Genomic DNA, 57,671 nt, shown 5'->3' on the forward strand with positions numbered 1-57,671 from the left:
CTCCATATACCTTCTCCCTGCATATTCTATAATTTATTATTATTGTAATCTATATGCACCAAAGAGAAGTAAAGGACATAAGACAGAATTTTTCAACATTATTAAGGCTAATATTGTAGGTACAATATACTTCATCCTACTCCTATACATCTTCAAAAAAGATATCAATGTTTCCCGTTCATTCCTTACTATTTTCTTTATGATGAATGTAGCCATTACGTATCTTTATAGAAGAATTCTGATTAAAATACTTCATTCAATCAGATCACATGGTTTCAATTTGAAACACATATTAATAGTAGGTTACAGTCGTACTGCGGAAGGATACATCGATCGTATTCGTGCCAATCCTCAATGGGGTTATCATGTTCTTGGTATCCTTGATGATACCAAACAAGAAGGTGATATGTACAAGAATATTAAGATTCTAGGTGGTACGCACAAATTAACCGAATTGCTAGAAAAGAATACAATTGATGAGATTGCTATTACGTTAAGCATTAGTGAATACTCTAAGTTAGAAGATTTAGTAGCCGCTTGTGAGAAATCAGGTGTACACACTTTGTTTATTCCAGATTATAATAACATTATACCTACAAAACCGTATATTGAAGATTTGAGTGGTTTACCAATAATCAATATCCGTCGTGTTCCACTTAGCAATACATTCAATAAGACAATTAAGCGATGTATCGATATAATCGGAGCGTTAGTTGCTATAATTATCTTCTCCATTCCAATGCTGATTGTAACGATTGCAATTAAGACAACATCAAAAGGACCATTAATTTACTCACAAGTGCGAATTGGTCTTCATAACAAGGAATTCAAGATGTTCAAATTCCGTTCTATGGAGATTCAATCAGAATCTGCTGAGAAGAAGGCATGGACAACCTTAAACGATCCGCGTGTTACTCCTATTGGAAAATTTATACGTAAAACGAGTATCGATGAATTACCTCAGTTATTCAATGTATTAAGAGGAGAGATGAGTTTGATCGGACCTCGTCCTGAAAGACCTTATTTCGTTGAAAAATTCAAGGAAGAGATTCCTCGTTATATGATTAAACATCAAGTTCGTCCAGGCCTAACTGGTTGGGCTCAAGTAAATGGTTATCGTGGTGATACTTCTATTAGAAAACGTATTGATCACGATCTATACTATATTGAAAATTGGACCCTTGGCCTTGACATAAAAATATTATTCCTGACATTCTTTAAGGGATTTATCAACAAAAATGCATACTAATATGCGAATGTAACGATATCATCGGCATTCGTCAACATAATAAGTCGGGATACTTCAAGTTATACTTGAGTTGTATCTCGACTTTGTACCTAGGAGGCGCTTATGCGAGACAATCAAGGAAACTATGAAAACCAGAGAGAGCTAGTGAAAAAAGTGAAGAAGAAAAAGAAAAAACGACTACGTAAACTTATCATTATCGAACTAATTGTAATTCTAGTTTTAATACCAGTTGTATACCTATACTTCCAACTCGGTCGTATCCCAAGGCAAGAGCTTAACCTTGATAACATTCAGTTTAATAATATTAATTTAAAAGAATTAGATGGTTATCGTAATATTGCTGTATTCGGTGTCGATTCTAGAGCAAATGATTTGAAAAAGAACACCCGAAGCGACTCCATCATGATTGTAAGTATCAACAAAAAAACAAAGGATGTTAAAGTAAGTTCCATATATCGAGATACCTATGTATACATTGAAGGCCACGGCTATACCAAAATAAATCATGCCTATGCTTACGGCGGACCTGAGTTAGCGATTAACACTATTAATAAGAATTTTGACTTAAATGTTACCGATTTCGTTACAGTAAATTTCAGTGCTGTTACCAATGTCGTTGATTTACTTGGCGGTATTACCCTTGATATTCAAGAAGATGAACTAAAACACGTAAACAACTATACACGTGACGTTGCTAAAATCAATGGTACTGACTATAAATATCTTAAAAAAGCTGGTAAACAAACCGTAGATGGTACACAAGCAACAGCCTACTGTCGTGTACGTTACACGGCTGGTGGAGATTTTACTCGTGCCGAAAGACAACGTACGGTTATGGATCAGATTTTCAAAAAAGCTAAGAAAGCTAACCCTTTCACACTTGCTAAAGTTGCTAACAAGATGATTCCACAGGTCTATACAAGTTTATCAAACACAGAGATGCTAAGCTTAGGAAAGGATATCTTCTCTTATGATATTAAAGACCAAACAGGTTTTCCATTCGATAAGACTGCTAAGAAAATCGGTGGGGTATCTTATGTATTAGCTGATACACTATCATCTAATGTTTCAAAACTCCACGAGTTCCTATTTGATCAAAAAGATTATGAACCGTCTAAAACAGTGAAAGGATACAGTTCTGAGATAGCTGGTAGATAGCAGTAAGCTTTAGACATCAAACTCCTTTACCATTAAATAAAACTCCGTGAATGTGCTAAATCTTCATTCACGGAGTTTCTCTTTGCATAGCCCTATGAATCTAGTGAAATTCCTTCCACTGCTCTTTATCTCCATAGAAAACATTTAGATCGATATACGCTTCTTCCCCCTGATAGCCTTTTAACCTACCACGATTGGTATATTGCCAGAAAGTCCATTCTCTTTCAATCTTTGGCTTGGTTATTACATTCCTAATCCACAAAGGATACGAATCAAAATACCCCTTTAGATAAGCATTCCACATTTCCTCTGTGGCGTAAATGATTGGTGTAAGATTATAATACTCCTGAATGGAATCCAGATAAATCTGCAACTCTTCTCGTAACTTATCAGCATTGGGTGGATTCTTTTTCTTATTTCCATAATATTCAACATCAACTACAGGTGGTAGCATCGACTCATCTACCTCCACATTCTTAATGAAATTCTTCGCCTGTTCTTCTCCTGGACTATCGAAACTAAAGAAATGATAAGCACCTACTAATAACTCTGTCATCTTTGCCTGTTCCAAGTTATATAGGAACCTATCATCTACATGGCTGCTGCCTTCTGTTGCTTTGATATAAGCAAATTGAATTCTTTCTGATGAGAGTACCTCCCAATCGATCTCACCTTGATAATGGGAAACATCAACTCCACGGATTGGATACTTATTTTTTGATGGATTATTTAATAGTATATATCCATTATAAACCGCATACAAGCATGCTCCACCAAGTATAACAGCGATAACAAAGCACAATATAATTATCCTTCCTCTTTTTCTTAATTTCTTCATATATTCCCCCCTTATATATCAATCAAGTATGCCGGTGACAGATATGATATACCCACCACCGGCATGTACCTTTGTACTCTATTTATCATTCGAACTTATTAATTCGATAACACGTTCAGTAGACTTCCCATCAAAATATTGATAATGTCTATCTCTAAACCATTCAATTCGTTCTAGGTCATATTTTTCTTCATATATATTCAACTTAATTGCTTCAATTAATTCATCTGTTGTTTTAGCTACCATGCCTGGAACAAATGCTTCATATGGCTCGTAAAAGCCTCTTCCCTTACTCTCAAAGGCTTCTAAATCATATGCGTAAAAGACCATTGGTTTCTCTCTTAAACAATACTCATATATAATTGAAGAATAATCTGTTATAAGAGCATCTGCAACTAGTAATAAGGTATTCGTATCAGGATAAGAGGACAGATTGTAAATCCTACCTTTATACCTTTCTTGTTGCTCCTTTGTCCATGCATATTGCCTAGCTACAAACGGGTGAAGTTTAATGATACATACTAGATCATCTGGTAGCTGGTTAATGAATGCATCCAAATCAAGCTCCATCTTCGGTTTCGCAACTTCTTCATCACGAAATGTTGGAGCATATAATACAATTTTCTTATCTTTTAATTCTGGATACTGTTGATAGAATACTTTCTTATCATTATGTTGCTTCTTACTATCAAACAAGATATCTGTCCTTGGTAAACCAGCTGCATAAACCTTATCTAACTCTACACCAAAGGCACCCGCATATTGTTCCCTAATCCCCTCTGCATTCACAATTAGATGGGTAATTGTACGATTTGCACGATACTCTAATTTCTTCAGATTTCCCTCATTTGCATCTTGACCGAATTTCTTAATCGTTCCTGTTCCATGCCACAATTGCACTACCTTTGTCTTAGAAGAAAAATGCAGATATGACATTGGTAAGAAGATGTTATCTAAAAATATATAGCCAGCTGTTGCCATATGAAATGGTTTCACTAAGAAGAATTCAAGAAAACGGTTAACTTTCCCTGCATTCTTAACTTCGGCAGTATCTTCTTTCTTAATATAATAGAACTTATAATTTGGATTTTGCTTCTTCATTTCTTGAATAATCATACCAACATTGCTATCCATACTACTATCATGGGTCATAATGCAGAATACTTTATGTTTATTAACTCTAGTAAAGATACGATCAATATAGAAGAAAAATGCAAAAAGCATATATCCTATCTTTTTTGCGAATTGTTTCATGAATCTATTCTCCATTCCTACTTATATGAGATTTAATGATGTCTACAACCTTTTCTGAAGCATGTCCATCGTCTAAATGATTGTATTTTTCATGAAATCTTGTGTATTTTGCTCTGTAATCGTTAGCGTCGTAATGTAGAATATCATCTATTAAGTCCTCCGTCTTAAGAGAAATTGGACCTGGTACATCAGAAACAAAATCAAAATAAAAGCCCCTAAGGATATCCTTATATTTCTCTAAATCATACGCATAGAAGAACATTGGACGATTTAACAAACTATAATCAAACATAACCGAAGAATAATCTGTGATGAGCATATCTGATACAAGATAAAGATTGGCTATATCATAACTCTTATCGTAATCATAGATAAATCCCTTATAATCAGCCCAATCAATGGAATCCTGAATAAGATAATGATACTTTACAATACATACATATTCCTCTCTTAACCTCTCCATAAACATATGGAACGCTAAGCTTGGATTGAATTTGTAACTTCCTTGACAATAGAATTCATCATCTCTCCAGGTAGGAGCATATAAGATTACCTTCTTATCAAGAGGTAATCCAAGTTCCATTTTAAGCTCCTTAATTGTCTCCTCATTGTTACCAGTGAATAGAATATCATTTCTTGGATATCCCACCTCCACCATCGTCTTATAGAAAGCAAATGCCCTACGAAAGATTGCTGTAGAATAAGAATTCTGTGATAGTAGATAATCCCAAGTTTGAGCGTTATCATAAAAATCCTTCTTATACTCGTCTGTATCCTTTCCTTCTGCCATGGTTACTTCTTTCATATCAAGGGCTAACTTCTTAAGAGGTGTTCCATGCCACGTCTGGATATACGTAACTCCCTTTCTTTTCACTAAGAACTTGGGTTGTCTGCAATCAAAGACCCAGATCTTAGCTACAGCCATATAATAAAGATACTTAAAACGTCCATACTTTGCAATCTTAGCTTTTCCAGGTATCTTCGTATTCTCATTCTCAAAAAACCATACAATATGATAGATTTGGTCTAGCCCCTGTTCAACCATATTCTCGTAGATTGCCTTTGGGTTCCCCGAATAATTTCTACCCAAATTACTGCCAAACACAATGGTCTTTTTCTGTAATGGCAATATCTTATTCAAAATTCTATATATTAGCACGATGCACTTCTTAACAATGCTTCGTACTAATTGCAATACTTTCCTCATATATACTCCTTATTAAAGAAACTTACCTAACTGATAACGAGATATTCTAGTTAATAACGATACTATTCTAGTTCAAATCGAAACTGTTCTAGCTAATAACGGAACTCTTCTAGCTAATAGAGAATCTGTTCATATCATAACTGTTCTAGCTAATAGACAAACTGTTCTAGTTCAAATCGAAACCATTCTGGTTAATAACGAAACTCATCTACACATTATATCATACTTCTAGAATTGAGACTATGCTAAGAAACGATAGCAAAGAAACTATAGTACTTCTTAGTGTGTGCTTATAACAAAGGAAGACGAGGCATGGAGGCCGAGTCAGCCTTCACCACGACAGGATGTCGTGTTGAAGGCGTGTCCGTAACATTAGCAGACGTATCGCACACACTTAGAAGTAACTTAGTTCGTAGCGTGTTTTGTGCATAGTATCAAGTCTAGAAGTATGTTCAAAACAGTCTAGGGAGTTTCGCCCTTACCCACGAATCAGTTTCTCAACGACTCTTTCAGCTGCATGTCCATCATCGATTCCACAAAAACGATTATAGAATGTATTATACCGTTCCTTGTATGTTTCTTCAACATCATTAATATGTTCGATTGCCTGTATTAAATCTTCATTCGTCTGTAAGAGAGGACCAGGTACTTCTGTCTCCATATTAATATAGAATCCATGTAATTCTTCTCTATATTTCTCTAAATCATACGTAAAGAATAATATTGGTCTTTTAAGATTAGCATAATCAAAGAATACAGAGGAATAATCCGTAATGCAGATATCTGAAGCAAGGTATAATTCTGTTATATCTTGATAACGACTTCCGTTGTAAACGAACCCATCTCCACATAAAGAATCCACTTGATCTACCACAAAGTAATGGGTACGCAGAAGAAGTACATACTCCTCACCTAATCTTTGTTTCATCTGTTCAATGTCAATAGCAAGTGAGAATTTATATTTCCCGTGAGAATAATATTCATCATCACGCCATGTAGGTGCATAGAGAATGACCTTCTTTCCCTGTGGTATTCCAAGCTTTTGTTTTACAAACCCTGCAATCTCATCTGCATTGTCTGCGTATAATAAATCATTTCTTGGATAACCATACTCTACAATCTTTTCTTTATCAAATAGAAATGCATGCTCGAATACCTCAGTTGAGAAGCTATTATCTGATAGAAGATAATCCCACTTTCTAGATACTTTATAAAAATCTTCTTTGTGCGTTAAAGAAGCTGAATGTACATCTTCCATATCAAAAACTAGTTTCTTAAGAGGAGTTCCATGCCAAGTTTCAATAAACACACTCTCTTTTCTCTTATTATACCAAATTGGTTGCCTACTATTAAACACAAGAAACTTGGACCTTGCAAGGTAATAAAGGTACTTGTACGTATTTGGTTTAATGATAACGGGATTCCCCGGTATAACTATCTTATGATCTCGCATAACCCAAATAAATCTATACTCGCTTCCATAGTTTCTTAACATATACTCATAGATATATTTACAATTATCTGAATAGCTCTTTCCACCAAAACTCTCAAACATAACCCAGTTACGCTTAATCGGTAATCTACGAAAGATGAATTTATCTAGTGCTCTCGCTCGTTGAATGGTATTCCCAAATAAGCCCTTCTTCTTTCGTTTCATAAACATCTTGTTCGCTATCTTAACTGCCTTTTCTTGTTTGTTGTTTCTAATTGCCATAAGGATTTGTTGTTGCTGTTTATTAAAGTTTATAAACACACGATTATTCATATCATGTAACGCTATGGAATATGCACCAAAGGTGGTTTCTGTTAATACAGGATCGTTCTTCCCATGATAGGACTTTTCATAGTTTTGTAGAAGAAATCTACAACAATATTCGTCTAAGAGATCTGTTAAATCCTCACTAGAAGCTCTTATATATCCTTTAGAAGCAACATAAGCGTCTAAGAATTGTTCCATACGGTTATTTGCTTTCACTTGCGATAAGGAGGGATATTGAATTGTATCATTATGGTATCTCTTCGCATAGGTTTTAGACCTACTACAAATCCAGGTATCATCACTTGTACTTCTTGCTAGTAAACCCGTTACGTACGATAGATCTGAGTAAAACTCGTTTGCTTCATCAAAGTGTAAGCCACTTTCTTCTAACCAAGATCGCTTGATTAGCATATTAAGTACACTTACCTCTTCCCTAAACAACTGCTCTGCTACATCACTCACATCATATCTCTTAACCATATCAGTAGCAACATCCTTAGAGTCCTTATACATTTCCTGTTTATCAGTTTTCAAAAAAGTATATCGCTTAAACCATGTTAGGCACATAGTACCATATACCACGGCTACTTCACTAGATGATGCTACTTGTAGCATCTTACTTAAGCCATCATATATTAAATAATCATCGCTATCCATAAAATATACATATTCTTTACTAGCCTTACTTAGACCGAGATTTCTCGCTGCTGCAACACCAGTTTTATCTAATAAAGTAAAATCCCTTATTGGTAATACTGTTTTATACCATTCTAGCAATTGCAAAATACTCTTTTCCTCATCAACATTGTTCAGACGATTCACATCACGAACAATAATCACTTCATACTCTTCAAGTCTTGCTTCTACTATACTATCCAAACAATCTCTTAAAAAATGTTCCCCTCTATGATATGGAATAATTATACTGACACCCAATACTAATTCCTCCTATATACAAAACAAGGTGCCACACAAATAACTTCATTCTGAAATGCTTTTGTGCGGCAACCTATTCTAATCTCTTAATGCAATATATAAATCTTTAATGGAATCACAATAATATGTTGGTGGAAATGCTGTCGACTTAAGATCTTCATACTTTGCTTCTCCTGTAAATACAACTGCTGTATCCACACCAGCATTAATCCCACAAGCGATATCCGTATAGAGTCTATCCCCTATAACAATGGTTTCCTCTTTCGAATATCCACTTTCTTCACAGGCCATATCAACCATAAGATTATTTGGCTTTCCAAGATACACAGGCTCGCGTTTCACTGCCTCTTTAAGTAGGTTACAGATTGCACCACAATCCGGAATATATCCATATGACACAGGACATGATAAGTCTGGATTTGTAGCAAAGTAATCAATATTCGTTGTCTGTAGCAACTCACATATGTTCTCAATCTTAGTATAGTTTAATTCACTATCAAAGCCTACGACTGCAGCTACAATACTACTCTTTAAAGAATCATTAGCTTCTTCCGTAACCTTTAATCCATATTTACGTAACTCGTTAACAAACGATTTCGTTCCAAGTACGTACAATAATTGTTCATCATAACGTTGCTTTAGAAAGGTCGCTGTTGCAGTAGTGGAAGTCAAGAAACTACTATCGTCAACCGGTATTCCCATCTTCGTGAACTTAATAATATAATCCTCTATACTCTTTGTAGAATTATTGGTTATGAACACATATTTACCACCAAGATTCCTTACTTCTGCAAGGAAATCTAAGGCTCCCTCGATAGGCGTTGCGTCAAATGAAACGGTACCATCTATATCGAGAAGAAATAACTTTTTGTTTTTAATGTCATTAGTAATCGCTTTCATTGGCTATCCTTTAGTTTTATTCTTGGTGATCCGATGTTCCCATATTTAGGTCATTTTTTATCTTAGTCGTTGATATGCCTTCTGTACGAGGAAGATATACAACTTCACAGTAATCTTTTAAGAAATCAAATTGTCCTTCCCAGTCATGGCCCATAACGAAGATATCAATGTTGTTATCCACAACATCTTTCACTTTTTGTTCCCAAGTATATTCAGGAATTACTTCATCAACATATTTGATTGCTTCTAAAATTGTTTTACGATCTTCATAAGAGTGATAAGCTGTCTTGTGTTTTAAAGCATTGAATTCATCAGAAGATAATACAACTAATAGATAATCTCCCATTGCTTTCGCTCTTCTTAATAAATTAATATGGCCAACATGTAATAAATCATACGTACCGTAAGTAATAACTTTCTTCATCTTAAACCCTTACCTTTCTCAGAATATGGCAACTCATAGTATTGCACAAAATTCTTCTACTTGTTTAAACATTACTTTGCTACATTATTTATTTAGTTTTTCTTCATATATTGCACTTACTTCTTCTACTGTACCATTTGCAATAATATGTCCATGTTCTAATATAATAGCTCTGTCACATAGGCGTTTAACTTGCTCAAGGGAATGGGATACAAATAATACCGTTACACCTTTATCAAACATATCCTTAATTCTCTTTTCACTCTTCTTTCTAAATTTGGCATCGCCTACAGATAATACCTCATCTAGAATTAGTATCTCGGGTTCTACAATTGTTGCAATGGAAAAACCTAATCTCGCTTTCATACCAGAAGAATAATTCTTAACTGGAACATTGATAAAATCACCAAGTTCGGAAAATTCTAGAATTTCTTCATACTTCCTCGTAATAAACTCTTTCGTATATCCAAGCATTGCACCATATAGAAAGATGTTTTCTTTACCTGTATACTGTTTATCAAAACCAGCACCTAACTCAAGTAATGGTACAACCTTACCCTTAGTCGTTACGGAACCCTCCGTTGCCTTTAAAACTCCCGCAATAACCTTAAGCAAAGTACTTTTACCAGCACCATTAAAACCTAGAATTCCAAGGCGTTCTCCTTTTTTTAATTCGAAGCTAACATCCTTTAATGCCCAAAATTCCTTATATGTTATCTGTCTTTTTAATTTCTTTATAATAAATTCTTTTAAATCATCAACCTTTTCAGCACTTAGATTAAATTGCATTCCAACGTGATCAACTTTTAAAACTACGTCTTTCATGTATTGCTCCTTTCAACTATCTCTCATTAATAAGCAATTTGAAACTCTAATCTGGTTAGTTACTTGAGTTTCACTATAATAAATTTATCTATATGTTTAAGATAAATTTATCCTGTTTCTTATAAAAGAACCAAACACCTATAATTAAGGAGCCAAAACTAAATACCGTAGAATAAATCAATGCATTTATATCCATAGAAGTACCATAGATTATGGAGTTTCTGAAGTTTGTAATAATTGCATATAGCGGATTGATTGTGAACACCCATGCATATCCGTTTTTAATTACACTCTCCGGTTCATAGAATATTGCGCTACAGTACATAATTAACATAAGCACTACTGACCAAAGATATTCAATATCACGGAAAAATACTGCCATGGCAGATAAAATCATACCTACTCCAAGTGACATGATAAATAGTAATACGAGTGGAATGATTCCTTCAATCACATGCCATGTAACTGGTACTTTTAAAACAATTGCAACCAACACTACTACTGGTAAGGACAATAGGAATATCAAAAAATTTGATATAACATTGGATAATGGATAGATATACTTCGGTATATATACCTTCTTAATCATTCCACTATTGGTTCGAATTGCCTTCATAGCGGCCTTCGATGAGTTTGCAAAGAATGTATAGAGTAGTCTACCTGTTAATATATACAAAGGAAAATACTCATCGCCCTTAGAACGCAATTTAGAGAATACAACTGTCAATACAAGCATCGTTAGTAAAGGCTCTAATAGTGTCCAAAAAAGCCCAAGAATAGATCTTCTATATTTTAATTTAATATCTTTCTTTACTAACTCCGATAATAGGAAGTCGTACTTTAAAAAATTAGTAATATGATTTTTCATTGTCGATAAACATCCTTTAACTATTAGTTATTTTTTGGATTAAAAACTGTCTCGGCTACGTGTTCTGAAGCATGTCCATCATCTAAGCTACAGAATTTATCATAGAATACACGGTAACGATCACGGTATTCTCTTTCAATCTTATCAATATTCTTGATTGCCTCTAACACTTCATCAGAAGTAAATAGAAGTGGTCCTGGTACTTCTTCTAACATATCGATATAGAACCCACGTAATACATCTCTGTATTTTTCTAAATCGTACGTAAAGAATAACATAGGTCTTTGTAAATTCGCATAATCAAAGAATACAGATGAGTAATCTGTAATTAATATATCAGAGATTAAATAAATCTCAGCAATATCATCGTATTTACTTAAGTTGAACGCAAAGTCTTCCACACCGGTCGTATCTAAAGAGTCTGCAATATAGTAATGGGTACGAAGTAATACTACATATTCATCACCTAATTCCTGCTTCATCTTTCTTAAATCTAGTTTTAACTCAAATTTGTATTGTCCACTACCATAGAATTCGTCATCTCTCCACGTTGGAGCATATAGTACTGTCTTCTTATCCAATGGAATACCTAATTTCTTCTTTAACGAGATTGCTTTTTCTTCTTTATCTGTTGCATAGAGGATATCGTTTCTTGGATAACCAAACTCTAACATCTCTTTGTCAAACATGAATGCACTTCTAAACACATCAGAAGAGAAGTAGTTTGCGGATACTAGATAATCCCACTTTCTTGAATCCTTATAAAACTGGATTTTATGTTGTGGTGATGCTCCACATACCTCGTCTTGATCGAATACTAATCTCTTAAGTGGTGTACCATGCCATGTCTCTAGGAATATACTTCCTTCTCTCTTTCGTACCCAACGAGGTTGTCTTACATTGAATACGAAATATTTACATCGTGCTAGGTAATAGGCATAGCGAATACTAAATCTCTTCACCTTCTTGTGTGGATATGGAATGTCTGACTTTTTGTTGTTGATTACCCAGATGAATTTGTATTTACCTGGATAAGTCTTAGACAAATATTCATAGATATACTTTGGACTGTCCGAATAGCTCTTACCAAAGAAACTTTCACATATTACCCAGTTCTCCATCATTGGTTTCTTTAAGAAACTGTGAATATATAAGAATTTAGCTAATGCTCTCTTATTCGTAATAATTTTCTTGAATTTCTTCTTACCAAGATCCCAATTAACAAGGCGTTGTGATTTCTTCAAATCGCCTTTCATAAGTGCTTTCACTAAACGTTTTCTGTAGCCCTTTTGCATCTTAATAACAGAAGGATCCATATTATTAACAATCTTACGAAGTATCTCAAAGCGTTCTGTTCTCCAAGCATCATTGGTGCTTCTACGAAGTTTTGGGGCGAAAGTCTTTACATAGTAATTGATAATCTTACGATCAACACGTCGTCTTAATGTGCTATCTTCTGGTATTAATGATATTGTGTAGTAATAGGCTTCAATATACTCATCAAATTTGCCAGGGTCTTTTATCTGTGATAATGCTGGCATATTAATAGAATCATTATGCTTTCTCTTAATATATACCGCGCGCATCTTCTTCTCAAAAATCTGAGCGTATTCTAATACTTGTACTAAAAATGATAAGTCAGAATAGAATTTAAACTTTTCATTAAAACGGATATTATTTTCTTCAATAACACTTCTTTTCATCAAGATATTCAAAACAGAAACATTACGGATACCTTTTCTAGTAGTAACCATCGTATGATGAGCACGTTCTCTCTTACGTCTAATCCTACGCTCTTCTGCCGCCATTAATTCCTCTTCGCTTAACTCCACTTCGTTCTCATCATCAGCAGAATCATCATCTTCATCACTATTATCATCATCAATCGAACTCTTAGACTCGCTCTCGTTTCCGTTTTCAGCATTTGATTCTGCATCTTCAAATGCATTGTTATCTTCATCGCTCTCTGCATTCTCTTCATCAGCATTTTCCATAACTGTACTCATATATACGCTACGTTTAAACCAAGATCTTTTCTTCTTACCGTATACAATATCAGCATCTGTATCAATTGTTGATTCAACAAGCAAAGCCAATGTATCTATATATAAGTAATCATCGGAATCTAAGAAATATATATATTCTCCTTGTGCCTTATCAAGTCCTAGATTTCTTGCTGCAGCTACACCAGTAGTTTCATCAAGATGATAAACGCTCATATTCAAATCTTGCCCAAATTCAGCTACCAATACATCTATATTCTCCTCAATATGGTCACACACTAGAATTGTCTCTAGATCACGATAATTCTGTTCTCTTAAACTAATAAGGCAATCCTCTAAAAATGCTATTCCATAATGAAACGGAATAATTACACTTACCTTCATTTCTATCCTTTTCCTCCAAATTCTTTTTTAAACCATTCAAAGAATTATAGCATTTTTATACATTCAAGTCAACGTGCACGAATTGCATAAAGCCCATAATTCAACAAAAGAATCTATACACTATATACAATCAACACCCATATATTCCTATATGCGGAATCGAAATGTACATAATGTATAGACTCCTCTATACTAGTATTATCCTATTTTACCTACTTTAATAATAAATCAACGTATTAAAGAGGTATTTAATTTTAAGTTGTAAGATCGTTACGTTATAAGATTCTTAATTATTTCTTAATCTTTAAATCTCAAACGATTGATTGCACTAAAGATGGCGCGAATAGATGCTCTCGTAATATTAGAACTTACACCAACACCAAAAGTTGCTAGGTTAGTTTCTTGGTCAAACATATGAATATAAGCTGCTGCTTGTGCATTAGAACCTTCCCTTAGGGCATGCTCTGAGTAATCTAACACTTTAATTTTTACTCCAAGAGAATCTTGCATCGCTCTTTGAACCGCGTCGATTGGTCCATTGCCGTAATCTTCGATAACCTTTTCTTCACCCTTGAACATGTATGTTAATACTACTTTGGTATCAAAGTCACTATCTCCATCTGAGATATCCTCCATCTTGCAACGTTTGAAATGAAGTGGTTCTTTCTTATCAAGATACTCTTTCTTGAATTCCTCCATGATTTGATCTGGTGCCACTTCTCCTTGTTTTTCAGAAATCTTCTGAATAACATCAGCAAATTCTTTATGCATACCTTTTGGTAATTTGAATCCATAATACGTATCCATAACGAATGCTACGCCACCTTTACCTGATTGGCTATTAATACGAACAATTGGTTCATATTCTCTACCGATATCACTTGGATCGATTGGAAGATATGGTACTTCCCAAATCTCACTGTTCCTATCTTGCATAGCCTTAACACCCTTGTTAATAGCATCTTGGTGCGAACCAGAGAAAGCAGTAAACACCAATTTACCAACATATGGGTGTCTAGCATGAATTGGAAGCTTACAACATCTTTCATAAACTTCAGCAATTTCATTTATATGAGTAAGGTCAAGTTCTGGGTTGATTCCTTGTGAAAACATATTGTAAGCAATATTCACGATATCAACATTACCCGTTCTCTCACCATTACCAAACAAGGTTCCTTCCACACGATCGGCACCTGCAAGTAATGCAAGTTCTGCACAGGCCACTCCCGTACCTCGATCATTATGAGGGTGAACACTAAGAATAATGTTCTCTCTATCTTTAAAATGGCGGCTCATCCACTCGATTTGATCTGCATACACGTTTGGTGTATTCATCTCAACAGTAGATGGCAAATTAAATATAATCTTATTGTCACTTGTAGGCTGCCAAACATCTTGAACTGCCGTACAAATATCTAATGCAAAATCAAGTTCTGTACCTGTGAAACTTTCTGGTGAATATTCTAAGATAATCTTACCAGGAAACTCTTTCACATATTCCTTTACCAACATAGCTCCATCAATAGCTATTTGTTTGATCTCTTCTCTGGATTTATCAAACACAACATCACGTTGTAGAGTTGATGTGGAATTATAGATATGTACAATTGCTGTTTTAATCCCTTCTAATGCTTCAAATGTACGCTTGATTAAATGATCTCTACATTGTACTAACACTTGAACACAAACATCATCGGGAATTAAATTACGTTCCACTAATTGCCTTAAGAAATCAAATTCGATTTGTGAAGCAGAAGGGAATCCTACTTCAATCTCTTTAAAGCCTAATTTCACTAGCATACAGAAGTATTCAATCTTCTCTTCAACAACCATTGGCTCAATTAACGCTTGATTTCCATCACGTAAATCAACACTACACCACACTGGTGCTTTCTCAATTTCTTTATTTGGCCACTCACGTTCCGGATAATTCACAACAGGTACTCTTTGATATTTCTTATAATTTAACATACTGTTTTCCTCCTAAATTTAGAATTTGTTGAACTTTAAACAATACAATCCGTTCACAATAAAGCCTCGCAACATTCCAAACTACGGAGTCGATAGATCACACTATATCGCTTGATTATAAACAATTTTGCTCTGTCTACTCTAGCCCCATCCTTATCATTCCTTTTCTATTATATGTAGGTAAGTTGATGATACCAATTTAATTTTCTTAAATTGACCATCGACTCATGACAAAGATCCTGTAAAGATTGACCTCTTTGCCATAATCTAGTTACACATTGGCTATTCAAATTTAGTATCTGAATAGTTTTGTTTTACATTATAACATTAGCACTTTACTTTATCAATATATATTTTATAACACCAGCAAAAAGATGGAATATATCTTCTTGCTGGTGTTTGTATCTCTATCTATATAAATAATTATGATTATTGGAGACAACGTATGCCTCTTCTTAATCCAGATTTCTCATAATCCAATTTCCTTACTATACTAATTCTCTTCCCATTAATACACCCATTACAGATGACATCATCAATCCTCTTGTCCAACCACTAGAATCTCCTAGACAATGTAATCCTTTGATGTTTGTTTTGAAATCCTTATCCATCTTAATGCGATTACTATAGAATTTGATTTCTGGTGAGTATAATAGTGTTTCGTTACTTGCAAAACCAGGTACAACCGTATCAACTGCCTTAATGAAGTTGATAATATTAACCATCGTTCTGTATGGCATAGCTGATGTAATATCACCAGCTATTGCATCTGGCATTGTTGGCTTAACATTGGATTGGTTTAACTCTTCTTGCCAAGTTCTTTTACCTTCAAGAATGTCACCGAATCTTTGTACAAGAATCTGTCCATTACCTAACATATTCACTAACTCTCCAACTCTCTTAGCATATTCAATCGGTTGATTGAATGGCTCAATAAAGTTATGAGAACATAGAATTGCAAGGTTTGTATTTTCTGATTTTAATTTCTTATACGAATGTCCATTTACAATTGCAAGGTTATTATCGTAGTTTTCTTGACTAACAAATCCACCAGGATTTTGACAGAAAGTTCTTACTTTATTCTTGAATGGAAGTGGATAACCAATCAACTTAGATTCATATAATACATTATTGACATCTTCCATTATTTCATTACGAACTTCTACACGAACACCGATATCAACAGTACCTGGTTGATGTTCAATATCATGTTTTTCACACATCTTTTCTAACCAATCAGCACCTTTACGTCCTGTTGCAATAACAATTTCATCTGCTTCCAAAGTTTCCATTTCATCTTGCTTTCTTGAACTAGCAAGAATAACTCCTTTACAAGTGGAATCTTCAACTATAATATCTTTACAAATTGTATCGAATTTGATTTCTACACCATTCTCTAATAAGAAGTTCTCAATCTTAAGATAAATTTCTTGAGCTGCTTCTGTTCCAAGATGACGTATTGGACAATCTACTAATTTTAGACCTGATTTAATTGCATTTTTACGAATTTCTTTTACCTTATCTCCAACATTAACACCTTCTACTTTAGTGTCAGCACCGAATTCCAAGTATATATCATCCGCATATTTAATTGTTTCTTCTGCTACATCTACTCCAATTAATGAAGGTAAATCTCCACCTACTTCTGCGCTTAATGATAATTTACCATCAGAAAAAGCTCCTGCTCCTGAGAAACCTGTTGTTATATGACAGTACGGTTTACAATTAACACATTTCTTCGTTGTTGTTTTTGGGCAACGTCTTTTGCTAATCGAGCATCCTTTTTCAATGATAACAATCTTCTTATTCGATTTATTCTTGATCATTTCCAAGGCAGTAAAAATTCCTGCTGGACCAGCACCTATTATAATAACATCATATTTCATAATAATCACCTATCTTTTCCTTAAAATCGAAAGCACTAGTAGAACCTTCTATTAACTTGAGTCATAAATAACGCTCGCCTTGTAGGCGAGCGATTTAGTATATAATATATTTTGTATTTTGTCAAGAATTCTATTCTTCTTTATTCTGTTTCTCTTCCTTAAAGATCGAATCCAATAAACTTATAATTGCTTCAAGAGCTTCCTTTTCGTCTTCTCCATCACATTGTAGCTCGATTTCCATTCCATTTTTTACACAGGCACCAAGCACTCCTAACACACTTTTTGCATTCACCGATTTCGATTCTGTTAATAACATAATGTGACAAGAATATTTCAATGCTTCTTGACATAGTAAGCTAACTGGTCGTAAATGCAGTCCATATGCACTTTGCACTACTATTTTCTTACTTACCATAGCGCCTCCTCATGTTACTCTTTTACAACAATTCCATCATTCATTATCTTCAGCATTAGATACTTCTTTATTATCTTCCTCTTCATTAGTATCTGTACCGCCGGAAGTCTCCGTGTTATTGTCATTCGTTCCATTGTTATTATCCACATCAATATCTGGTTTTGTATCGCTACTTCCACCTTGGTTTCCATCTTCAGTTTCGTTATCCGTCTCCGCTGTTAATTCAATTGAAACCGTTGGTTTATTCAAGATAACAATTCCTTCAATAGTAGCAAATTGCACTTCGATAACATAACTACCTGGTTTATTCTTTCCTTTCAGATCAATATATGGATTCAAATCACTTATCTTAAGATTCTTAAGGTCTTCTTCTCTACCCATAATCTTAATAACCAATTCAGTTGATGTAGTATCGTTTATATAATTGAACTTCAATTGATCATTCAAATCCTTAAATTGAATGTCCTTCGTATCGAAAGTGAAATCTTTGATCTGTAACTTCTCAATAACGATATTGACCATCACAGAAAGACTTTCTTCCTCAAGAATAACTCCATCCGGTAAATAATTCTCTAGATTAATCTCTGTCTCAATATCCTCATATTGTCCAGATATGTCAATAGGTATAACAATCTTACTAACTGTACTTAATGCTTTCCTATCTCCAGCGATTGTAACACTCTTAGGTTCATATTCTGTACTAATATAACGGTATCCATGTAATGGATTTCCTTGAATCTCTATATCTACTGGTATTGTTTTAGTATTCAACAACGTACCAACAACTTTAACCTCTGTTGTACTGAACGTCATCTTGGAAGAGTTAATTTCTTTTCCATCTGCATCATATACCTTTGGTACTCCACTAGTTGTAAAATTCTCTGAAGCATTGGATACATCAATCTCAACTTTCACTTCATCAATCTTACTAATCTGTGATTTCGCTCCAGTAACTTGTATTATATTTGGTTTTGTCTTTAATTCACCTATACAATACCCCTCTTCAACTGTTCCCTTCTTGACGACGCTAACTTTAAATTGCTTCGTCTCTGTCTCTTCAAGTGAAACAATTAAGGTATCCACTGAACCAATTGTTATACTCGGTGTATCAGATTCAGTTAGGTATTTTGTTAGCTCTACTTTAATCGGTACAGCATTCCATCTTGATAGTTTAGATAGGTCTGCATATGCACTAAAATCCGATGTTGTTAATGCCTCGACAACACTTCTCTTACCCTTAACTGTAATCGTAACAGCATCACCTTCTAATACCTCGTAACACATTCCTTGACTAGCAATTACATCTTCATTCCGCTTCTCTACCGATAAACGAAATGTTCTTGATATTGCAGGATCATCAATATTTACGATAATAAACCATATAAGTGCGGCAAGACCCAAAGATAAAATTTTTAGTCCTAAATTTTTAGTCCATTTTCTTTTCATTCTTTAGTCTTCCCCTCCATAATTTTATTTTTTTCGTTTCCCCAGATCTCCTTTGTAATGACTGTAATTTATTCTTTAGATAATCACCATCTACATTACGGATTAAAACACCACCAATTGCGATCGATACTTTACCTGTTTCTTCAGAAACGGTAATTGTTAAACTATCAGAAACTTCACTGATACCTACTCCAGCTCTATGTCTTGTACCCAAATCTTTACTTAGTTCCATATTGTCTGATAATGGTAGATAACAAGTTGCCGCAACGATTCGATTTCCTCGGATTAAAACTGCCCCATCATGAAGTGGTGTGTTATGTTCAAAAATATTAATTAATAGCTGGCTACTTATTGCTGAATCAATATTAATACCAGTTCTTTCGTATTCGCTTAAGACTATATTTTGTTCTATAACCATTAGCGCACCTGTCTTTGTCTTTGATAACTCAAACGTTGCTCTGACGATTTCCGATATCGTCTTATCAGAGAATCGTTCATTCTTCTCCTTTTGATCATCGAAAGTAATGAAAGAAGATACTATATTCTTTCTTCCTAATTGTTCTAATGCTTTCCTAAGTTCAGGCTGGAATAATATAACAACTGCAATAATACCAACATTAATTGTTTTTGATATAATCCAAAGAATTACATTAAAATTCAAAATCGAGGCAATAAGACTGAAAATGCAAAGTACGATAATCCCCTTTACTAGCATCCATGCTCTAGTGCTCTTTATCCAATTAACAATATGGTAGATTAAAAAAGCCAATATTAATATCTCTAAAATATCGGTTAGTGTTAACTTTGGAATTGATAGCCATACCAAATAATCATTAACAAAACTCTTGATTGTCTCCATTTACTTCGCACCTTTGCCTCATATTTTCAACAAAATCTATACGTTATCTCTTCTTATCTTCATCTATATATTCATCAAATTCATCGTAATTTGATATATCATCTTGATCATCATAATCGTCATATAACTCATTCTTTACAAGTTCTTTAATATTAACACTATCAGCTGTAACTTTTTTCTCATTAATCTTGGTAATGTTCTTTTGTGGTACCGTAATTTTCATCTTTGGTACCGCTTTTACGTAGTAATAATAATCATCATCTTGAAATTGCACATATTCAACAGCCGTATAATCTAATGTTAGACGGAAAAACTGTATGACATAGACAAGTACACCCGAGATAAGTGAACCTATTACTAAAGTTACTATTTTATCTTGGATATCTAAACGTAAATCGCCAATCAAGAATACCAAAATATTCACAACAACACCAGCTGCAATTGCAATATCAAAGGCATGATCTATCTTTCTTGTACGAATTATATAAGTGATTAACATTACAATAGCAAAAATAGCTATCGTTAATATCATTTCTTTATTCGATTTCAAACTATCTATAACATAAGTATAGACTTGTAATGTATCTTCAACACTTAAGGTTACTGTTATCTGTGCCGCTTGCTTCACTATAGCAATGAAAAAATAAAGGAATACTCCACAGGTAACAGGTATTATTGATATAGGGGTTGCTATAACACCTAATAAGATTGGTAGTACATAAGGTATATTTAGAATAAAGCATATCGGCATTAATACCAACACGTACCCTTGCTTTGGCGTAAATCGAGCAAATAGCAGATACAGAATTAGGAATACAACCACAACTAAAATCGATAATATCTTCGATACAAAATAAAAATGGAAAAAAGATATTGCGGCCGCAATTATTATCATTATTGGTATTGGTAAAAACGCACAGAATAATGATAATAATAACACAACTGGTATACTTTTAAAACGTGAATCATAACCATATGAGCTATTAATTACCATAAACAATACAAGTGCCATAAAGAATCGAATCACTGGTTTTGCATACACATCGATTTTTTGATATATTGTTATTAGTCTTTCTTTCAAAACGAGTAAACTCATCATATATTATACTCTCCCTATTTCAGTTCATTCTCTTCGTTACGGTAATATTGACGAAGTTTCTTAAGGTTTTTCCTATATTTAAAAAGTCTTTTTCTTGATGAATCAAATTTGAATGAATACCCAACAATAGTACCAAATAAATAGATAACCAGAAGTATAATGTAGATCCCTAACACTTTGGTACCTATTGCTTTGTAGTCTAGTTCTACAGCTTTCTGAATAAGATACTCTGATCGATAGAAGGCTACAACTAATAACACCAAAAGATAGGATATAGTTACACTTACAACAGTCTTAATTATCTGGTATCTGAGAAAATCCGTCTTATAGTATTTACTTAATTTTACATCTTCTTGTCCTTCGTTTTTCTCGTATATAGCAAGCTTAGTCATTAATTTTATTTTATTATTGTCAAGCATCGATTCACCTCCAATAAAATATACAAAAACATTATACCACAAAGGATGTCCGATTTCGAGCACTATTTTTAGAACTCTTTATTCTGAAGCCTTGTACACAGTTAAAAAGGTAACGATTCTAATATACATTGCTCCTTAGAATCATTACCTTTTCATTATCTATATATCCGCTTAATTTTCTTTCCCAATCTCAACAACACTCTTTACAAGACCTGCAATTCCTTGAATTTCTGAAGGAATGATAATTTTAGTTGCTTTACCATCTGCAGCTTTTTCAAATGCTTCTAAACTCTTTAATTGAAGCACTGCATTACCAGGTTTTGCCTCATTCAAGAAACGAATACCATCTGCGTTAGCCTGCTGTACAGCAACAATTGCTTGAGCTTGACCTTCAGCTTCACGAATTGTTGCTTCTTTCTTAGCTTCTGCACGTAGAATTGCAGCTTCTTTCTCACCCTGTGCTTCAAGTATTGCAGATTCTTTCTTTCCTTCAGCAACAAGAACAGTGGATTTCTTCTCACCTTCAGCCCTAAGAATTGCCTCTCTACGTTCACGCTCTGCTTTCATCTGTTTCTCCATCGCGTCTTGAATAGCTGCTGGTGGAATTATGTTCTTAAGTTCCACTCGATTAACTTTGATACCCCAAGGATCGGTTGCTGTATCAAGTGATACACGCATCTTTGTATTAATAATCTCTCTTGATGTAAGTGTTTGATCAAGTTCTAGATCACCAATAATATTTCTTAATGTTGTAGCTGTCAAATTCTCAATAGCCATAATTGGGTTTTCAACACCATATGCGAATAATTTAGGATCCGTTATCTGGAAAAATACAACGGTATCAATTCTCATTGTAACATTATCCTTCGTAATTACAGGTTGAGGTGCAAAATCAACAACTTGTTCCTTTAATACTATTTTCTTAGCTACACGATCAATAAACGGTACTTTAAAATGTACACCTACATTCCAAGTTCCCTGATATCCACCTAATCTTTCTAAAACATATGCATGCGCTTGTGGTACGATTTTGACACAAGATGCAAGGATGATTAAAATAATAACTATAAATCCCATACCAATCAATTGCCAAGTATCCATATTTTCCTTCCTCCATTCATTAACATTCTATTTTAATAGTTACCTTGTTACAATTAATTTAACACCCTTAATTGCAATAATCTTTACCAGTGTTCCTGGTTCAATAATATCATCATCTCGTTCTGCTCTTGCTGTCCATTCCTGTCCTCCCACATTTGCAGAACCAGCTTGATTGAAATTATCAATTGTTGATGTAACCTTTGCAGTCTGTCCAATGATGCTCTCATAATTGGTTCTTGCTCTATGATTATTAAAATATCGCAAAGCGAGCGGTCTCGTAAAGCACAAAAGAATCACCGAAACTACAACAAAGAGTATAAATTGTATTAAGTAGCTGGCCCCTAATATGGATGCAAGGAATGCTATTAACGCTCCACCTGCAAACCAGATTGTTGTTAATCCCAATGTAGTGATTTCAATAATTAATAATACCGCTACTGCTATCAACCAGTAAAAAGATTCCATATCTTATCCCCTTTCTACATTCTTTATGCGGAAATTGATTCCTTCCTCCTCCACACGTTATATCTATTTTACTTTATACTTCCACTAATTACAATACATCCTTAGTAGCAAAAATACGAAAAACAGGCTGTTTTCCGCATTTTTAATATGGATATATTTTATTTTTAATCAATTTCTAATTTTGTTTCGCTTTTGACGATAAACTTCATACATAAGTATAGAAGCCGCTACACCTGCATTCAGGGATTCTACTTTTCCTTCCATCGGAATCTTAATCAAACGTGTTGCCACCTTACTTGCTTCCTCAGAGATTCCATTTGCTTCATTGCCAATGATAATTCCAGTTTTATTCGTATATTCTTCTTCATCATAATAGTTCTTAGCCGCAAGATGAGATGCATAGATTGTAATTCCTTGTTGTTTCATCTCTTCTAATGCCCCCACAAAATCTTCAACATAGACAAATGGCATTCGATATAATGCCCCCATTGTAGAACGAACTACTTTTGGATTAAAGATATCCACGGATTCCTTGCTAATAATAACTCCAGTTATACCAGCACCTTCTGCGGTACGTATTATTGTGCCCATGTTGCCTGGATCACGAACATCTTCAAGTAATAATAAGTTTGCTTCGTCATGTGTAATTAATTCCTGGTAGTTATATGTTGGTTGCTTCACAATCGCTAGTATTCCCTGTGGTGTAGTAGTATCTGCTGCATCACATAATACCTTATCCGCTACAATTTCATAAGCAAATGAATCAAAATATGCAGGATTTTCTTGCAATCTGTCTCGATAAAAACTTTCTGTTACGTAGGCCTTAACCAAATTACTAGAATCCGTCTCTTCAAACATCTTAATACCTTCAATCACGAATTCCATCTGACTGTTCCTAGTCTTTGCTTTCTTCAAAAGTGCAATCAGATTCTTAATCTGACTATTACTTGAGCTGGTAATCATACTTTCTCCTTACAAGACAATAACGAAACTCTTCATAGTGTATAAAGATATACCAATGTGTTTTATGTCTGTCGTTACTATTTGCTGAATTGTGTGGGCTTATACATACTATGTTCTTTATTGTATGTGTAAGCCACTCAATTTTAAGTAAATTGTAGTAGACAGCCTTAAAACACAGGTATGCTTTATACACGGAGAAGAGTTTCGTAATTGTCTATTTCTCCTTACTATTTGCTGTGCATACTTGCAAGTTTATTCAATGTTTCATTCTTACCGATCATAACAAGAATATCATTCTTAGAAACTGGCGAATCTGCATCAGTATTAATATCTAATACACCATTTTTCTTAATACCAATTACATTAACTTTATATTTGGCACGTAGGTTTAATTCTCTTAGACTATGTCCATTCCACTCTGTTAATGCCTCAATCTCCATCATACTGAATGTAGATGAAAGTTCCACTGCATCAAAGAAATTACCTAATAATAATTTGTTTGCAATTCGTATTCCCGTTTCCTTTTCTGGGAATACAACCATATCTGCTCCAACCTTCTTCAAAATCTTAGCATGTAAGTCATTTTGTGCTTTTGCTAAAACATACGGAATTCCAAGTTCCTTCGCTAAAATGGTAACCATAACACTTGCTTCTAGATTTTCACCGATTGCTACAATAGCACCATCAAAATTACTAATTCCTAAAGTCTCCATCGTATCAACATCTGTAACATTGGCTTTTACCGCGTATGTTACAATGTCAGCCATCTCTTGAATTTTATCTTCATTGTCATCGACTACTAATACCTCACAACCACTATCTGCTAATGTAGTTGCAACACTCTTTCCAAATCTACCTAATCCAAATACAACAAATTCTTTATTCGTCATTCTATCCACCATGCCCTTCTGACACATTTATCTAAATCACGCGGATATCCGCGATTTGCTACACTACTTGTCTAATTGACAACCTATTTTTAAGTTTATCTACTAACCTACTGATATATTCTCCCCTGGTAAATGTCTTGAATTCTCTTTTACACCTCTTGAATTGAAAGCTAACGCCATCGACATAGGTCCAATACGTCCAAGATACATTGTTACTATAACTATAAATTTACCTAGCGTACTGAGTGATGGAGTTAAGTTTCTTGATAAACCTACAGTTGCTAATGCAGACGTTGTTTCAAACAGAATATCAAGGAAATCACCTCCCTCAACAACTGAAAGAAATATGGTTGAAACAAATAATACAGATGCACTTACTAAAATAACAGCAAGCGCTTTCTTAATATAGAAATCTGCAATCTTTCTTCTACAAAGTTCAACATCTTGCTTACCTCTAATTATAGAGAAAGCTGCCAAGAAGATCATAGCAAACGTTACTGTCTTAATACCACCTGCTGTACCTGATGGCGACCCACCAATGAACATCAGAATAATTGAAATAAATGCTGAGTCACTTGATAAATTCTCCTGTGGAACCGTTAAGAAACCTGCCGTTCTTGTAGTAACAGATTGAAACATAGATGCCATAATTTTTTGTCCAAAACTCAGATTTCCTATTGTACCTTTATTATGATACTCCATAACGAAAATCGCAACCGTACCAAAAACGATTAATATAACTGTTGTACCAACTGCAATCTTTGTATGTAGTCTAAGACTACGTGCAAAAGATTTGAGATTGAATTTATCTTTAAAAGATTTTCTTAATTTGGTTAAAACATCCCACCAAACGGGGAATCCAATACCACCTAGAATTATAAGAGCCATTGTCGTAAAATTAATCAATGGATTAGACACGTATTCTGCCAAACTATTATCTCCTAGAATATCCATACCGGCATTACAGAATGCTGATATAGCGTTAAATATTGCTCTTCCTATTCCAGATATGAATCCATACTTAGGAATGAATTCAATACTATATAATAAAGCCCCAATACCCTCTACCACAAACGTACCTTTCATAATTTTAATGGTAAGGCGTACTAGGCCTCTTAATGTATCTAGGTTATAAGCTTCTTGAATTAACAATCTCTCTCGCAATGTAATACGTTTTCTCATCATCAATAATATTGTTGTTGTAAATGTTACAACACCAAGTCCACCAAATTGAATCAGAATAAGTATTACCACATGACCAAATGTTGTCCAATGTGATAGTGTATTAACAGTAACCAATCCAGTAACACAAATTGATGTTGTTGCCGTGAACATTGCATCGATTAAGGTCGTAGTCTCTCCTGGTTTGGTCGCAAACGGTAGCATTAAAAGTGCAGTTCCAATTAGTATTGCTGCCAAGAAACCAAATACGATCATTTGGGTCGTCGAGAACTTAATCTTCATTAATTTTTCTTTCATCATTTCCTCCAACCATCAAGGGCATAAGTAAGTTTTTTGCCCTTAGTAAGACATTCTACCACTACTGTATTATTTTCTCAAGTGAGTGCACAGCCATAGTGGAGCAATTTTATGTAATAGAACCCGTTTTCCTATTGCATAAAACTGCAAACTATCAATATAGTTATCTATACTAATGGTTTGCAGTTTTATCAATTATTATAACTCTCTTATCATGAGAATGCAATAAGCTTAGTGTTTAGATTTCGCTATAATCCTGTTTCATATAACGGTATTACATTAATTACTGGTTCTTCATATGGATGAACCTTCTTAACTGCCGATTTCGTTTCTTGCAATCTATTTGCTTTACAGCATACTTCAACTTTCAATTCAGGTTCTGCGCTTATCTCACCCACAGATCCAATATACGGTGTTGTTCCATCTAGAGGACGCCAACAACCAATTACTTTACTATAGGATAAACAACAATCATAATTCCCAATATGACCAGCATCCACTTCCATTAATGCTTTTTGTAATATTTCTAGATGCGTTTCTGGTATGAAGATTTCTAATTTAAAATGTTCAAACTGCATATCGTTACTCCTTATTCTTTTTTTTCTTCCTATTACGTTTGCAAAGTTCCTTAAGTTATTGTTATCGTAACGATTCCTCAAGTTGCTTCATTGCTAGTTTTACCATTTCTCGAGGGCAAGCTAGATTCAGACGGATAAAATTGTCCACACCATATTTGCGCCCATCATCAGGCACAAGGCCTTTACTTGCCAGTAATTCGAGAATATGGACAAAATCTGCTCCATAACTCTTAAGATTTAACCATAAAAGATACGTACCCTGAGGTTTTATTACCTTAATCTCTGGTAATTTCTCTCTGATATAGGTGTAAGCATAGTCAACATTCTCTTCAACGTAATGGCAAAGATTATCTACCCAATCAGCTCCCTCTTGATATCCTGCAACAAGTGCTTCAAGTGATAGGGCATTCAATAGATTATAATGACTTTGTTCACTTATTTTTCTATATGCTTCCATTAATGAATTATTATAGATTATAGAATATGCAACTTGTAATCCACCTAGGTTGAAAGTCTTAGTCGGTGCATAGCAGGCAATCGTATGTTGCTTCATATACGCATTTACACTTTGTAATGGTATATGTGAATGACCACGGAACGTAAAATCAGCCCATATCTCGTCCGAAATTATATTGATTTGATGCTCTTCACAAAACATTGCCAGGGATTCAAGTTCTTCCCTTGTCCATACACGTCCAGTCGGGTTATGAGGAGAACACAGAATTAGGCATCGTATATTGTTATCTACAACCTTTTCCTTCATATCCTCAAAGTCCATTATAAAGGTACTATCTCCATCTTGTTTTAATTCGCTAAGGACTATATTTCTATTGGTTGCTTGTAAAGCACGTATGAAACCACCATAAGCCGGCGCATGAATCAAAACGCTCTCTTTCTCCTGTGTAAACGTATATATAGCGGTAGTCACTCCTCCAAGCACAGAGTTCTGATATGAAACTACGTCCTCTGTTACTCCTACAATCTGATATCTTGTTCTATGCCAATGTGCAATTGCATCAAAGAAGCGTTTTGAATTACTAATATATCCGAAGATCGGATGTTGCAACCGTTGCATCATTGCGTTAATAATACACGTAGGTGTTGCGAATTCCATATCTGCGATCCACATCGCATTCAATTGCCCCTGACTCACCTCTCTTGGTAGATCATCCCATTTTATACTTTCTGTACCTATTCTGTTATAAATTATATCAAAATCATTTTGCTTATTCACCTTTCATACTCCTCCAATTAGACAATTGAGATTAATACTGATATATCTTTTTGTACCTTATCATATATCCCAAAGAAACAAATAATGCAACTAATTCTGCTAAAGGAATTGATAGCCAAATACCATCTACGTTTAATAACTTTGGTAAAAACATAATTGCTAGTATAATAAATACGAAAGTTCTAAGGAATGATAGTAAAGCAGATATTAAACCATTAGAAAACGATGTAAACAATCCAGAAGCAAAAATATTGAATCCCATGAATAAAAAGCTGATACCAAACAAATCCATACCATGAATAGCCAGATTATAAACCGTACTATTTGGCTCAGAGAACAATCCTACCACTGGCTTTGCTAATAGCAAGGAGAATGCGTATGCCAATATAGAGCAAATAGTTATGAATATAATACTTAGTTTAAATAATTTTTTAAGTCTTTTTTCGTCCTGTGCACCATAATTGTAACTGAATAGAGGTGCTATACCTGATGTATATCCAAGGAAAACTGCTGTAAATAAGAACTGCGCATATAACACGATGGTTAATGCCGCCACGCCATCTTCCCCTACATATCTCATCATCAATTTATTAAAAAGAAATGTTGTAACTGCAACAGCTAAGTTGGATACCATCTCCGATGAGCCGTTCGTACAAGTTCTTATAAGTACCTTGCCATCAAACTTTGGCTTTGTAAAACATAATATACGATCTTCCTTCTTCGCAAACCAAATCAACCCAATCACAGCTGGAATCATAAATCCAATTCCAGTAGCAACTGCTGCTCCCTTAATTCCCAGTTCCATAGGCCCCATAAATAGATAATCAAGAAAAATATTTGCTGCACCACCAATAACCGTTACTATTAAGCCTAAGTTTGGTCTTCCAGCGGTAACAAAAAAGAACTGGAAAAGCACTTGAAGAATTGCGAACGGTATAAATATGCTAATATATAAAATATAATCATAGCAGTATTCATAAATAGCATCATTAGCACCTAATAATAAAGAAATTTCTTTGGTAAAGAACAAACCTATAAAAGCGATAACAATACCTAATACAACACCGCACGTTACAATGAAGGTATAACTCTGCTTCGCTTTTAACTGTTTTCCTTCCCCCATCTGTTTTGCAACTACCGCACTTCCACCACTTGCAAGCATTATGCCAATAGCAAATACTAAACTTATCAGTGGATAAGAGATATTAACTGCTGACAATGCTGTTGTCCCTACAAAGTTTGATACAAATCCCCCATCTACCATGGTATAGAAGGAATTGAAAACCATCATAATTACACTAGGTAACGTGAATTTTAATAGGAAACCTGGTGTTATCTTTTTCTCAAATGTATTCATTTCTATGACCTCACTCTTATTTGTCTATCCTTGCTTGCTTAACTCTAATTTGCTCTTCCTGAAAGTGTCTGTTAATGGTTCCAAGCATATCACATAGATTCTCTACATCTTCCTTTGAATATTTAACTTGAATCTCATCTAATGCTGCATAAAGTACACGGTCATATGCTTTATACTCCTCTAAAAGTTTCTCATTTACATATAGATAATATACTCGTTTGTCTTGTTGACTTTGCTTCTTTACAACAAGACCAAGCTTTTCTAATTCCTTAATCTTCAAGGTTACTGCAGATTTAGCAACGTGTAACACCTCTGCAATATAACTCACTGTACATTTTTCTTTATACGCTATTATGTCCAGATACAAAAGACTATTATATGTCACATGCTGATAATGATTGTAATTAGCTAGCTGTAATTCATTAATGACCATATCTAGATAGAATTGATTTACCATCTTCTTTAAATCCATACTTTTCTCCATTCTAACATGCATACTTCTTAGTAGTTATTAAATTAGTTTAGCAAATATAACTATTATTACTTAACCAATCTACTAAAAAGAAAGGAGACTGTCAAGTCTCCTTCCTAGCTTTCATTATTAAATTTCCCTAAAGTATACACTCTAATTGACAATCACAGGGCTCTTGTTCCACATGTTTAGGATTATATTCCACCGCTTCAACGCAACCCATCGACTTATAGAATTCCTGAGTTTCTACCGCTGAATGTGCTGATATATATAGCTTCTTGGCACCATGACTCTTCGCCCAATCCGCTGCTAATCGGAATAACTTACGTCCCAGCCCACTTCCTCGCATATCCTGCGAAACGTGAATACTAGATAAGTCAAGATATTCCTTATTGATTCCGAATAATTGTGATTCCACAGAAGTAAACCCTTTAAGTTTTCCATCTACGAATGCCCCATAAACAACTCCTCTCGTTGTTATAGTATTCTTTAGACAGTCAACTAGTATCTGATACTCTTCTTCGGACCATTCATCAATGAAAGGATCATCTTTAATTACCCATTCTCCATCAATCTTTCTATAGCATCTTGTAACTTCCTGACGACGTACAAAATGATTGAATAACTCTCGATTCATCTCTTCTATTGTTAATTCTTTTATATTCATTATGATACCTCTTATCTTAATCTGTTACTTATTCAAACCGTTCATTTAATAGGCTTACTACCCTCATCTTTGAACTCATCCTCACCCCTTAATCATTGATACATAAGACTATACTCTTCCAAGCTTGTTATTGCAAGCTTGTTATTGCGAGCCTCTTCTTGATATACTCTACTCAATAATATTGTCTACTATACCATAACTTTTAGCCTCAAGTGCTGTCATATAATAATCACGCTCGCAGTCTATTTCTATTTGCTTTATATCTTTACCTGTATTTTGCGATAAAATCCGATTAATTCGTTCTTTCGTATCAAGAATATGCTTTGCAACAATATTAATATCCGTAGCCTGCGCAGGTCCATTGATACCACCCGAAGGCTGATGAATCAAGATTTCGGCATTCGGTAAAGCAAATCTCTTTCCTTTTGCCCCTCCCGCAAGTAAGAAGGCTCCCATACTTGCCGCTACTCCAATACAGATGGTTGAAACATTACATTTCAAATAATTCATCGTATCATAGATTGCTAGCCCCGAAGATATACTTCCACCCGGACTATTAATATATAAGCTGATATCCTTTTTATAATCCAATGATTCAAGATATAATAGTTGCGCCACAATTGAGGTCGCTACTGCATCTGTAACCTCTTCTCCTAGAAATACAATTCTGTCATTAAGTAGTCTTGAATAGATATCATAACTTCTCTCGCTATTTCCTGTTTGTTGAACCACGTATGGTATATAACTCACGCTGCCATCCTCTCCCATCTCATAATAATTGTATTAGGATTATGTGGTTGCGAATGGATCTGTCTTATTTTCGGTGCCTCGGTCATTCTATAATGGTTATTCCGATAACTTGCTGGTGAACATTCAAATCTTTGACCAAAGGCTTTCGTGAAGGATTGTTGCGAAGTATAACCAATCATCTGTGCAATCTCAATAATTGGGGTATCTGTATTCAACAAAAGCCATTCTGCCTCAAACAAACGTCTCTCCATAATGTAAGCATATAGTGTTTTCCCAGTACTTTCAGCGAACATTCTATTCAAATGATACTTGGAATATCCGAATTCTTTTGCTAGAAGATTAAGACTAATCTCCTCTGAAAAATGCTTTTCAATATATTTTTTAATATTCGATACACTAGTATAATCCATATAACAACCTCCTATAGGATTAATAATAAAGCATTGATATTCCAAAAGTCTTATCCGAAAATGCTATTTTCAAAATAATTAGTCTAACTGTAATGTTTTATTAAATACTTTTCCTAAAATCTCTTGTGGAATCTCTTGCCCTAGGAAAATCTGCAACATTCCTTTTGGTGTAATTTTAAAACCAGATAATTCTGATTTATATGTAATGATCTCTTTTGCCTCAATATTCAAATGATCTTTAAAAGGAATTATTCTAACGAAATTCTCCCCAACGTAAAAGCTCGGTAACTTTGCCCAAAGTTTTTCCTCGATTTCTACGGAAACACTATCTTTGATTAGCTCACTTATTTGACAAAACATATTCTTAATTTCATCATTATGTATTGCAATTAATTGTTCGAATTCTATATTCATTTTTCCTCCTATATTCTTATCTTACATCTTCTTACTATACCCACATACTTCAACTCCTAGTAGTTTGTTCTATATTCTACCTCTATATAAACAAACACCATCTAACGCCAAACTTATCAATTAAATCAGTACACAAAGGACTAAAATCACACAGACCTAGAGGAACGATTATTTCACTACCTTCTTTTAATATCTCGTAAGCCTTTGTTACTTGACCTTCCTTCCCTTCTCCATAGTGAAGGCAAAACTGCATTGTGTTACCTGTTACTCTTTCTTCCATTCCATCATTTAACTCAGCCACTGCTAACGTATTCCCACAGATATCAAGTTCACAATGATAATAATTATCTTCCCCATCTTTTACGTTGAATCCTAATGTTGCGTCAAAGGCTTTCATATAAGTATCCACCGCTTCTTTACTATCTTTTGTATAGACTTGCATCATAATTCGATTCATATTATACCTCCTGTATCTTATATTACTTTCCTACCATGGAATCTTAATTCATATACGAAATCATTGTTTTTTACTACTTCCCAATTAACGTAACTATTTCAAATCTACCTTAAAAGATTATAAATTCTTATACATTACATAATTTGTTAAGAAAATCCCATTTCTTTTGACCTGTTGTTCCTTAATTACCTCATATCCCCTCTTTTCGAAAAAGGGTCTTGCCGTAATTGATGCATGGGTTGTTACCCTTGATGTAGATAGATGTGTTTCTAATCTATCACAGATTGTAGTTGCAACCCCTCTATGCTGAAAATCCTTATGTACATACAAACGATCCAGATATCCATCTTCTGTGATATCACCAAAACCTATAATTTTATCCTCTTCTACAGCCACCAATGTGTAATGCTCAAGGAAAGAACGATTCCAGGATTCCGTATCTACTTCACCAGTTGCCCAAACTTCTAATTGCTCTTTTGAATAGTCTATTGCATTAATGGTATGTACCGTATTGTAGAATAACTCTGCAATCTCTTTACAGTCGCTTGTGGTATAATCTCTAATCTTCATAATTCTCCCCTCAGTAATACTCTACTTCTATCTCTTACAAATTCTTTTTAGATATACCATATCAATAAGCTGCTTCCCACACTCATAGATTGGCTGGTCATAATTATCTGTGAAAAAATTCTTAATACGATGGGATTCCTCAAATCCACATCTCTTATAAAACGGTATCGTAAGATCACTATCTCCTGTACCTACAAGCAAGGTATCACCTTCATCTTCATAGAATTCCACTACATGTTCAATTAGCTTCTTTCCATAACCTTTTCCTTGATACTTAGGTTCAGTTGCAATATTTTTAATTTCAAACGTACCGTCGCCTTCCTTGGTTACAACACAAATTGCCTTTAAATCCTCCTCGAAGAGAGCAAACATATCTCCTCTTTCTAAATACTTATCAATCATATTTTCCTGCTCATCTGCTAAGAGAAGTAGCTCTATATACCTCTTCTTATTTCCTAGTATTCGTTCAATTCTCATCTAATTGTCTCCCTTATAACATTTACATAAGATATTCTTTTGCATACCCCCTATTTCAATGGCTCTAAATCAATTACTACAATCTCTGGTGGATTAAATACACGAGGAATTATATTTCTACTCAATCCACGACTTACAACCATAGTTGTATCCTCTAATTCATATAGGCCACCTGCGTATTTAGGAAATAATCCTTGATTCGGTGCTAACAAACCATTTAATATTCCTGGTATTCTCACCTGACCTCCATGTGCATGACCTGCAACTACTAAATCAAAACCACTATTCTTATATATCTCTGTTAATTCTGGCCTATGTGACAATAGAATAGAATAGATTCCATCTCCAGTTTCCTCATTACAGTTATTAAATTGCTCACGCCATTCATCCGTTATTCCATCTTCATAATATGCGTAACCATTGAAACCATATGGATCATCCACACCCGCTATACGAATTTGCTGTCCGTCCACTTCAATAAGCGATGAATTTCCTTCAAGTATTGTAACTCCATATGACCGAATCATTTCCTTTATGTAGGTAACTTCTCCAGACAAAAATTCATGATTTCCCGTCACATAATAGCAAGGATACTTCCTTCCAATTGCTGATAACAGTAGTTTTGTTCCCTTATGTGGTACTTTATCTACCGCAATATCTCCCACCAAAATAATCACATCCGGGTCGTACGTTTGTATCTTCTCTATTAAATTCTTCTGTTTACTACCGTATATAGTACTATGCAAATCAGTTATCGCCATAATTCTAACGGGTGACTTTATTTTATCACTGTTGACATTATATTGTTTAACCGTTAAACCTTGCCATAGTGCCACTGTACCAAACATAAGAACACCTATAGTAGAAAGCACTTTCACAGATTTTGATATTTTCTTATTCTTATTTGCTATATCTCTTTTATTTTTTCTCATATATTAAATCGATCATTCCATTATTACTTTCACTCGATATAAGCTTTAACTTAACCCTCTCATTCTTATCATGAAACAAACGAATTCCCTTTCCTAATATAGTTGGTATTACTGTTATATGATATCGATCAATCAAATCTTCTTTCATAAATTGATTCACCACATTAGCACCACCACAAACCCAAATATTTTCACCTGACTCCGTTTTTATATTCTCAATTAAATGCTTTATATTCTCGTCTGTAAATACAATACCCTCATCTGATTTAACATTCTTATGTGTTAATACGTAAGACTTCATGCCTTTGTAAGGCCAATTCCCTGGTGCTAATTCTGTAGTTATTTGAAGATATGTTGTATACCCCATAACAACCGTATCTATAGTCTGTATAAAATTTTCATAACTTCCCATCTCTTCACTTGTAGCATCCTGCCCACTTAGCCACTCTATATCTCCGGATTCGGTGGCAATAAATCCATCTAAACTCATTGCTATATATAAAATAACTTTTCTCACTGCCTACCTCACATTCTATCTAATTAAATAATAGTATAGTATAGCATAATTCTTCTCTTCATACATGATATTTATGCTTTCATAAAAATCTTATTCAATATTTATACTACCATAAGAAATATAAGTCTCCAACATTTTCTTTAATAGTCAAAAAGACCCATGTCTATACTTAGATAGATATAAGTCTTTTCTCATTGTGATTAAATAACAATTTTTAACCATATAATAACTTATGATTTAGCTAAAATCTCGACTTTTCATAATTATACGGAATACTTGTCCCTACCAACACATCCTCTATTTTATCAATAATTAACCAATCATCCATGTTACCTTGATGATCAAACTCCAATGGTTCTATTTCTTTTACGTTCTCGAACTCCACAAGGCACAAAAACTTTTTGTTCCAACGAATTCTTTGTTTCTCAGAAAGATTTAGTTTGGGTTGGTATTCATCAAATATTTGGATTATTTCCGCTTCTGATAATTTCACAAAATTATGCACATTCTTCACAGTAGCACACGCAGATATCTCCCCAGTCCCTTTTTCCATAAAATATAACTTCTCATTCTCAAATACTCGACTATGAGGAATCTTTCTTCCTGCCGCCCCACGTACAACCATGGTTTTCATACCCTCCATAATCTTATCTAAAACTCTCTCTCCCTTTTTACCAATATTATCACAATACACGAGATGTACCATAGTTAGCTTTCCTTCCTTACTACAGGAATCCAAACTTCATACTTCGCATTCTGAGGGTCTTGATTACTATACACCTCTATGTCTGGGGCATTGGCATATTCATACCCAGAGCTTGGAAGCCATTCTGTTACGATTCTTTTCTCTAATTCCTGAATTGATAAATGTATTCCTTCTCCCTCAAATATTGCCCATGTAGCTGCTGGAACGATATACTCTTCCAACTCTTCATCTAATTGCTGATTCGACGCAACTGCTATAAAATAGCGCCATTCGTTTTCGTCATTACAAGCACTTACACCAAGTAATCCTTTTAAATCACAATCCATATTCATTGCAAGTTTTTGAATTGTTCCATCCACAGCAGCCTTTTGCCACATATCCGGAACAACCTCAAAGTTCTTCTCGATTTCTTTATCCAGTGGGATTGATATTCCAATAATACGAAATGCCTCTTTTTTCTCAATTCTGTAATTCATCTCACGTTCTCCTTTAATCATTACTCGAAAACTAATAGGAGGGAATGCCTTAAGAACGATGCCAACTTCTTTCGCCTGTGATGGTGTAATTCCATGAACACTCTTGAAAGCACGATTAAACGCCGTTGGAGAATCATAGCCATACTTTAATGATACATCTATTACCTTCTTGTTATCACTTTGTAACTCAACAGCCGCGAGAGACATCTTCCTTTTTCTTATATATTCCGATAATGGCATACCAGCCATATACGTAAACATTCTTTGAAAATGATAGGTACCACAGCATGCAATCTTCGCTACTTGTTCCATATCAATATCTCCGCTCATATTCTCTTCCATATAATTAATCGCACTATTTAGTCTCTCGACCCATTCCATATTGTCTTCTCCCCCTACTATACTGTATTTTAAGTAATGATTCCTCGCATTTACTGCACCAAATTACGAGGTAATAATGAAAAGTTAAACTGTCCTACAATACATCTTTCTCAATTGCTTTGGCTAAGATACTTTTCTATCTAAATAAATCTACTATATTTAACTGGAACTTAAAAAGAACGTAAAAGGTCTGCATACCAAAATATTACTTCGCCAATACGATATAATTCAGATTCTTTACAGCTTTCACGCCATAATTCCTTATAATTGTGATACCAATATTCTAAACGAGCCGCTAAATCCGAATTCGTATTTCTATCCTTTATCGCTAATGAAATCTCATTCCACAAAGAGATACCCTCAGTCGCAATAACATAAGCCTTAACCAAAGGTCTTTTTGTTGAATCCATACAACTTAATATCCCATAAAGTTGTGCAATCAACTGCGTTAACTTCTTGTTTGCCTCCAAAATATCATATTCATTCATATCCTCAATTAACTTCTCTGATCCATAATCTCCAATTTTGTCCTCCTTCCTTTCCTTATAACCAACGATATGGAACCATGGGAACTTGGTCTGCTTTGATAATTGCTCCACGATAGAAACAAATTTTCTCGTTTGGTCTCTATATTCGATCCACGATATATCCTCATTAATACTTTCAAAGCCTGGTATCACTTTGTTCCACGAGAACGCTGCACCATATATCATTCCAACCATTGAAAACTCAGGGTGATTTACATGACCATAATCTCCCCAGTCTGTATTCAGAACACCAATTGCATCATATTGATATGCATAGGTACACATTCTTTTAATATTCTCATATGCATCAGCGCTGGCATTCACTAATTGATTCCAACCTATTACACCTGGACAAAGAATCTGTTTCGCTCCTGCCTCCTTAAGTCGTTTCGCATTCGTATCTTCTTGATTCGGTTCATACCCCCAATTCAAACAAATAGTTTCTTCCGGAAGTTCTTTAATAGCAGACGGAAAAGCGGAAATTACATCCCCCCAGAACATTGGCGTCTTACCTTTTTCAATTAGATATTCACATATCTTATGTACAAAATCAATATAAATCTGTCTCTCTCCAACTTGGTCAGCCAATGCCTTGCTTCTACCTTTACCTAAATCAAAGGTTTCATCTCCGCATAAGTTAAAATACTTCGATGAGAATAGTGGCATATATTCTTCTAACATGCGTATAACAAGTTTCATACTCTCTGGATTGCTAACATCAAGTGTGTGATGATGTTGACGGTCAAAGAACGCGAATGGTGCTTCACTCGAGTTTGGTAACTCACATAGATGTGCATACGTTTTCGTACTTAGTACTTTGTATAGGTGACCAAAACTTGCAATTGAAGGTACTAAATCAATATTAAGTTTCTTGCAATACACATCTAACTCCATAATTTCTTCTGGTGTCAAAGGAGTATCATCTCTCCATACCTCGCTAAAATCGCGAAACAAAAAACTGTGCTCTACATATAACTGCAATTGATTAATTTTATAGAATGATAATTTGTCCGCTAATGCCTTTAGGGAATCCAATGTAGGTATTCTGCCTCTCGTTACATCGTGATAAAACCCTCTATGCTTCATATCCGGATAATCTTTTATTATTACTTCAGGCAATACAGCCCCGTAGTTATCTATCATTTGTCTTAGTGTTTGTATACCATATAGTACCCCCGCGTAGTCACCACCTACAATGCAAATTACATTTTCTTCAATTACTATAGTATACTCTTCCTCTGATAAATCTTGGCTTACCTCTATGTATATCTGCTGAGGCCCCTTTTTTCCCTTACAAATAGGGACTGTATACCCCAGACAATTCTTAATATGTGTTTGTAATAATCTCATAGAATACATATAATCGTTTGATAACTCTTCATCATAAACAATTGGGCACTGATAACCAATTGTAAATACAACTCCCTTTTTTCCTATCGTTATGTCATGAGCCTTAGGTATTAATCGTAACATATTTATAACCATTCCTTTCTAAAAAACCTGCGGACTTTGAGGCGCAGGCACAAATTTAAGCGTGAAAAATCTTGATTATTCACACTATCCTCCTTTTGTAAGTCCATACATAATTCTGCTTGTTTCAGTTCCTTCCAGACTTATGTTCCATAGTATCTTTCATAGTTATCTTCCGCTAACTTCCACTTTCATTATAACCTATTAATAAAATATCCTCAATAATTTGTGAAAATGATTCCATACCTTCAATATTCATAAGTATCTATGTCAATAATACATTAAAGCCCAATCTTGCTTTCGACTTATGATTATATCATTAAAATTCTATGTAAAAAGCGCCCAACATCAGCCATTAAAACTAATATCGAGCACTCCTATATCTAATTTCAGATCTTTAATCTAAATTTTATACCCTTATTCTTTTGAGTATCTCCTAGTTATCCTGCATATTCGCTAGCTTCCTTGCCTGATCCGCTGCGATACATGCATCGATAATTTCTTGAATATCCCCATTCATGATTTTATCCAATTTATAAAGAGTAAGGTTGATTCTGTGATCTGTTACACGTCCTTGTGGGAAGTTATAAGTTCTGATTTTTTCAGAACGATCACCAGTACCAATCTGGCTTCTTCTTGCTTCTGCTTCTGCATCGTGTGCTTTCTGACATTCGATATCATATAACTTAGCACGTAATAATGCAAAGGCTTTATCTTTATTCTGCAACTGTGATTTTTCAGTTTGGCTATAAACTACGATTCCTGAAGGGAAGTGAGTTAAACGTACTGCAGAGTCAGTTGTATTAACACACTGTCCACCATTACCTGATGCACGCATTACATCGATACGAATATCATTATCATTGATTTGAACGTCTACTTCTTCGGCTTCTGGCATAACAGCTACTGTAATTGTAGAAGTATGAATACGTCCGCCTGATTCTGTTTCTGGAACACGTTGTACACGGTGTACACCTGATTCATATTTCATAACAGAGTATGCACCCTGTCCTGAAATCATAAAACTTACACTCTTCATACCACCAATACCAATTTCTTCATATTCCATCGTTTCAATCTTCCAACGTTTGGTTTCTGCATAGTGTACATACATACGGTAAATTTCAGCTGCGAATAATGCTGCTTCATCACCACCTGCACCTGCACGGATTTCTACAATAACGTTCTTATCATCGTTAGGGTCTTTTGGTAGAAGTAAAATCTTAAGTTCATTCTCGATTTCTTCTACACGCGATTTGCATTCTGCTAACTCTTCTTTTGCAAGCTCGCGCATTTCTTCATCACTTTCTTCAGAAAGGATAAGAAGACTATCTTCGATTCCTTGCTTTGTCTCCTTGTATTCCGTAAACTTCTCAACGATTGGTGCAAGCTCCGCTTGGTCTTTCATTAACTTACGAAATCTAGCTTGATCATTGGTAACGGTTGGTTCATTCAGCTCATCCATGATCTCTTGGAAACGACTTACTAATTCTTCTAATTTATCAAACATCTAGTATTCCTCCATAAAAAATTAAAACTTATAGCAATTTATAATATAACTTATTGGAAGGAAATCAAACGGCGTAAAACATCATTTCATTTCTGCCGATAAGTTAGCGATAGAACGATGTTCTATCGCATTATCAGGTTCACGATTATTCTTATTATATCAGTCCCTAACTATCGCTAGCTCTCTGATTAACTAGGTCTTTTTACTACGGTAATTTAGCTAGCAAAATTTATTTAGTAAATTTACAAAGGATATTTCCCGACAATTATTCCCGAGATAAATCCCCTTGTATCTTACCCACAACAACACGGTCATGGCCAGGCAAATCTTTAACAATATTAACTTCCGTAAAACCAGCATCCATGAGTAAGTTTTTTACATCTTCCCCCTGATTATGCCCAATTTCCAGAAAGATATATCCATCTTTTCTCAGATACTTATATGCTTCTTTGGCTAAGATCCGATAGAAATGTAATCCGTCTTCTAATCCATCTAATGCTAACATCGGCTCATGCTCTTTCACTTCTGGCATAAGTTCCTCAATTACCTTGGTAGGTATATATGGTGGATTCGAAACAATTATATCATATGTTCCTGTAACCTTGTCAAATACATTGCTTTCTATAAAAGTTACAGGTACTTCAAGATTTCTAGCATTTTTCTTTGCAACTTCTAAAGCCTCACTTGAGATATCCACTGCAGTAAGACTCTTTGGTTTACATAACTTACCTAGACTAAGGATAATACAACCGGACCCGGTACACATATCTAATATATCTGCATCGTCTGCCTGTTTCATCGCTAACTCAACAAGCACTTCTGTATCTTGTCTGGGTATTAATACATTCTCATTCACATAAAATTGCAATCCCATAAACTCTTGTTGGTTTATCAGGTATTGATACGGTATACGTTTTGCACGTGCCTCTATCATTGTCTTAAATCTAGCATATTGTTCCTCTTCGATCTCACGATTCGGATTCATATAATAATCTGTACGGCTAATACCGAAACATTCCATAGCCAGATACCATGCATCTAACTTTGCTTCTTCAACTCCTGCCTGAAGGAGTTGATTCTCAGCTTCTTGTAATACTCCTGCCAAGGTAATCATATTCGTAACCTCTTTTTAATCTTCTTTATCCTGTTCAAGGATTTTCGCATTAGGAGTATCAAAGAAACGGTCTAGGGCACGAAGAATATCATCATCTTCTTCGTCCTCCTCGTAACTAACCTTTGATTCGAATGAATTCTCTTCTCCTGAAGCTTCTAAAGAAGCTGCTAAAACTTCTGCTTCCACTTCATTCTTTTCTTCTAATACCGCTCCTTTTTTACTACCCTTCCATTGATCTGCATTTTCCTTAAGATATGTTCTCCAATCAAATACTGCTTCTACTGATTTAATCGCCACTTCTATCATATCATCATCAGGTTCTCTTGTAGTGAGCCCTTGTACTAATAGACCTGGTTTACTCAAAACCTGTACTAACTTCGAGTCACTTCTACCAGCCAAACGGATAAATTCGTATGATATACCTGCAATTACTGGAACAAGTAAGATTCTATAAAGTACACGTAACCAAATAGAATCTACATCAATGAAGATAAAGAAAATTACACTCACTATCATAACGATAAGTAAAAAACTCGTTCCACATCGTTTATGTTCTTTGGATTGCCAACGTACATTGTCAACGGTTAACTCTAAACCGTTTTCAATACAATTAATTGTTTTATGTTCTGCACCATGATACATAAATACTCGTTTGATATCTTTCATCTGCGAAATCAAGCCTACATATGCAATGAAAATCGCTATACGAATAACCCCTTCAACCACCGAAAGCCATACTGACGATTCAATAACACCGGCCAATAAGTTACCCAGAAAAAATGGTAATAGCATGAAGATACCTACAGCTAGAATAATAGATGTACATATTGTAAGAGCCATCATTAAGCCTTCGCCTGTCTTTTCTTTCTCATTTGCCTTACTATCTTTTGAATCTGCACCTTTGGTATTCTTTTTCCCTGCGTTATCTTTTTTCTTATTGTCTTCTTCCTCGTCCTCAAAGAAGGAGGAGGAATAGGTTAATGTTTTCGTTCCAATAACCATAGATTCTAAGAAATTAGCAACACCACGGATGATCGGAACTCTCAACACTTTATATCTTTTTGTAATACTTACATACTTGTTCTTCTGAATTATTATTTCATTGTTTGGCGTTCTAACAGCCACTGCATATTCGTCCTGATTTTTCATCATGATGCCTTCTAATACAGCCTGTCCACCAATTCCTGATGACTTCATTCTCGTACCTTCCCTTTCTCTTATCATGATCCCTCATAATTTGCTTCATGTAATGTTATCCCCTACATAACATGGGTACCTCGTATGCGAATGTAATACTATATATAATTCTATTTAAAAATAGGTTGAGATTATATAACCTCAACCTGTTTTTTAAATAGAAAGTTAAAACTTCTCTATCTAGTTTTCTTCTTTTAAACCGTATCTACGGTTGAACTTATCAATTGCTCCATGAGCAGCAACAGCTTTTTGTTGTCCAGTGTAGAATGAATGGCATTTAGAACAGATTTCAACGTGGATATCGTCGTTTGTTGAACCTACTGTAAATTCGTTACCACAGTTACATACTACCTTAGCTTGGTAATAATTAGGATGGATTCCTTCTCTCATCTTTTTCACCTCTTCTTATCGTTAAATATTAGATTGGATTTTGCCAATCGTATTAACATAAGACATAGTCCATTGAATGGATATGCCGTAGTTTTTTAAACAGCTTTCTCATTATAGCATAGTATTTCTTCATATGCAATATTTTTTTAAACAAGCTTCGTCTTTTTAATTGTTTCAATAAATTCAAAATTCGATTTTGTACGTAAGAATAAATCAATGATTTTTTCTAAGGCTTCATCTGATTTCATGCCACTCAATGCACGATGCATCAGATAATTCGCTTCTGTCTCATGAGGAGCTAATAACAAGTCATCACGTCTTGTACTTGATTTTGCTAAATCAATAGCAGGGAAGATTCTCTTCTCAGATAAACTACGATCAAGAACAAGTTCCATATTACCAGTTCCTTTGAATTCTTCAAAAACAACATCATCCATACGGGAACCCGTATCTACTAGTGCCGTTGCTAAAATTGTTAAACTTCCGCCCTCTCTCATGTTTCTCGCTGCTCCGAAGAACTTTTTAGGCATATGCAGAGCCGCTGGATCTAAACCACCTGATAAGGTACGACCACTTGCTTGCACTGTTAGATTGTATGCTCTTGCCAGTCTAGTGATACTATCTAGTAGAACAACTACATCTCTCTTATGTTCCACTAATCTCTTCGCTCTTTCAATTACCATCTCGGATACACGTTTATGATTTTCAGGTAATTCATCAAATGTAGAATAGATAACTTCCACGTTCTTACCTTCTATTGATTCTTTAATATCAGTAACTTCTTCCGGTCTCTCATCAATTAATAAGATAATCAATTGCATATCAGGGTGATTTACTGTAATCGATTTTGCAATTTGCTTTAATAAGGTAGTTTTACCTGCTTTCGGTGGAGATACAATCATACCTCTTTGACCTTTACCAATAGGGGATACTAAATCAACCATACGCATAGCAATACCTGCAGCTGGTGTCTCAAGATGAATTCTTTCATTAGGGAAAATTGGAGTAAGTTCTTCGAATTTTTTACGTTTTTGTGCTTCTGCTGGATGCATCCCATTCACCGATTTGACAAATAGTAAAGCACTGAATTTTTCATTCTGATTACGGACACGAGTATTACCAACTACAATATCCCCTGTCTTAAGATTAAATCTTCTGATCTGTGCAGGCGACACATATACATCATGCTCCCCTGGTAAAAAATTATCACAACGAATAAATCCATAGCCATCTGGAAGAACTTCTAATATTCCCTCTTTCGTTTCTCCACTATCTAATTGTTCTATCTCATTATTATTGGTTGCTGAACGTTTAGCCCCTTGTGAATCCATATTTGAAATATCTTTATTCTCTCTAGTATCTTTTACTACTTTTACCTCTTTAATCTCATTGCTTTCTTTATTATCTCTAATCTCTTTGATTTCTCTCTCTTCATGGTCTACTTTTACTATGTTTTCTTCTTTTACTATCTTCTCTTCTTTCGGCTGTTTACTCTTGCTCTCTTCTGTTAGTATATCTACTAATTCTTTTTTTCTTAATATCGATATATTCTTAATACCTTTTTGCTTGGCTATCTCTTTTAATTCAGCTAAAGACATTGTAGCGTAATTATTCTCCATATGTATGCTCCTTTACTCAACTTATTTCTCTGCCCCCATATCACAACAGATCCACTGATACATATTATTTATTATTCATTATTCTATTTAAAAATGTAACCGTTATTTCTCAATATCATAATCATTATACGAAGAAAGCCCCATACACCTTACGTTTATTTCATGATTATAGAAAGCTCCCATTGCTTTCAATTGATGGATTGAAATCATAGTATTATATTTGAGAATTAAAATAGTTACATTAAAACTTTCATCGGGATATATAAGATTGTCAGAACAATAGAATTTCTTCTATTATACATCCATTCTTATATAAAAGAAAGCTTTTTTATTGATTTACATATCCTACATATGAATCATATATAGTCAATAGAGAAACCCTTAGTCCTTGATTTCCCATTTTGTTAGTGTTATGATTAATATACTTGCTGAATATTTTTTATACATATTTGCTGGTTTCAGCATTGGTTAAAAACCTATACGCCATACTATGGTTGAAGGAATAGAAAGGACGAATTACGGTTATGACAACGAACGAAAAAGCACTTATACTACATGAAGAATGGAATGGTAAGATTGAAACCGTTTCAAAATGTACTGTTAAGTCAAGAGAAGATCTTGCAATTGCCTATACTCCTGGAGTTGCAGAACCATGTAAAGTAATTGCACAGGATAAAGAAAAAGCGTATAAATATACAATTAAGTCCAATATGGTTGCTGTTATCTCTGACGGTAGTGCAGTTCTTGGTCTAGGAAATATCGGTCCTTATGCTGCCATGCCTGTAATGGAAGGAAAAGCAGTTCTTTTCAAAGAATTTGGTAATGTTAATGCATTTCCTATCTGTTTGGATACACAAGATACAGAAGAAATCATTAAGACAATCGTAAACATTGCACCTGCATTCGGTGGTATTAATCTGGAAGATATCAGTGCCCCTCGTTGCTTTGAAATCGAAGAACGTTTAAAAGAACTCTTAGACATCCCTGTATTCCATGATGACCAACATGGTACTGCTATCGTTGTACTTGCTGGTATTATCAATGCACTTAAAGTTACTGGTAAACAAAAAGAAACTTGTAAGGTTGTAGTTAATGGTGCTGGTTCTGCTGGTATTGCCATTTCCAAATTACTTATTACTTATGGTTTCAAGAATATAATAATGTGCGATAAAGTTGGTATACTATGTAAAGGTGCTGATGGTCTAAACTGGATGCAAGAACAGATGATGGACGTTACAAACTTAGAACAAAAACAAGGTTCCTTAGCTGATGCTTTAAAAGGTGCCGATATCTTTGTTGGGGTTTCTGCTCCTAATATTGTCTCTAAGGAAATGGTAGCTAGCATGAATAAAGATTCTATCCTTTTTGCAATGGCAAATCCAGTACCTGAGATTATGCCTGACATAGCAAAAGAAGCTGGTGCTAAGGTGGTTGGAACCGGACGTTCTGATTTCCCTAACCAAGTAAATAACGTAGTTGCCTTCCCTGGTATCTTCAAAGGTGCGTTAGAAGGTCGTGCTACTCAAATCACGGAAGAGATGAAACTTGCTGCTGCAGAAGCAATTGCAAGCCTAGTTGATGAAAAAGATTTAAACGAGGATAACATCATGCCAGAAGCTTTCGATCCACGAGTTGCTGAGGTTGTTAGCAATGCTGTTAAATCTCATATTGTTCGATAGGTCAGATAATTCGAATTTACTAATCACAGTAATCAAATGTAGCATAAAACTTATAATCAAATTAGATAGGAGCTTTGATATACTTGAATAGCAAACGAATGTGGAATGACAAGCGTTATAATTCCTTTGATTATTACTTAAAAAACCAATTTGGGCATCGATTATATAAATTATCATTGAACGGTGGTATGACATGTCCGAATAGAGATGGGACATTAGATACAAGAGGCTGTATCTTCTGTAGTGCCGGTGGTTCTGGTGATTTTGCAGCGAGTGCAAGACTCTCCATTACAAGTCAAATAGAAGAAGCCAAAGCACTCATTGCTCATAAAGTAAAAAAAATACCAAACACACCACAATATATAGCTTATTTTCAGGCTTTTACTAACACCTATGCTCCTGTCCCCTATCTAAGAGAAATATTTACCGAAGCCCTTAGGCACCCTGATATTGCGGTACTTTCAATAGCAACAAGACCAGATTGCCTAAGTGAGGAGATCCTAGCTTTACTTGATGAGCTTAATCAGGTAAAACCAATATGGGTGGAACTTGGTCTACAAACAATCCATGAAGATACTGCAAAGCGTATTCGAAGAGGGTATCCTCTATCTTCTTATGATACCGCCGTTAAGAATCTCCGAAATATTCACATTGATGTTATTGTTCATCTTATCATTGGGCTTCCTTACGAAACCAAGGAAAACATCTTAAGATCCATTGATTACATTAATGATTCTGGAATTCAAGGTATTAAATTGCAACTCCTTCATGTTTTAAAAAATACTGATTTGGAGGCATTTCTTGACTCCATGCACATCCTTACTCTAGATGAGTATGTTACAATTCTTGTAGAGTGTCTAGAACATCTAGACCAAGATATTGTAATCCATCGTATTACTGGTGATGGACCAGGAGATTTATTACTAGCTCCTCTATGGAGCACCAATAAGAAACTTGTGTTAAATACAATTCAACATGCCATGAAAACCCTCGATTCTTGGCAAGGTAAGAATCGTAGCACATAGCCAATATTACGGAGGTAAGTACATGCAATCAGAAGCTTTAACTTTATATAAATTAATAATTTTATATATCCTTGAAAAAGTTGATTTTCCTCTTTCTAATGCACAGGTTTCGAACTTTATCTTGGAGAAAGAGTATACGAATTATTTTACTATCCAACAAGCAATCTCTGAGCTAATCGAATCCGACCTAATTCATTGCGAAACAATACGTAACACGACACTTTACAGAGTAGCAGACTCTGGACGAGAAACTCTTGAATACTTTAATAATCAAATTTCTGATGCAATCAAAAAAGATATTATCGAATACTTAAAAGAGAACAAATATACTTTACGCGAGGAAGTTTCTACATTATCTGATTTCTTTCAAAGTAAACCAAATGAGTACATCGTACGTTGTCAAGTAAAAGAGAAAGACAGTTCTGTCATTGAACTGAATCTAACAGTACCTTCCGAAGAAGAAGCTTCTACCATCTGTAGCAATTGGAGAGGCAAGAGCCAAGAAGTCTATTCTTTCATTGTAAGAACTTTAATGACTAGCAAGGAACAAACAGACACTGAAATAGATAAATAATAGCAAGTTCACATAGCGAATTTTCTATTATAAAAAACGCTATATGAGTATCGATTCTAATATCGATTATCTCACATAGCGTTTCCTTAAGTAAATCAAATGCTCAAAGTCATAATTCTTTCTTGTCATCTGATAAGTTATATTTACTTATACAGTAAGCCATTGTCACTTCATTATTCTTCTTCCGAAATTTGATCAGCTTCAAAACGTTCTATTATAGTAACACCTTCATTAGCTTCAACTTTCTCATCTACAAGTTCTTCCTCATCATCTTCATCAACTTCATCAAAACCGCCATTCATTGTGAATTCAATCAGTTCCCAGATTTCATCACGGCCTTGCTTTGATATGGATGAAAACGGAATAATCGGAGTCCCCTCTACAGTATTCAAACCCTTACGAATCATCTTAATATGTTTATCTCTCTGACTTCGATTGATCTTATCTAACTTCGTAGCTATAATAACTGGATTATATCCATTATGAACGATCCAATCATACATATTCTTATCATTCTCTGAAGGTTCATGACGAATATCTATTAGTAAGAAGATAATTCGAAGTTGTTTGGAAGTACCAAGATACTTCTCAATTAATTTACCCCATTTTTCTTTTAATGCCAACGAAACTTTAGCATATCCATATCCTGGGAGATCAACAAAATATACCTCATCATTAATATTATAGAAGTTAATGGTTTGTGTCTTACCAGGTTGCGAAGATGTTCTAGCGTAAGCTTTACGATTCATCAGCGCATTAATAAGTGACGATTTACCTACATTCGATTTACCAGCAAAAGCAATCTCAACTTTGTCATTCTCTGGTAGTACACTTGTTACACCACAAACGGTTTCCAAGTTCACACTTTTTATATGCATATCAATTACCATACCCTTTCAAAAGTCTGGCGACTTTGTGCAAGGCACAAATCGCCGTGTGAAAGATCATCTTTCACACTACTCCCATCTACACACGACACCATCTACGTGTGTATCTATACTAATGTTATTTATTACAATTAAATTGCTACATTATTTCACAAGTGCAAAAGATAACACTTCTTCCATGGTATCTACTAATTCTATATCAATTCCTGTAACAATTTCTTTCTCCAATTCGTCTATATTACTCTTGTTTTTCTTAGGTACAAGAACTAATTTAACTTTTGCTGCTTTCGCTGCAAGAATTTTTTCCTTTAACCCTCCAATTGGAAGAACTCTACCTCGAAGTGTAATCTCTCCTGTCATAGCAACATCTGCACGCACCTTCGTATTCGTTATGGCTGATAACATCGCGGTAGCCATAGTTATCCCTGCTGATGGGCCATCTTTTGGAACTGCACCCTCTGGTATATGAATATGGATATCATTTTTTTCAAAAAAGTCTTGAGCAATGCCATACTGACTACTTATAGAACGAATGTAACTAATTCCAGCCCTCGCCGATTCCTTCATTACATCGCCTAGTTTCCCTGTAAGTTCGAATTTACCTTTTCCTGGCATTACATTTACTTCGATTTGAAGTGTGTCACCACCAACGCTTGTCCACGCAAGTCCTCTTACGATACCAATTTCATCTTCCTTGTTGATTTCATCAAAGGTATAACGCTCTTTACCAAGATATTTTTCAAGGTTTTTATCTGTAATCTTAACACTCTTTTTATCACTTTCTAGAATTTCTCTTGCGACCTTTCGACAGATCTCACCGAGTTTTCTCTCGAGATTACGAACCCCTGCTTCTTTCGTATATCCATTAATAATATGGCTAATTGCCTTATCAGATATACTTAACTGCTTTTCATTCAATCCATTCTTCTCAATTTGTTTCACAATCAGATGTTCTTTTGCAATATGTTCTTTCTCATTCTGCGAATAACTGTTGACTTCAATTAATTCCATACGATCTAACAATGGGCGAGGAATTGTCTGAACTGAATTCGCTGTAGCTATAAAAAGAACTTCAGATAAATCTACTGGTTGTTCAATGTAATGATCCACAAAACGTTTATTCTGTTCTGCATCTAAAACTTCCAAAAGAGCTGAGAACGTGTCACCTTTGTAATCATTACTTACCTTGTCAATCTCATCTAACAACATAAGTGGATTCTTAACACCCGCATTCTTAAGTCCACTAACAATACGTCCTGGCATAGCTCCAACATACGTTCTTCTATGCCCCCTAATTTCTGCTTCATCACGTACACCACCTAAGCTAATACGTACGTATTCCTTATCAAGTGCCTTCGCTACGGAACGTGCTATCGAAGTCTTACCAGTTCCCGGAGGGCCCACTAAACAGATAATTGGACTATCTCCTTTTTTCGTCAAGCTTCGTACTGCTAAGAATTCAATAATACGATCTTTTACTTTCTTAAGACCATAGTGATCTTCATCTAACACTTTCATAGCATTCTTGATATCCTTGTTATCTTTGCTTACTTTATCCCAAGGAAGTGTTAATAACATCTCAATATAACCACGTGACACAGAACTTTCAGAGGAGTTATTCCCTAAGTTCTTGTAGCGTTCAATTTCCTTCTCAATATGATCTTTCACAGTCTTTGAAGCCTTCAACTTCTTTACTTTACTTAAGTATTCTTCTGCTTCGGTAAGAGAATCCTTGTCTCCAAGTTCCTCACGGATAATCTTGAGCTGTTCTCTCATGATATATTCTTTTTGGTTCTTATCAACTTTTTCTTTCACTTTAGCCTGTAAGTCTTTTCTTATTCTCAGAATCTCTATCTCATTCGTTAATGCTATACACGTTTTCTCATAGCGTTCTGAGATATCATTTATTTCTAACAACTCTTGTTTTTCCTCATAGCTAAACGCTATGTTAGAAGCAATAGCATTCAATAGATGTACAATATCTTCATCTAACAACATCGTTTTCATGATATCCTTACTTAATCTTGGATTCTCGATCGCATATACTTCTAGAATACTCTTAATCCCCCTAAGATAAGCAGTAATCTCTACCTCAGTAAGATCCTCTATTCCAGTAGCCTCTTTCACCTCAACCTCACCATATAAATAAGGTTGATCTGTATATATTTCGCAAACCTCTGCACGCTCTAGTCCTTGTACCATAACGCGGATTATATCACCAGGAAGTTTGATTAATTGCTTGATTTCAGCTACAGTACCAACACTATATAAATCCTCTGGTTTTGGATCTTCAACATTCGGATCCTTTTGCATTAGCAACAATACTTGTTGATCTTGTTCCATTGCCATCTCTACAGCATTAACGGTAATCTTACGGTTAATATCAAAATGAATTAATGTATCTGGTAAGATTGTCATCCCACGCAATGCTACGATTGGCATTATTTTTCGTATCTCAGTCATACTTATCCCCATGCATATCACAAGTCAGCTTGTAATACTGCCAATATTAATGAGTTGAAGGACCTTTGTGCATGGCTCCTTTCATAGATTTAGTATTATTCCTTCAACTTTTCTCTATCTGTAACAAACTTGTTGTTTGTACAAGTAAATCTATCATTAGATAAAAAGTCCACTAAAGTATTACCTTCAGTAGACTTTTTTATAATTATGCAATTTCATTGCTATTCTTTTTTGGAAGTCTTTTTGTAGTAGTCTTCTTAGCTACACCTTCTTCGGAATAAACAAAAGTTGGTTCTTCAAGTCCCTGTGCAGCTGGTTTAGTGATAATACACTTCGCTATTTTACTATCAGATGGAATTTTGTACATAGAATCCATCATAATAGATTCCATAATAGCACGCAATCCTCTCGCACCAGTTTTTCTTTCAAAAGAACGTTTTGCGATTTCTCTGATTGCATCTTCTTCAAATTCTAACTCAACACCATCTAATTCAAACAATTTTCTATATTGTTTTACAATTGCATTCTTAGGTTCTGTTAAGATATGATACAATGCATCTTCATCGAGTAAGTCAAGCCCTACACTTACAGGAACTCGCCCTACGAATTCTGGAATTAATCCATACTTAACGAAATCCTGTGGTAATACTTGTTTGAATAACTTACCTATATTATCTTTATCGATTGCAGCAATTTCTGCATTAAATCCGATTGACTTATTGCCAATTCTAGATTCGATAATTTTTTCCAAACCATCGAATGCTCCACCACAGATAAACAAGATATTAGAAGTATCAATCTGAATAAATTCTTGGTGTGGATGCTTTCTACCACCTTGAGGTGGAACGTTAGCTACTGTACCTTCAACAATCTTAAGTAAAGCTTGTTGTACACCTTCACCTGATACATCTCTTGTAATTGAAGTATTCTCTGATTTTCTTGTTATTTTGTCTATTTCATCGATATATATAATACCGTATTCTGCTCTTTCAACATCGTAATCTGCTGCCTGAATTATTTTTAATAGTATATTCTCAACATCTTCACCCACATATCCAGCTTCTGTTAAAGTAGTAGCATCTGCTATCGCAAATGGTACATTAATCAACTTAGCTAACGTCTGTGCAAGATATGTTTTACCAGAACCTGTTGGTCCTACCATAATGATATTACTTTTCTGTAGTTCTACGTCTAAATCTTTCTCTGCAAGCACTCTCTTATAGTGATTGTAAACAGATACTGCTAACACTTTTTTCGCTTCATTTTGACCAACAACGTATTGGTCTAAGAAATCTTTGATTTCTTCTGGTTTCAACAAATTAATACCATTCTCTTGAATTGTATCATCAAACTCTTCTTCAATAATCTCCGAACAAATCTCTATACATTCATCACAAATATATACGTTTGGGCCTGCAATCAATTTTCTTACTTGATCTTGCGTCTTATTGCAAAAAGAACATCTTAATTGTTTTCTTTCATCTGCTCGATTAGCCATGCAATACACCTCCATTTTAGTAAAATTAGTAAATCCATAACGACAGACTCCAATACAAATCTGTCGTTATGGCACTAAACTACTATAACATTCCTACTGTCTACTTGTAATTATACTATCAATTAGGCCGTATTCTTTAGCTTCTTCTGCAGTCATATAATTATCACGCTCTGTATCAATTTCAATAACTTCAACTGGTTTTCCAGTGTTCTGAGCTAAAATATCATTTAATTTCTTCTTTGTACGTAAGATATTATCTGCAACGATTTTAATGTCAGTAGCTTGACCTCTTGCACCACCTGATGGTTGATGAATCATAACTTCTGCATTCGGAAGTGCAAATCTCTTTCCTTTCGCTCCACCAGCAAGAAGGAATGCTCCCATACTTGCCGCCATACCCATACAAATTGTAGAAACATCTGATTTAATAAACTGCATAGTATCGTAGATAGCCATACCAGCAGTTACAGAACCACCTGGGCTATTAATATACAAGCTAATATCTTTTCCTGGATCTTCAGCTTCTAAGAATAATAATTGGGATACAATAAGACTAGCAGAAACGTCTGTTACCTCTTCTCCTAAAAATATAATTCTCTCTTTAAGAAGTCTGGAATAAATATCGTAAGATCTCTCTCCTCTACTTGTCTGCTCAATGACATAAGGTACTAAACTCATACTTAATCCTCCTTATCTTTATTATAACTATTCAGTTATCCAGCTTTTTCAAAGCTGGATGTGCACAAAATGAATAAAAAGTATTCACCTTGACACTGAACCACTCGAAAAAACAAGCTTTTTCTCGGAGTTTTCTGGGTAGTTACTTTATTACTCTTATATCGTGTAAATGCTGATTTCATTTCAAAATCAGCATTTATTAGAATAGTATAACTTTTAAATTCTACTGAATAACACGACTGAATTACAGTTACTTAATAGCTTATGCTTCCTTTGAAGCTTCCACTACGAAGTCAACAGCTTTTTGAACAGCCATGTCCATCTTCATTTGTTCTTTTTCTCCATCACCAAGAAGTTCTTTTAATTTTTCAACTTCCATCTTGTACATTTCAGCCATCTTTGCGATTTCTGCATCTAAATCTTCTTCAGAAACAGTGATGTTTTCAGCTTTAACGATTGCTTCAAGTACTAATCTGCTTTGGATACGTTTCTCAGCTTGTGGTCTCATTTGTTCGAATAATTTTTCTTGTGTTAAACCAGTGAAGCTGAAATATTGTTCAACTGATAAACCTTGTTGTTGTAATCTAGCAGCGAAATCTTCTGCCATTTGTCTAATTTGTGTATTAATCATTGCTTCTGGAATTTCCATTGTTGAATTTTCAATGATTGTTTCAATGATCTTATCTTCTCTTTCATTATTAGCTGCTGCTACTTTTTTCTCTAATAAAGATGCTTTGATATCAGCTTTATATTCATCTAAAGATTCGAATTCAGATACATCTTTAGCGAAATCATCATTTAATTCTGGTAATTCTTTTGCTTTGATTTCATTGATTTTTACTTTGAACATAGCTGGTTTGCCAGCTAATTCTGGTGCATGGTATTCAGCTGGGAAAGTTACGTTAACTTCAACTTCTTCTCCAACTTTTTTACCTACTAATTGATCTTCGAATGTATCAATGAAAGAGTGTGAACCAAGTGTTAATGGATAAGCTTCACCTTTTCCACCTTCAAATGGTGTTCCATCTACAAATCCTTCGAAATCGATTGTAACGATATCTTTTAACTCAGCTGCTTTATCTTCAACTGTTACAGTTCTGGCATTTTGTTCTCTAACTTTATCTAATTCAGCTGATAATTCTTCTTCCGTTACTTCTGTGCTAGCTTTTTCTACTGCAACACCTTTATATTCACCTAAAGTTACTTCAGGTTTAACTGCAACTTCAGCTGTAAAGATGAATGATTTGCCTTTTTCGATTTGAACTACATCGATATCTGGTTGAGAAACAATATCTAAACCACTTTCAGCTGCTGCTTTTTCGTAAGCTGAAGGGATGATTGCATTTGCTGCATCTTCATAGAATACACCAACACCATACATTTTTTCAATGATTGCTCTTGGAGCTTTTCCTTTTCTAAATCCTTGAATAGTCATTTTTCCTCTATTCTTAAGGTATGCTTTTTGGATTGCAGCTTCGAATTCTTCAGCTGTAGCTTCAATAGTAAGCTTTACCATGTTCTTTTCCAACTTTTCAACTTGTAAACTCATTCTAAGATTTCCTCCTGTATTTAACACTTTCCTTATTAACTGCATAATCACACAGTTTTTGTGCATTGCAAGCAAATGATTTTGTGCTTTGCTATCCAATAGACAACGTCTATTTTCAGTAAACAAAATCACCCTTGCAAACAAGTGATTTTGCGCATAGCTATACAATAGACTGCGTCTATTATCGGTTTTCAAATTCAACATTGCAAGCAAGCGAATTTGTGCATTGCTATATTATATCATATATATTTGGTAATTACAAATTAATTTTCTTAGCGAAAATTTAGTAAATTTGTCTATTATCCTTACGTAAAGCGTTAGGCTTATGCTAACTAATCTTCTTTGACATACCCCTTGTCTTTTAATATGTCAACTACCTCATATACGTACTTTCTACATTTTTCTTCTGTCTGTGCTTCAACCATTACTCGTAACACTTGTTCTGTACCACTTTCACGCACAAGAATTCTACCATCATCTCCAAGTTCCCTTGTGATTTTTTTGACTGCTTCTTTAACATCTTCATCATTCTTTGCAGTTGGCTTATCAAATACTTTGACATTAACAAGTAATTGTGGATACATCTTCACTTTACTAACTAGTTCTGATAGTTTTTGTTTCTTCTCTAGCATAACTTCCATTAATATAAGCGATGTAAGAATACCGTCCCCTGTAGTTGCATGTTTACTGAAGATGATATGCCCTGATTGCTCACCACCTAATGTATGACCATTGGCAACCATATTCTCATTCACATACTTATCTCCTACTGTAGTCTTTTCATAAAGAATTCCTGCTTTATCAAAAGCTTTATATAATCCAATATTAGACATAATCGTAGTTACTACTGTATTATTACTTAGTTCACCACGTTCTTTTAGATATGTCCCACATAAGTATAGTATTAAATCACCATCAATAATATTCCCTTTATCATCCACTGCTAAACAGCGATCTGCATCACCATCGTATGCAAATCCAATATCTAATCCATTGTCTATCACATACTTTTGTAACACTTCAATATGTGTAGAACCACAATTGTTATTGATATTCGTTCCATCTGGTTCATTACTGATTGTATATGTCTTAGCTCCAAGTGCATCAAATACTCCCTTTGCTACAGTTGTAGCAGAACCATTAGATAGATCAAGGCCTACTTTAACACCTTTGAAAGAACGTGTAGCAAGAGACATAAGATAACCAATATAACGATGTCTTCCTACCGAATAATCTACCGTTCTACCAATATCCACACCTGTCGCTAACGGGATATCATCTACTTCTTTATCAATGTATTCTTCAATTAATTCTTCTACTTCTGTTTCTAATTTGTATCCGTCAGAATTAATTACTTTTATTCCATTATCATAATAAGGATTATGGCTAGCTGATATCATAATACCACAATCAAAATTCTCACTGCGTACTACGTATGATACACTTGGTGTAGGTGTTACATGTAGTAGATAGACATCAGCTCCACTCGCTGTTAAACCAGAAACTAATGCGTATTCAAACATATAACTCGATCTTCTTGTGTCTTTTCCTATAATTATCTTTGCTTTATGTTCTCTCCCAAAATAATATCCTAAAAAACGTCCTACCTTGTAAGCATGAACTACTGTTAAATCAACGTTAGCTTCTCCACGGAAACCATCAGTACCAAAATATTTTCCCATCTTTATACCCATGCATTGTATAAGCAAAACTTACCTTGTGAATGACAGTGCATGGCTCCTTTCTCTATTTCTTTATTTCTATATTTTTCTTGTTAGTTTCTTATACTGCTGTATTTCTTTATTATACTATTGCTTTATTATACACCATTGTTCTTCTATTAATATATAACTCCTACTTTTATTGTATTCTAACATAATTACAAATCAAGTCAAGTATTAACAACCTTTATATGTAAGGTGACCAGTATAACACCCTTTATCTATCATATACATACCAACAGTATACACACAAAAAAACATCACCAAATACGTACGATTGAGGCAATTGATCATTTCTTCTCTCATAGCACTAAGTAAAGCCGGTACATTGCTGTAGGTGCTTTCTCAACACAATCATAAATACATGGCGATGTTTCTTTCATTATGGTGAAGCTACACCGTTATTACGCTAAAGCTTCACATTTTTCAACCAGAAAGGTTGTCGATTATTGACCAGTAGAACCTGACATTGATTCTTCTTGTTTTTTAATCATTTGACGAACCATTTCTCCACCAACAGAACCATTTTGAGCACTTGTTAAGTCTCCATTATAACCTGCTTTTAAAGGCACTC

Annotated in this window: 54 protein-coding genes (2 of these 54 cut by a window edge); 5 read left to right on the top strand and 49 right to left on the bottom strand. The window is 34.7% G+C overall.

Going from position 1 to position 57,671, the window contains the following annotated elements; all coding sequences use genetic code 11:
• A protein-coding gene (locus BUB90_RS15110) for an undecaprenyl-phosphate glucose phosphotransferase (protein WP_073289272.1) crosses the window boundary here: on the top strand, nt 1–1,249 show its 3' portion. The gene continues 152 nt to the left of window position 1, outside the view; only the last 1,249 of its 1,401 coding nucleotides appear in the window; the start codon falls outside the window, past its left edge; the stop codon is at nt 1,247–1,249.
• Nucleotides 1,250–1,351: 102 nt separating this feature from the next.
• Complete coding sequence (locus tag BUB90_RS15115; protein WP_073289273.1) at nt 1,352–2,407, top strand: LCP family protein; 1,056 nt, start codon at nt 1,352–1,354, stop codon at nt 2,405–2,407.
• Between the two features lie 100 nt (nt 2,408–2,507).
• Here the strand turns inward: BUB90_RS15115 and BUB90_RS15120 are convergent, their stop codons facing one another.
• From BUB90_RS15120 to rho, 42 genes are all read right to left on the bottom strand, one after another.
• Entirely contained in the window at nt 2,508–3,245 is a 738-nt protein-coding gene (locus BUB90_RS15120; RefSeq protein ID WP_073289274.1) for a glycoside hydrolase family 25 protein, read from the bottom strand.
• 78 nt (nt 3,246–3,323) lie between these two features.
• On the bottom strand, nt 3,324–4,499 hold the full coding sequence (locus BUB90_RS15125) for a CDP-glycerol glycerophosphotransferase family protein (protein ID WP_073289275.1): 1,176 nt from the start codon (nt 4,497–4,499) through the stop codon (nt 3,324–3,326).
• A 4-nt stretch (nt 4,500–4,503) separates the two neighbouring features.
• Nucleotides 4,504–5,706, bottom strand: coding sequence for a CDP-glycerol glycerophosphotransferase family protein (locus tag BUB90_RS15130; protein ID WP_073289276.1), 1,203 nt, complete (start codon nt 5,704–5,706; stop codon nt 4,504–4,506).
• A 478-nt stretch (nt 5,707–6,184) separates the two neighbouring features.
• The gene (locus BUB90_RS15135) at nt 6,185–8,401 is read right to left on the bottom strand and encodes a CDP-glycerol:glycerophosphate glycerophosphotransferase (protein WP_073289277.1); all 2,217 of its coding nucleotides are present in this window, start codon (nt 8,399–8,401) and stop codon (nt 6,185–6,187) included.
• Nucleotides 8,402–8,479: 78 nt separating this feature from the next.
• Complete coding sequence (locus BUB90_RS15140; RefSeq protein WP_073289278.1) at nt 8,480–9,301, bottom strand: HAD-IIA family hydrolase; 822 nt, start codon at nt 9,299–9,301, stop codon at nt 8,480–8,482.
• Nucleotides 9,302–9,317: 16 nt separating this feature from the next.
• Nucleotides 9,318–9,725, bottom strand: a complete 408-nt coding sequence (gene tagD / locus BUB90_RS15145) for a glycerol-3-phosphate cytidylyltransferase (protein WP_073289279.1) — start codon at nt 9,723–9,725, stop codon at nt 9,318–9,320.
• A gap of 84 nt (nt 9,726–9,809) precedes the next feature.
• The gene (locus BUB90_RS15150; protein WP_073289280.1) at nt 9,810–10,550 is read right to left on the bottom strand and encodes an ABC transporter ATP-binding protein; all 741 of its coding nucleotides are present in this window, start codon (nt 10,548–10,550) and stop codon (nt 9,810–9,812) included.
• A gap of 88 nt (nt 10,551–10,638) precedes the next feature.
• A complete protein-coding gene (locus BUB90_RS15155; RefSeq protein WP_073289281.1) occupies nt 10,639–11,418 on the bottom strand; it encodes an ABC transporter permease in 780 nt (259 codons plus the stop codon).
• 23 nt (nt 11,419–11,441) lie between these two features.
• The gene (locus BUB90_RS15160) at nt 11,442–13,805 is read right to left on the bottom strand and encodes a bifunctional glycosyltransferase family 2 protein/CDP-glycerol:glycerophosphate glycerophosphotransferase (protein WP_073289282.1); all 2,364 of its coding nucleotides are present in this window, start codon (nt 13,803–13,805) and stop codon (nt 11,442–11,444) included.
• Nucleotides 13,806–14,102: 297 nt separating this feature from the next.
• Nucleotides 14,103–15,776: a 2-isopropylmalate synthase gene (leuA, locus tag BUB90_RS15165; protein ID WP_073289283.1), complete on the bottom strand. Its 1,674-nt coding sequence runs from the start codon at nt 15,774–15,776 to the stop codon at nt 14,103–14,105.
• A gap of 488 nt (nt 15,777–16,264) precedes the next feature.
• Complete coding sequence (locus BUB90_RS15170) at nt 16,265–17,662, bottom strand: NAD(P)/FAD-dependent oxidoreductase (protein WP_073289284.1); 1,398 nt, start codon at nt 17,660–17,662, stop codon at nt 16,265–16,267.
• A 130-nt stretch (nt 17,663–17,792) separates the two neighbouring features.
• On the bottom strand, nt 17,793–18,077 hold the full coding sequence (locus BUB90_RS15175; RefSeq protein WP_073289285.1) for an HPr family phosphocarrier protein: 285 nt from the start codon (nt 18,075–18,077) through the stop codon (nt 17,793–17,795).
• A 36-nt stretch (nt 18,078–18,113) separates the two neighbouring features.
• On the bottom strand, nt 18,114–19,523 hold the full coding sequence (locus BUB90_RS15180) for a CdaR family protein (RefSeq protein WP_073289286.1): 1,410 nt from the start codon (nt 19,521–19,523) through the stop codon (nt 18,114–18,116).
• Nucleotides 19,504–20,382, bottom strand: coding sequence for a diadenylate cyclase CdaA (gene cdaA / locus BUB90_RS15185; RefSeq protein WP_073289287.1), 879 nt, complete (start codon nt 20,380–20,382; stop codon nt 19,504–19,506). The genes BUB90_RS15180 and cdaA overlap by 20 nt, the downstream gene beginning before the upstream one ends.
• Before the next feature lie 43 nt (nt 20,383–20,425).
• Nucleotides 20,426–21,481 (bottom strand): hypothetical protein, encoded by a 1,056-nt coding sequence (locus BUB90_RS15190; protein ID WP_073289288.1) that lies wholly within the window; start codon nt 21,479–21,481, stop codon nt 20,426–20,428.
• A gap of 14 nt (nt 21,482–21,495) precedes the next feature.
• Nucleotides 21,496–21,900 (bottom strand): hypothetical protein, encoded by a 405-nt coding sequence (locus BUB90_RS15195; RefSeq protein ID WP_073289289.1) that lies wholly within the window; start codon nt 21,898–21,900, stop codon nt 21,496–21,498.
• Between the two features lie 171 nt (nt 21,901–22,071).
• Nucleotides 22,072–23,001, bottom strand: a complete 930-nt coding sequence (locus tag BUB90_RS15200; protein ID WP_170865506.1) for an SPFH domain-containing protein — start codon at nt 22,999–23,001, stop codon at nt 22,072–22,074.
• A gap of 39 nt (nt 23,002–23,040) precedes the next feature.
• On the bottom strand, nt 23,041–23,466 hold the full coding sequence (locus tag BUB90_RS15205; RefSeq protein WP_073289290.1) for an NfeD family protein: 426 nt from the start codon (nt 23,464–23,466) through the stop codon (nt 23,041–23,043).
• A 168-nt stretch (nt 23,467–23,634) separates the two neighbouring features.
• Nucleotides 23,635–24,429: a TrmH family RNA methyltransferase gene (locus BUB90_RS15210; RefSeq protein WP_073289291.1), complete on the bottom strand. Its 795-nt coding sequence runs from the start codon at nt 24,427–24,429 to the stop codon at nt 23,635–23,637.
• A gap of 227 nt (nt 24,430–24,656) precedes the next feature.
• Nucleotides 24,657–25,319, bottom strand: coding sequence for a potassium channel family protein (locus tag BUB90_RS15215; RefSeq protein ID WP_073289334.1), 663 nt, complete (start codon nt 25,317–25,319; stop codon nt 24,657–24,659).
• Nucleotides 25,320–25,421: 102 nt separating this feature from the next.
• On the bottom strand, nt 25,422–26,798 hold the full coding sequence (locus BUB90_RS15220; RefSeq protein ID WP_330393802.1) for a TrkH family potassium uptake protein: 1,377 nt from the start codon (nt 26,796–26,798) through the stop codon (nt 25,422–25,424).
• 248 nt (nt 26,799–27,046) lie between these two features.
• Complete coding sequence (gene cutA, locus BUB90_RS15225; RefSeq protein ID WP_073289293.1) at nt 27,047–27,376, bottom strand: divalent cation tolerance protein CutA; 330 nt, start codon at nt 27,374–27,376, stop codon at nt 27,047–27,049.
• A 61-nt stretch (nt 27,377–27,437) separates the two neighbouring features.
• Nucleotides 27,438–28,610: a MalY/PatB family protein gene (locus BUB90_RS15230; RefSeq protein ID WP_073289294.1), complete on the bottom strand. Its 1,173-nt coding sequence runs from the start codon at nt 28,608–28,610 to the stop codon at nt 27,438–27,440.
• Between the two features lie 31 nt (nt 28,611–28,641).
• Nucleotides 28,642–29,967, bottom strand: a complete 1,326-nt coding sequence (locus BUB90_RS15235; RefSeq protein WP_073289295.1) for an MATE family efflux transporter — start codon at nt 29,965–29,967, stop codon at nt 28,642–28,644.
• A 16-nt stretch (nt 29,968–29,983) separates the two neighbouring features.
• A complete protein-coding gene (locus BUB90_RS15240; RefSeq protein WP_073289296.1) occupies nt 29,984–30,439 on the bottom strand; it encodes a MarR family winged helix-turn-helix transcriptional regulator in 456 nt (151 codons plus the stop codon).
• Nucleotides 30,440–30,578: 139 nt separating this feature from the next.
• Nucleotides 30,579–31,106 (bottom strand): GNAT family N-acetyltransferase, encoded by a 528-nt coding sequence (locus tag BUB90_RS15245; protein WP_084139298.1) that lies wholly within the window; start codon nt 31,104–31,106, stop codon nt 30,579–30,581.
• A gap of 168 nt (nt 31,107–31,274) precedes the next feature.
• Nucleotides 31,275–31,856: an ATP-dependent Clp protease proteolytic subunit gene (locus BUB90_RS15250; protein ID WP_073289298.1), complete on the bottom strand. Its 582-nt coding sequence runs from the start codon at nt 31,854–31,856 to the stop codon at nt 31,275–31,277.
• The gene (locus BUB90_RS15255) at nt 31,853–32,266 is read right to left on the bottom strand and encodes a helix-turn-helix transcriptional regulator (RefSeq protein ID WP_073289299.1); all 414 of its coding nucleotides are present in this window, start codon (nt 32,264–32,266) and stop codon (nt 31,853–31,855) included. Before BUB90_RS15255 ends, BUB90_RS15250 begins: the two co-directional genes overlap by 4 nt.
• Before the next feature lie 78 nt (nt 32,267–32,344).
• Nucleotides 32,345–32,680 carry a hypothetical protein gene (locus BUB90_RS15260; RefSeq protein ID WP_073289300.1) on the bottom strand — a complete coding sequence of 112 codons (336 nt, stop codon included), beginning with the start codon at nt 32,678–32,680 and terminating at the stop codon, nt 32,345–32,347.
• A gap of 82 nt (nt 32,681–32,762) precedes the next feature.
• Entirely contained in the window at nt 32,763–33,137 is a 375-nt protein-coding gene (locus BUB90_RS15265; RefSeq protein ID WP_073289301.1) for a VOC family protein, read from the bottom strand.
• Nucleotides 33,138–33,254: 117 nt separating this feature from the next.
• Nucleotides 33,255–33,707 (bottom strand): GNAT family N-acetyltransferase, encoded by a 453-nt coding sequence (locus tag BUB90_RS15270; RefSeq protein ID WP_073289302.1) that lies wholly within the window; start codon nt 33,705–33,707, stop codon nt 33,255–33,257.
• 27 nt (nt 33,708–33,734) lie between these two features.
• Nucleotides 33,735–34,184 (bottom strand): GNAT family N-acetyltransferase, encoded by a 450-nt coding sequence (locus BUB90_RS15275; protein WP_073289303.1) that lies wholly within the window; start codon nt 34,182–34,184, stop codon nt 33,735–33,737.
• Nucleotides 34,185–34,234: 50 nt separating this feature from the next.
• Nucleotides 34,235–35,116, bottom strand: coding sequence for a metallophosphoesterase (locus BUB90_RS15280; protein WP_242952557.1), 882 nt, complete (start codon nt 35,114–35,116; stop codon nt 34,235–34,237).
• On the bottom strand, nt 35,103–35,633 hold the full coding sequence (locus BUB90_RS15285; RefSeq protein WP_073289304.1) for a dihydrofolate reductase family protein: 531 nt from the start codon (nt 35,631–35,633) through the stop codon (nt 35,103–35,105). Before BUB90_RS15285 ends, BUB90_RS15280 begins: the two co-directional genes overlap by 14 nt.
• A gap of 241 nt (nt 35,634–35,874) precedes the next feature.
• Complete coding sequence (locus BUB90_RS15290) at nt 35,875–36,339, bottom strand: hypothetical protein (protein ID WP_073289305.1); 465 nt, start codon at nt 36,337–36,339, stop codon at nt 35,875–35,877.
• A 2-nt stretch (nt 36,340–36,341) separates the two neighbouring features.
• Nucleotides 36,342–37,196: an AraC family transcriptional regulator gene (locus tag BUB90_RS15295; RefSeq protein WP_073289306.1), complete on the bottom strand. Its 855-nt coding sequence runs from the start codon at nt 37,194–37,196 to the stop codon at nt 36,342–36,344.
• A 170-nt stretch (nt 37,197–37,366) separates the two neighbouring features.
• Complete coding sequence (locus tag BUB90_RS15300) at nt 37,367–39,196, bottom strand: beta-N-acetylhexosaminidase (RefSeq protein WP_073289307.1); 1,830 nt, start codon at nt 39,194–39,196, stop codon at nt 37,367–37,369.
• Nucleotides 39,197–39,629: 433 nt separating this feature from the next.
• Nucleotides 39,630–40,703: a peptide chain release factor 1 gene (prfA, locus tag BUB90_RS15305; protein ID WP_073289308.1), complete on the bottom strand. Its 1,074-nt coding sequence runs from the start codon at nt 40,701–40,703 to the stop codon at nt 39,630–39,632.
• A 265-nt stretch (nt 40,704–40,968) separates the two neighbouring features.
• Nucleotides 40,969–41,817 (bottom strand): peptide chain release factor N(5)-glutamine methyltransferase, encoded by an 849-nt coding sequence (prmC, locus tag BUB90_RS15310; RefSeq protein ID WP_073289309.1) that lies wholly within the window; start codon nt 41,815–41,817, stop codon nt 40,969–40,971.
• A gap of 15 nt (nt 41,818–41,832) precedes the next feature.
• The gene (locus BUB90_RS15315) at nt 41,833–43,041 is read right to left on the bottom strand and encodes a DUF1385 domain-containing protein (protein WP_073289310.1); all 1,209 of its coding nucleotides are present in this window, start codon (nt 43,039–43,041) and stop codon (nt 41,833–41,835) included.
• Nucleotides 43,042–43,194: 153 nt separating this feature from the next.
• The gene (gene rpmE, locus BUB90_RS15320; RefSeq protein WP_073289311.1) at nt 43,195–43,404 is read right to left on the bottom strand and encodes a 50S ribosomal protein L31; all 210 of its coding nucleotides are present in this window, start codon (nt 43,402–43,404) and stop codon (nt 43,195–43,197) included.
• Between the two features lie 146 nt (nt 43,405–43,550).
• On the bottom strand, nt 43,551–45,023 hold the full coding sequence (gene rho / locus BUB90_RS15325; protein WP_073289312.1) for a transcription termination factor Rho: 1,473 nt from the start codon (nt 45,021–45,023) through the stop codon (nt 43,551–43,553).
• Nucleotides 45,024–45,547: 524 nt separating this feature from the next.
• Here rho and BUB90_RS15330 point away from each other — a divergent pair.
• The 3 genes from BUB90_RS15330 (at nt 45,548) to BUB90_RS15340 (ending at nt 48,301) form a co-directional block, all read left to right on the top strand.
• Nucleotides 45,548–46,702 (top strand): NAD(P)-dependent malic enzyme, encoded by a 1,155-nt coding sequence (locus BUB90_RS15330; RefSeq protein WP_073289313.1) that lies wholly within the window; start codon nt 45,548–45,550, stop codon nt 46,700–46,702.
• Nucleotides 46,703–46,800: 98 nt separating this feature from the next.
• Nucleotides 46,801–47,727: a TIGR01212 family radical SAM protein gene (locus BUB90_RS15335; RefSeq protein ID WP_073289314.1), complete on the top strand. Its 927-nt coding sequence runs from the start codon at nt 46,801–46,803 to the stop codon at nt 47,725–47,727.
• Nucleotides 47,728–47,749: 22 nt separating this feature from the next.
• Nucleotides 47,750–48,301 (top strand): DUF4364 family protein, encoded by a 552-nt coding sequence (locus tag BUB90_RS15340; RefSeq protein WP_073289315.1) that lies wholly within the window; start codon nt 47,750–47,752, stop codon nt 48,299–48,301.
• Between the two features lie 173 nt (nt 48,302–48,474).
• Here the strand turns inward: BUB90_RS15340 and yihA are convergent, their stop codons facing one another.
• The 7 genes from yihA to BUB90_RS15375 form a co-directional block, all read right to left on the bottom strand.
• A complete protein-coding gene (gene yihA, locus BUB90_RS15345; protein ID WP_084139301.1) occupies nt 48,475–49,179 on the bottom strand; it encodes a ribosome biogenesis GTP-binding protein YihA/YsxC in 705 nt (234 codons plus the stop codon).
• 153 nt (nt 49,180–49,332) lie between these two features.
• Nucleotides 49,333–51,651, bottom strand: coding sequence for an endopeptidase La (gene lon / locus BUB90_RS15350; RefSeq protein WP_073289316.1), 2,319 nt, complete (start codon nt 51,649–51,651; stop codon nt 49,333–49,335).
• A gap of 205 nt (nt 51,652–51,856) precedes the next feature.
• Nucleotides 51,857–53,149, bottom strand: coding sequence for an ATP-dependent Clp protease ATP-binding subunit ClpX (clpX, locus tag BUB90_RS15355; protein WP_073289317.1), 1,293 nt, complete (start codon nt 53,147–53,149; stop codon nt 51,857–51,859).
• 93 nt (nt 53,150–53,242) lie between these two features.
• Entirely contained in the window at nt 53,243–53,827 is a 585-nt protein-coding gene (gene clpP, locus BUB90_RS15360; RefSeq protein WP_073289318.1) for an ATP-dependent Clp endopeptidase proteolytic subunit ClpP, read from the bottom strand.
• Nucleotides 53,828–54,089: 262 nt separating this feature from the next.
• Nucleotides 54,090–55,376 (bottom strand): trigger factor, encoded by a 1,287-nt coding sequence (tig, locus tag BUB90_RS15365; protein ID WP_073289319.1) that lies wholly within the window; start codon nt 55,374–55,376, stop codon nt 54,090–54,092.
• Between the two features lie 332 nt (nt 55,377–55,708).
• A complete protein-coding gene (glmM, locus tag BUB90_RS15370; protein ID WP_073289320.1) occupies nt 55,709–57,058 on the bottom strand; it encodes a phosphoglucosamine mutase in 1,350 nt (449 codons plus the stop codon).
• 485 nt (nt 57,059–57,543) lie between these two features.
• On the bottom strand, nt 57,544–57,671 hold the 3' portion of the coding sequence (locus BUB90_RS15375; RefSeq protein WP_073289321.1) for an alpha/beta-type small acid-soluble spore protein. 94 nt of this gene lie beyond the right edge of the window; only the last 128 of its 222 coding nucleotides appear in the window; its start codon lies beyond the right edge, outside the window; it ends in the stop codon at nt 57,544–57,546.

The sequence above is a fragment of the Anaerosporobacter mobilis DSM 15930 genome, assembly GCF_900142955.1.
GTDB classification, from domain to species: domain Bacteria; phylum Bacillota; class Clostridia; order Lachnospirales; family Lachnospiraceae; genus Anaerosporobacter; species Anaerosporobacter mobilis.

Excerpts from the sequence above, each read along its gene's own strand:
- BUB90_RS15170 (WP_073289284.1), bottom strand. The coding sequence starts at position 17,662 with ATGAAATATGATGTTATTATAATAGGTGCTGGTCCAGCAGGAATTTTT.
- glmM (WP_073289320.1), bottom strand. The coding sequence starts at position 57,058 with ATGGGAAAATATTTTGGTACTGATGGTTTCCGTGGAGAAGCTAACGTT.
- clpP (WP_073289318.1), bottom strand. The coding sequence starts at position 53,827 with ATGAGTTTAGTACCTTATGTCATTGAGCAGACAAGTAGAGGAGAGAGA.
- lon (WP_073289316.1), bottom strand. The coding sequence starts at position 51,651 with ATGACTGAGATACGAAAAATAATGCCAATCGTAGCATTGCGTGGGATG.
- BUB90_RS15300 (WP_073289307.1), bottom strand. The coding sequence starts at position 39,196 with ATGTTACGATTAATACCTAAGGCTCATGACATAACGATAGGAAAAAAG.
- BUB90_RS15125 (WP_073289275.1), bottom strand. The coding sequence starts at position 4,499 with ATGAAACAATTCGCAAAAAAGATAGGATATATGCTTTTTGCATTTTTC.
- BUB90_RS15340 (WP_073289315.1), top strand. The coding sequence starts at position 47,750 with ATGCAATCAGAAGCTTTAACTTTATATAAATTAATAATTTTATATATC.
- leuA (WP_073289283.1), bottom strand. The coding sequence starts at position 15,776 with ATGTTAAATTATAAGAAATATCAAAGAGTACCTGTTGTGAATTATCCG.
- rho (WP_073289312.1), bottom strand. The coding sequence starts at position 45,023 with ATGGAGAATAATTACGCTACAATGTCTTTAGCTGAATTAAAAGAGATA.
- BUB90_RS15205 (WP_073289290.1), bottom strand. The coding sequence starts at position 23,466 with ATGGAATCTTTTTACTGGTTGATAGCAGTAGCGGTATTATTAATTATT.
- BUB90_RS15255 (WP_073289299.1), bottom strand. The coding sequence starts at position 32,266 with ATGGATTATACTAGTGTATCGAATATTAAAAAATATATTGAAAAGCAT.
- BUB90_RS15270 (WP_073289302.1), bottom strand. The coding sequence starts at position 33,707 with ATGAAGATTAGAGATTATACCACAAGCGACTGTAAAGAGATTGCAGAG.
- rpmE (WP_073289311.1), bottom strand. The coding sequence starts at position 43,404 with ATGAGAGAAGGAATCCATCCTAATTATTACCAAGCTAAGGTAGTATGT.
- BUB90_RS15160 (WP_073289282.1), bottom strand. The coding sequence starts at position 13,805 with ATGAAGGTAAGTGTAATTATTCCGTTTCATTATGGAATAGCATTTTTA.
- yihA (WP_084139301.1), bottom strand. The coding sequence starts at position 49,179 with ATGCATATAAAAAGTGTGAACTTGGAAACCGTTTGTGGTGTAACAAGT.
- BUB90_RS15280 (WP_242952557.1), bottom strand. The coding sequence starts at position 35,116 with ATGAGAAAAAATAAAAGAGATATAGCAAATAAGAATAAGAAAATATCA.
- BUB90_RS15335 (WP_073289314.1), top strand. The coding sequence starts at position 46,801 with ATGTGGAATGACAAGCGTTATAATTCCTTTGATTATTACTTAAAAAAC.
- BUB90_RS15200 (WP_170865506.1), bottom strand. The coding sequence starts at position 23,001 with ATGGATACTTGGCAATTGATTGGTATGGGATTTATAGTTATTATTTTA.
- BUB90_RS15175 (WP_073289285.1), bottom strand. The coding sequence starts at position 18,077 with ATGGTAAGTAAGAAAATAGTAGTGCAAAGTGCATATGGACTGCATTTA.
- prfA (WP_073289308.1), bottom strand. The coding sequence starts at position 40,703 with ATGTTTGATAAATTAGAAGAATTAGTAAGTCGTTTCCAAGAGATCATG.
- BUB90_RS15295 (WP_073289306.1), bottom strand. The coding sequence starts at position 37,196 with ATGGAATGGGTCGAGAGACTAAATAGTGCGATTAATTATATGGAAGAG.
- BUB90_RS15330 (WP_073289313.1), top strand. The coding sequence starts at position 45,548 with ATGACAACGAACGAAAAAGCACTTATACTACATGAAGAATGGAATGGT.
- BUB90_RS15315 (WP_073289310.1), bottom strand. The coding sequence starts at position 43,041 with ATGATAAGAGAAAGGGAAGGTACGAGAATGAAGTCATCAGGAATTGGT.
- BUB90_RS15290 (WP_073289305.1), bottom strand. The coding sequence starts at position 36,339 with ATGGTACATCTCGTGTATTGTGATAATATTGGTAAAAAGGGAGAGAGA.
- BUB90_RS15265 (WP_073289301.1), bottom strand. The coding sequence starts at position 33,137 with ATGAATCGAATTATGATGCAAGTCTATACAAAAGATAGTAAAGAAGCG.
- BUB90_RS15150 (WP_073289280.1), bottom strand. The coding sequence starts at position 10,550 with ATGAAAGACGTAGTTTTAAAAGTTGATCACGTTGGAATGCAATTTAAT.
- clpX (WP_073289317.1), bottom strand. The coding sequence starts at position 53,149 with ATGGCTAATCGAGCAGATGAAAGAAAACAATTAAGATGTTCTTTTTGC.
- BUB90_RS15130 (WP_073289276.1), bottom strand. The coding sequence starts at position 5,706 with ATGAGGAAAGTATTGCAATTAGTACGAAGCATTGTTAAGAAGTGCATC.
- cutA (WP_073289293.1), bottom strand. The coding sequence starts at position 27,376 with ATGCAGTTTGAACATTTTAAATTAGAAATCTTCATACCAGAAACGCAT.
- BUB90_RS15140 (WP_073289278.1), bottom strand. The coding sequence starts at position 9,301 with ATGAAAGCGATTACTAATGACATTAAAAACAAAAAGTTATTTCTTCTC.
- BUB90_RS15195 (WP_073289289.1), bottom strand. The coding sequence starts at position 21,900 with ATGCTTGACAATAATAAAATAAAATTAATGACTAAGCTTGCTATATAC.
- BUB90_RS15120 (WP_073289274.1), bottom strand. The coding sequence starts at position 3,245 with ATGAAGAAATTAAGAAAAAGAGGAAGGATAATTATATTGTGCTTTGTT.
- BUB90_RS15220 (WP_330393802.1), bottom strand. The coding sequence starts at position 26,798 with ATGAAAGAAAAATTAATGAAGATTAAGTTCTCGACGACCCAAATGATC.
- BUB90_RS15260 (WP_073289300.1), bottom strand. The coding sequence starts at position 32,680 with ATGAATATAGAATTCGAACAATTAATTGCAATACATAATGATGAAATT.
- cdaA (WP_073289287.1), bottom strand. The coding sequence starts at position 20,382 with ATGGAGACAATCAAGAGTTTTGTTAATGATTATTTGGTATGGCTATCA.
- tagD (WP_073289279.1), bottom strand. The coding sequence starts at position 9,725 with ATGAAGAAAGTTATTACTTACGGTACGTATGATTTATTACATGTTGGC.
- BUB90_RS15180 (WP_073289286.1), bottom strand. The coding sequence starts at position 19,523 with ATGAAAAGAAAATGGACTAAAAATTTAGGACTAAAAATTTTATCTTTG.
- BUB90_RS15115 (WP_073289273.1), top strand. The coding sequence starts at position 1,352 with ATGCGAGACAATCAAGGAAACTATGAAAACCAGAGAGAGCTAGTGAAA.
- BUB90_RS15210 (WP_073289291.1), bottom strand. The coding sequence starts at position 24,429 with ATGATTACCAGCTCAAGTAATAGTCAGATTAAGAATCTGATTGCACTT.
- BUB90_RS15245 (WP_084139298.1), bottom strand. The coding sequence starts at position 31,106 with ATGAATATAAAAGAATTAACAATAGAAGAGATGAATCGAGAGTTATTC.
- BUB90_RS15240 (WP_073289296.1), bottom strand. The coding sequence starts at position 30,439 with ATGGATTTAAAGAAGATGGTAAATCAATTCTATCTAGATATGGTCATT.
- BUB90_RS15215 (WP_073289334.1), bottom strand. The coding sequence starts at position 25,319 with ATGACGAATAAAGAATTTGTTGTATTTGGATTAGGTAGATTTGGAAAG.
- tig (WP_073289319.1), bottom strand. The coding sequence starts at position 55,376 with ATGAGTTTACAAGTTGAAAAGTTGGAAAAGAACATGGTAAAGCTTACT.
- BUB90_RS15190 (WP_073289288.1), bottom strand. The coding sequence starts at position 21,481 with ATGATGAGTTTACTCGTTTTGAAAGAAAGACTAATAACAATATATCAA.
- BUB90_RS15275 (WP_073289303.1), bottom strand. The coding sequence starts at position 34,184 with ATGAGAATTGAACGAATACTAGGAAATAAGAAGAGGTATATAGAGCTA.
- BUB90_RS15235 (WP_073289295.1), bottom strand. The coding sequence starts at position 29,967 with ATGAATACATTTGAGAAAAAGATAACACCAGGTTTCCTATTAAAATTC.
- BUB90_RS15155 (WP_073289281.1), bottom strand. The coding sequence starts at position 11,418 with ATGAAAAATCATATTACTAATTTTTTAAAGTACGACTTCCTATTATCG.
- prmC (WP_073289309.1), bottom strand. The coding sequence starts at position 41,817 with ATGATTACCTTGGCAGGAGTATTACAAGAAGCTGAGAATCAACTCCTT.